46 protein-coding genes and 1 pseudogene are annotated in these 52478 nt (G+C 68.2%); 17 read left to right on the top strand and 30 right to left on the bottom strand.

Annotation, left to right across the window (positions count from 1 at the left end; all coding sequences use genetic code 11):
* On the top strand, positions 1-322 hold a 322-nt coding region (locus ASE78_RS14425; RefSeq protein WP_056498040.1), incomplete at its 5' end, for a DUF2794 domain-containing protein.
* A gap of 53 nt (positions 323-375) precedes the next feature.
* On the opposite strand, the gene ASE78_RS14420 is transcribed toward ASE78_RS14425, so the two are convergent.
* From ASE78_RS14420 to ASE78_RS14375, 10 genes are all read right to left on the bottom strand, one after another.
* Positions 376-1401, bottom strand: coding sequence for a hypothetical protein (locus ASE78_RS14420; RefSeq protein WP_056498039.1), 1026 nt, complete (start codon positions 1399-1401; stop codon positions 376-378).
* Between the two features lie 87 nt (positions 1402-1488).
* Positions 1489-2376, bottom strand: a complete 888-nt coding sequence (locus tag ASE78_RS14415; protein WP_056498038.1) for an SDR family NAD(P)-dependent oxidoreductase — start codon at positions 2374-2376, stop codon at positions 1489-1491.
* Between the two features lie 109 nt (positions 2377-2485).
* Complete coding sequence (locus tag ASE78_RS14410) at positions 2486-2860, bottom strand: hypothetical protein (protein WP_056498037.1); 375 nt, start codon at positions 2858-2860, stop codon at positions 2486-2488.
* A gap of 79 nt (positions 2861-2939) precedes the next feature.
* Positions 2940-3632 (bottom strand): phosphate regulon transcriptional regulator PhoB, encoded by a 693-nt coding sequence (phoB, locus tag ASE78_RS14405; RefSeq protein WP_055759173.1) that lies wholly within the window; start codon positions 3630-3632, stop codon positions 2940-2942.
* Positions 3633-3634: 2 nt separating this feature from the next.
* Entirely contained in the window at positions 3635-4336 is a 702-nt protein-coding gene (phoU, locus tag ASE78_RS14400) for a phosphate signaling complex protein PhoU (RefSeq protein ID WP_055759177.1), read from the bottom strand.
* A 10-nt stretch (positions 4337-4346) separates the two neighbouring features.
* On the bottom strand, positions 4347-5129 hold the full coding sequence (gene pstB, locus ASE78_RS14395) for a phosphate ABC transporter ATP-binding protein PstB (RefSeq protein WP_055759180.1): 783 nt from the start codon (positions 5127-5129) through the stop codon (positions 4347-4349).
* Entirely contained in the window at positions 5129-6340 is a 1212-nt protein-coding gene (pstA, locus tag ASE78_RS14390; protein WP_082467250.1) for a phosphate ABC transporter permease PstA, read from the bottom strand. Before pstA ends, pstB begins: the two co-directional genes overlap by 1 nt.
* 82 nt (positions 6341-6422) lie before the next feature.
* Entirely contained in the window at positions 6423-7805 is a 1383-nt protein-coding gene (gene pstC, locus ASE78_RS14385) for a phosphate ABC transporter permease subunit PstC (RefSeq protein ID WP_056498035.1), read from the bottom strand.
* On the bottom strand, positions 7805-8836 hold the full coding sequence (locus tag ASE78_RS14380) for a substrate-binding domain-containing protein (protein WP_156351514.1): 1032 nt from the start codon (positions 8834-8836) through the stop codon (positions 7805-7807). Before ASE78_RS14380 ends, pstC begins: the two co-directional genes overlap by 1 nt.
* A gap of 64 nt (positions 8837-8900) precedes the next feature.
* On the bottom strand, positions 8901-10103 hold the full coding sequence (locus ASE78_RS14375) for an ATP-binding protein (protein WP_056498033.1): 1203 nt from the start codon (positions 10101-10103) through the stop codon (positions 8901-8903).
* Positions 10104-10230: 127 nt separating this feature from the next.
* Between ASE78_RS14375 and ASE78_RS14370 the strand changes: the two genes are divergently transcribed.
* From ASE78_RS14370 to ASE78_RS14355, 4 genes are read left to right on the top strand one after another with little or no spacing between them, the layout of a single operon-like run.
* Positions 10231-10638: a hypothetical protein gene (locus tag ASE78_RS14370; RefSeq protein ID WP_055759196.1), complete on the top strand. Its 408-nt coding sequence runs from the start codon at positions 10231-10233 to the stop codon at positions 10636-10638.
* Positions 10639-10643: 5 nt separating this feature from the next.
* The gene (locus ASE78_RS14365) at positions 10644-10913 is read left to right on the top strand and encodes an HPr-rel-A system PqqD family peptide chaperone (protein ID WP_235515086.1); all 270 of its coding nucleotides are present in this window, start codon (positions 10644-10646) and stop codon (positions 10911-10913) included.
* Entirely contained in the window at positions 10910-11773 is an 864-nt protein-coding gene (locus ASE78_RS14360; RefSeq protein WP_056498032.1) for an HprK-related kinase A, read from the top strand. Before ASE78_RS14365 ends, ASE78_RS14360 begins: the two co-directional genes overlap by 4 nt.
* The gene (locus ASE78_RS14355) at positions 11770-12798 is read left to right on the top strand and encodes a nucleotidyltransferase family protein (protein WP_056498031.1); all 1029 of its coding nucleotides are present in this window, start codon (positions 11770-11772) and stop codon (positions 12796-12798) included. The genes ASE78_RS14360 and ASE78_RS14355 overlap by 4 nt, the downstream gene beginning before the upstream one ends.
* Before the next feature lie 111 nt (positions 12799-12909).
* Here ASE78_RS14355 and wecC read toward each other — a convergent pair whose 3' ends face one another.
* From wecC to ASE78_RS14335, 4 genes are all read right to left on the bottom strand, one after another.
* Positions 12910-14148, bottom strand: a complete 1239-nt coding sequence (gene wecC / locus ASE78_RS14350) for a UDP-N-acetyl-D-mannosamine dehydrogenase (RefSeq protein WP_056498174.1) — start codon at positions 14146-14148, stop codon at positions 12910-12912.
* 7 nt (positions 14149-14155) lie between these two features.
* Positions 14156-15280, bottom strand: coding sequence for a non-hydrolyzing UDP-N-acetylglucosamine 2-epimerase (gene wecB / locus ASE78_RS14345; protein ID WP_056498030.1), 1125 nt, complete (start codon positions 15278-15280; stop codon positions 14156-14158).
* A gap of 83 nt (positions 15281-15363) precedes the next feature.
* Entirely contained in the window at positions 15364-16149 is a 786-nt protein-coding gene (locus ASE78_RS14340) for an SDR family NAD(P)-dependent oxidoreductase (protein WP_056498029.1), read from the bottom strand.
* Between the two features lie 13 nt (positions 16150-16162).
* Positions 16163-16879: an HAD-IA family hydrolase gene (locus ASE78_RS14335; RefSeq protein WP_056498173.1), complete on the bottom strand. Its 717-nt coding sequence runs from the start codon at positions 16877-16879 to the stop codon at positions 16163-16165.
* A gap of 61 nt (positions 16880-16940) precedes the next feature.
* Here ASE78_RS14335 and glmU point away from each other — a divergent pair, with 61 nt between their 5' ends.
* The 3 genes from glmU (at position 16941) to ASE78_RS14320 (ending at position 21549) form a co-directional block, all read left to right on the top strand.
* Positions 16941-18305 (top strand): bifunctional UDP-N-acetylglucosamine diphosphorylase/glucosamine-1-phosphate N-acetyltransferase GlmU, encoded by a 1365-nt coding sequence (glmU, locus tag ASE78_RS14330; protein ID WP_056498028.1) that lies wholly within the window; start codon positions 16941-16943, stop codon positions 18303-18305.
* Between the two features lie 24 nt (positions 18306-18329).
* A complete protein-coding gene (glmS, locus tag ASE78_RS14325; protein WP_056498027.1) occupies positions 18330-20153 on the top strand; it encodes a glutamine--fructose-6-phosphate transaminase (isomerizing) in 1824 nt (607 codons plus the stop codon).
* 127 nt (positions 20154-20280) lie between these two features.
* Positions 20281-21549: a PQQ-dependent sugar dehydrogenase gene (locus ASE78_RS14320; protein WP_056498026.1), complete on the top strand. Its 1269-nt coding sequence runs from the start codon at positions 20281-20283 to the stop codon at positions 21547-21549.
* A gap of 1 nt (position 21550) precedes the next feature.
* On the opposite strand, the gene ASE78_RS14315 is transcribed toward ASE78_RS14320, so the two are convergent.
* Positions 21551-22390: an endonuclease/exonuclease/phosphatase family protein gene (locus tag ASE78_RS14315; protein WP_056498025.1), complete on the bottom strand. Its 840-nt coding sequence runs from the start codon at positions 22388-22390 to the stop codon at positions 21551-21553.
* A 23-nt stretch (positions 22391-22413) separates the two neighbouring features.
* Positions 22414-23172: a DeoR/GlpR family DNA-binding transcription regulator gene (locus ASE78_RS14310; RefSeq protein ID WP_056498024.1), complete on the bottom strand. Its 759-nt coding sequence runs from the start codon at positions 23170-23172 to the stop codon at positions 22414-22416.
* A 216-nt stretch (positions 23173-23388) separates the two neighbouring features.
* Here ASE78_RS14310 and ASE78_RS14305 point away from each other — a divergent pair, with 216 nt between their 5' ends.
* The 3 genes from ASE78_RS14305 to ASE78_RS14295 all read left to right on the top strand — a co-directional run bounded on the left by ASE78_RS14305 (position 23389) and on the right by ASE78_RS14295 (position 28138).
* On the top strand, positions 23389-26193 hold the full coding sequence (locus ASE78_RS14305; protein ID WP_056498023.1) for a TonB-dependent receptor: 2805 nt from the start codon (positions 23389-23391) through the stop codon (positions 26191-26193).
* Positions 26194-26439: 246 nt separating this feature from the next.
* Complete coding sequence (locus ASE78_RS14300) at positions 26440-27582, top strand: histidine-type phosphatase (protein ID WP_235515084.1); 1143 nt, start codon at positions 26440-26442, stop codon at positions 27580-27582.
* A gap of 13 nt (positions 27583-27595) precedes the next feature.
* Entirely contained in the window at positions 27596-28138 is a 543-nt protein-coding gene (locus tag ASE78_RS14295) for a gamma carbonic anhydrase family protein (protein WP_056498021.1), read from the top strand.
* Here the strand turns inward: ASE78_RS14295 and ASE78_RS14290 are convergent.
* Positions 28135-29652: a UxaA family hydrolase gene (locus ASE78_RS14290; RefSeq protein ID WP_056498020.1), complete on the bottom strand. Its 1518-nt coding sequence runs from the start codon at positions 29650-29652 to the stop codon at positions 28135-28137. The genes ASE78_RS14295 and ASE78_RS14290 overlap by 4 nt on opposite strands.
* Positions 29653-29720: 68 nt before the next feature.
* On the opposite strand from ASE78_RS14290, the gene uxaC reads away from it, so the two are divergent.
* The 3 genes and pseudogenes from uxaC to ASE78_RS14280 all read left to right on the top strand — a co-directional run.
* A complete protein-coding gene (gene uxaC, locus ASE78_RS14285) occupies positions 29721-31130 on the top strand; it encodes a glucuronate isomerase (protein WP_056498170.1) in 1410 nt (469 codons plus the stop codon).
* A gap of 35 nt (positions 31131-31165) precedes the next feature.
* A pseudogene (locus tag ASE78_RS19630) lies at positions 31166-31400 on the top strand (mannitol dehydrogenase family protein); the annotation flags it as partial.
* Position 31401: 1 nt separating this feature from the next.
* Positions 31402-32518, top strand: a 1117-nt coding sequence (locus ASE78_RS14280; protein ID WP_235515082.1) for a mannitol dehydrogenase family protein, incomplete at its 5' end; no start/stop codon positions are given.
* A 122-nt stretch (positions 32519-32640) separates the two neighbouring features.
* On the opposite strand, the gene ASE78_RS14275 is transcribed toward ASE78_RS14280, so the two are convergent.
* From ASE78_RS14275 to ASE78_RS14220, 12 genes are all read right to left on the bottom strand, one after another.
* Entirely contained in the window at positions 32641-34494 is a 1854-nt protein-coding gene (locus ASE78_RS14275; RefSeq protein WP_056498019.1) for a methyl-accepting chemotaxis protein, read from the bottom strand.
* A gap of 79 nt (positions 34495-34573) precedes the next feature.
* Positions 34574-34819 (bottom strand): hypothetical protein, encoded by a 246-nt coding sequence (locus ASE78_RS14270; RefSeq protein WP_230769594.1) that lies wholly within the window; start codon positions 34817-34819, stop codon positions 34574-34576.
* A 44-nt stretch (positions 34820-34863) separates the two neighbouring features.
* Positions 34864-35847, bottom strand: coding sequence for a chemotaxis protein CheB (locus ASE78_RS14265; RefSeq protein ID WP_268795719.1), 984 nt, complete (start codon positions 35845-35847; stop codon positions 34864-34866).
* Positions 35848-35905: 58 nt separating this feature from the next.
* A complete protein-coding gene (locus ASE78_RS14260) occupies positions 35906-36346 on the bottom strand; it encodes a chemotaxis protein CheW (protein ID WP_055759248.1) in 441 nt (146 codons plus the stop codon).
* A gap of 21 nt (positions 36347-36367) precedes the next feature.
* Positions 36368-36730, bottom strand: a complete 363-nt coding sequence (locus tag ASE78_RS14255; protein ID WP_055759251.1) for a response regulator — start codon at positions 36728-36730, stop codon at positions 36368-36370.
* A gap of 26 nt (positions 36731-36756) precedes the next feature.
* Positions 36757-37311 carry a chemotaxis protein CheD gene (locus tag ASE78_RS14250; protein WP_082448227.1) on the bottom strand — a complete coding sequence of 185 codons (555 nt, stop codon included), beginning with the start codon at positions 37309-37311 and terminating at the stop codon, positions 36757-36759.
* Entirely contained in the window at positions 37299-38318 is a 1020-nt protein-coding gene (locus ASE78_RS14245) for a protein-glutamate methylesterase/protein-glutamine glutaminase (protein WP_056498017.1), read from the bottom strand. Before ASE78_RS14245 ends, ASE78_RS14250 begins: the two co-directional genes overlap by 13 nt.
* Entirely contained in the window at positions 38315-39178 is an 864-nt protein-coding gene (locus ASE78_RS14240; RefSeq protein WP_056498016.1) for a CheR family methyltransferase, read from the bottom strand. Before ASE78_RS14240 ends, ASE78_RS14245 begins: the two co-directional genes overlap by 4 nt.
* Positions 39175-41268: a chemotaxis protein CheA gene (locus ASE78_RS14235; protein ID WP_056498015.1), complete on the bottom strand. Its 2094-nt coding sequence runs from the start codon at positions 41266-41268 to the stop codon at positions 39175-39177. The genes ASE78_RS14240 and ASE78_RS14235 overlap by 4 nt, the downstream gene beginning before the upstream one ends.
* Before the next feature lie 13 nt (positions 41269-41281).
* Positions 41282-41548, bottom strand: a complete 267-nt coding sequence (locus ASE78_RS14230; RefSeq protein ID WP_056498014.1) for an STAS domain-containing protein — start codon at positions 41546-41548, stop codon at positions 41282-41284.
* A 23-nt stretch (positions 41549-41571) separates the two neighbouring features.
* Entirely contained in the window at positions 41572-43002 is a 1431-nt protein-coding gene (locus tag ASE78_RS14225) for a methyl-accepting chemotaxis protein (RefSeq protein ID WP_056498013.1), read from the bottom strand.
* 168 nt (positions 43003-43170) lie between these two features.
* Positions 43171-44451: an MFS transporter gene (locus ASE78_RS14220; protein WP_056498012.1), complete on the bottom strand. Its 1281-nt coding sequence runs from the start codon at positions 44449-44451 to the stop codon at positions 43171-43173.
* Between the two features lie 176 nt (positions 44452-44627).
* On the opposite strand from ASE78_RS14220, the gene ASE78_RS14215 reads away from it, so the two are divergent.
* Entirely contained in the window at positions 44628-47267 is a 2640-nt protein-coding gene (locus tag ASE78_RS14215; protein WP_082467236.1) for a TonB-dependent receptor, read from the top strand.
* A complete protein-coding gene (locus tag ASE78_RS14210; protein WP_056498011.1) occupies positions 47267-48364 on the top strand; it encodes a Ca2+-dependent phosphoinositide-specific phospholipase C in 1098 nt (365 codons plus the stop codon). The genes ASE78_RS14215 and ASE78_RS14210 overlap by 1 nt, the downstream gene beginning before the upstream one ends.
* A gap of 43 nt (positions 48365-48407) precedes the next feature.
* On the opposite strand, the gene ASE78_RS14205 is transcribed toward ASE78_RS14210, so the two are convergent.
* On the bottom strand, positions 48408-51251 hold the full coding sequence (locus ASE78_RS14205; protein WP_056498010.1) for a TonB-dependent receptor: 2844 nt from the start codon (positions 51249-51251) through the stop codon (positions 48408-48410).
* 279 nt (positions 51252-51530) lie between these two features.
* Between ASE78_RS14205 and ASE78_RS14200 the strand changes: the two genes are divergently transcribed.
* The coding region (locus ASE78_RS14200; protein WP_414887033.1) for a pectate lyase family protein at positions 51531-52478 on the top strand (948 nt) is incomplete at its 3' end.

The following is a 52478-nucleotide window of genomic DNA, read 5'->3' as shown; positions in this document are numbered from 1 at the left end:
TCCTGCGCAGCGTCAGCCGGGGCAGGTCGGCTTCGAACGTGCCGAACTGACCCGCATCCTCGACCTGTATGGCCGGATGGTCGCTGCGGGACACTGGCGCGACTATGCGATCGATCTGGGCAAGGAAGCGGCGGTATTCAGCGCGTTCCGCCGGGCGACCGAACGGCCCGAGTTCCGCATCGAGAAGCGGCCTGCCTTGCGCAACAAGCAGGGCATGTGGGCCTTGGTCGGCGAAGCGGGCGCGGTGGTGAAGCGCGGACATGAGCTGGGACCGGTGCTGGCCCCGGTCGAGCGGCGGCTGATGAAACTGGTCGACGAATAAAAAACGGCCCCGGTTGCCCGGAGCCGTGAGTGGGGCTTCAAGAAACCGGAACGCTACGCCATCGCCACCGGCGGCAGGCGGTTGCCGAGGTCGCCGAGCAGCGACACCACGCCGCGCCGCATCGGCTGCCAGAAGACCGAGAGCGTCAGCAGCGCCGATCCGATGACGAAGGCGGTGAACGCCGCCGACAGTTCGACCGCGCCGGCCTGCTGAAACAGCGCGTAGAGCGCGTAGAGGACATAGGCGAGGCTGGAGACGAGCAGCGCGCGACGATCGACCGCCAGCGCGACCACGCCGAACACCACGTAGAGCGCGATCACCACCACTGCCATCGGCAGGGTGACGGTCGGCCCGAACACGCCCAGCAACTGGAACAGCGAATGGGCGATCAGCGGTGCGGCGACCAAGTGCAGCCAGAAGGCGACGTCGCTGCGGCGGGTGCGGCGTTCGCGGTCGCTCATGTCCCAGCGCATCGCGGCCACGAACACGCCGATGCCGCCGATCAGCGTGATCGGATAGAAATTCTCGGCAAGCTGCGGAAAGGCGACGACGGCGAGCGCCGCGACGACCGCGACCAGCGCCGCTGCCCCCGCCGCGACGGTGATCGGCACCATGAAGCGTTTCCAGTGTGCCCATGCCGCGCCCGATGCGACCAGCGCGATGCCGGCGAAGATCGCCGCCGTCGCGCGCGGCGAGAGATTCTGCGGACCGGCTTCGATGACGATGCCGAACAGCGTGCCCGCGACCCCGCCGACGAAGGCGAGCAGCAGCAGGATGCTGGGCAGCGCCATCCGCCGTCGCGCGGTGAAATATTCGGCGAGGAACCACGCCGCCCCCGCAACGCCCAGCCCCCCGAGCGGTGTCAGGATCGAGCCGCCGATCCAGGCCAGCGACACCAGCAGCAGCGCGAGCGCGACCGAGACGAAGATGTCGTTGAACCCGGTCAGCAGCCGGAAATGCTCTTCGTCCACCACCGGCGCGCGGCGCGCGGCGGCAACATGGTCGCGCAACGCATCGGCCGCGGTCCGTGACAGCGCGCCTGCCTCCACCGCCGCATTCAGGTCACTCTCGCTGTACATGCCATTACCTCCCTGTATTGGGCGAGTATGACACTGGTGTATTGGTTACGCAATACAGATTGGGTGCAGTTCGCAAGGAGATTTGGTTCAGCCGAGCTGCCGCAAAATGCTGAGCGCCTGTTCCGCGCCCGATCCGGGGACGATCTCGCCGCGCCGGTCGGTGATCGCCGCCCAGTGCGCGGCGACGCCTTCGGCCGACAGTGTGTCGCCGCTCAGGCGGATACCGGGGGTAAGCGTGACATAAGCGGACTGAAACACCCCCGCGCCGGCACCCACGATCGCCCTGGCGGGAGCGTTTTCGGACACGAGAAAGACGGCGGCGGGAACCACGCTTTCCGGGGTCAACGCGGCGAAGGCCTGCTCGGGCAGAATATCCTGCGTCATCCGCGTGCCGGCGGTAGGAGCGAGGGTGTTGACGCGAATATCGTATTTCGCCCCCTCCAGATGCAGCGTCCTGGCGAGGCCGACGATGCCGAGTTTCGCTGCGCCATAATTCGCCTGCCCGAAATTGCCGAACAGGCCGCTGGACGAGGCGGTCATCAGGATACGGCCATAGCCTTGCGCGCGCATCGTGCCCCATACCGCGCGGGTGGCGTTGGCGGTGCCGGTCAGGTGGACCGCGACGACCGCGTCGAAATCGGCGGGGGTCATGTTGGCGAAGCTGCGGTCGCGCAGGATGCCGGCGTTGTTGATGAGGATGTCGATCCGCCCGAACCGGTCGAGCGCCAACGCGGCCATCGCCTCCATCGCGTTCATATCGGTGACGCTGCCATGATCGGCGAGCGCGGTGCCGCCGGCGGCCGCGATCTCGGCGACCACCGCGTCCGCCGCGCCCGATCCACCGGCGCCGTCGCGTGCGCCGCCCGGATCGTTGACGATCACCCGCGCCCCCCGCCGTGCCAGTTCGAGCGCATAGGCGCGGCCGAGCCCACCGCCCGCTCCGGTGACGATGGCGACACGATCGGTGAACTGCATGGGGGGCACTCCGGTTGTTTTCCGCAACCTATCACTCTGTCCCCCCAACGAAAAGCGCCCCGCCGGTCGGGGCGGGGCGCTCTTGCGTCGGCGAATGCCGCAGGCGGGCTTACTTGCCGCCGGGGTTCCGGCAGCTATCGCGCACCGTGCGCGAACAGACCGGATAGCTGTCCTTGGGCGCCGGGGCGGGGGTCGCCACCGGCGGGGCGAACTGCACGTTGCCCGGTGCGGCCATCGGCTGGCCCGGCATCGGCTGGGCCATCGGCGCGCCCGGTGTCATGCCATCCGCCGGTGCCGGCGGCGGGGGCGGTGGCGTGGTGCCATCGGCCGGCGGGGGCGGGGCCATCGGCGCGCCGGGCTGCATCGCCGGGTCCGGCGTTCCCGGCTGCATCGTGCTGTCGGGCGTGGTCGGGGGGGGCGGCGTGGTCTGGGCGAGCGCGGCGCTGCCGAGCAGCATGGCGGCCATGAAAGCGACGGTCTTCATCGGAAAAACTCCTTAGCGACTAGCTTCGTTGAGGCTGCGGTCCAAACGAGCAAAGTCGAAAAGGTTTCCCCCCAAGTTTTCATCCCGCCGCGTCGAGGGCATATCCCGCCGAACGCACGGTACGGATAATATCCGGCCGGTCGCCGACATTGATCGCTTTGCGTAACCGGCGAATATGTACGTCGACGGTACGCGACTCGATGTCGGAATCATGGCCCCACACCGCATCGAGCAGTCGTTCGCGCGAGAAAACCCAGCCGGGATGTTCGAGGAAGTGTTTGAGAAGGCGGAATTCCGTCGGCCCGAGCGGTACGACCTCACCGCCGCGACGGACGCGGTGGCCGACGGTGTCCATCTCGATGTCGGAATAGCTCAGCGCCTCGCCCGCCAGCGCTGGGCGAACGCGGCGCAGCACCGCGTTGACGCGCGCGACCAGCTCGCGCGGGGAAAACGGTTTGGTGACATAATCGTCGGCACCGGTCTCCAGACCACGGACCCGGTCCTCCTCCTCGCCGCGCGCGGTGAGCATGATGATCGGCACGTTCTGCGTCTCGGCCTGGCGGCGAAGCTGGCGGCACACCTCGATCCCCGACAGTCCTTCGACCATCCAGTCGAGCAGGACGATGTCGGGCGTCGCCTCGCGCGCGAGCAGCAGCGCTTCCTCGCCTTCGTGGGTGCGGACGACCTCGAAATCCTCGCGCTGGAAATGGAAGGCGATGAGTTCGGCCAGTGCCGCATCGTCTTCCAGCAGCAACATCCGTGCCTTGCCCATGATTATCCTGCCACCCCGAGGGTTTCGCGTTCCGCCAGCGTTTGACCGGTGGCGGCGAAATAGACCATTTCGGCGACGTTGGTCGCATGGTCGCCGATGCGTTCCAGATTCTTGGCGACGAAGAGCAGGTGCGCGACCTGGCTGATGGTCTTGGGATTTTCGACCATGTACGTCACCAGCACCCGGAAGATGCTGTTGTAATAATCGTCCAGCGCATTGTCGCGCTTGCAGATCTCGACCGCCGCCTGCGCATCGCGCGCCGAAAAGGCGTTAAGCACGTCATGGACCATGTCGGCGGCGAGCTGCGCCATCGCCGGCAGGATCGACAGCGGTTCGATGCGTGGATCATGGGTGTCGCCATGGATCGAGGCGACGCGCTTGGCGATGTTCTTGGCATAGTCGCCGATGCGTTCGATCACCGCCGCGATCTTGAGCGCGGCCACCACCTCGCGCAGATCGTCGGCCATCGGTGCGCGCAGCGCGATGACGCGGACGACCAGCTTTTCCACCTCCGCCTCGATCGCGTCGATCGCCTTGTCCTTGGCGCGGACTTCCCTGGCGAGCGCGGGATCGTTGCGGGCGAGCGCCAGCATCGCGTCGCTGATCGCCTGTTCGGCCAGCCCGCCCATCTGCGAGATCAGCGCGCGCAGATGGCCGATGTCGCGGTCGAACGCCTTGACCGTATGTTCGTGGCCTGTCGCCATATCGTTCCCCTCAACCATAACGCCCCGTGATATAGTCTTTTGTGCGCTCCTGGCGGGGGTTGGTAAAGATGTCGGACGTACGGCCGTATTCGACCAGCGTACCGAGATGGAAGAAGGCGGTCCGCTGCGACACGCGCGCCGCCTGCTGCATGTTGTGGGTAACGATCGCGATGGCGTAGCGGCCGCGCAACTCGTGGATCAGTTCCTCGATCTTGGCGGTGGCGATCGGGTCGAGCGCGCTGCAGGGCTCGTCCATCAGGATCACTTCGGGGTCGACCGCGATGGCGCGGGCGATGCACAGCCGCTGCTGCTGCCCGCCCGACAATGCGGTGCCGCTGTCGGTCAGCCGGTCCTTCACCTCGTTCCACAGCCCGGCGCGGGTCAGCGAGCGTTCGACGATGCCGTCCATCTCCGACTTGGGGCCAGCGAGGCCATGGATGCGCGGGCCATAGGCGACGTTTTCGTAGATCGATTTGGGGAAGGGGTTCGGCTTCTGGAACACCATGCCGACACGGGCGCGAAGCTGCACCACGTCCATCGCCGGCGAATAAATATCCTCGCCGTCCAGCCGGATGTCGCCGGTGACTCGCGCCGAGGCGACGGTGTCGTTCATCCGGTTCATCGTGCGCAGGAAGGTCGACTTGCCGCAGCCCGACGGACCGATGAAGGCAGTGACATGCTCCATGGCGATGTCGATCGACACATCCTTGATCGCTTGTTTCTGGCCATAGAAGACGTCGACGCCGCGCGCCGACAGTTTCGGGACAACGTTGGAAAGATGGGTGTCGGTCATTACCAGCGGGTCTCGAAGCGATTGCGGAGATAGATGGCGAGCGCGTTCATCGCGAGGAGGAACGCGAGCAGCACGAGGATCGCGGCGCTGGTCTTCTCAATGAAACCGCGGCTGACCTGATCGGACCACAGGAAGATCTGCACCGGCAGCACGGTCGCTGGATCGGCGAAGCCCTGCGGCGCTTGCGAAATGAAGGCGCGCATGCCGATCATCAGCAGCGGCGCGGTTTCGCCCAGCGCGCGCGCCATGCCGATGATCGTGCCGGTCAGGATGCCGGGCAGGGCCAGCGGCAGGACATGGTGGAACACCACCTGCACCTTCGACGCGCCGATGCCGAGTGCCGCGTCGCGGATCGACGGCGGCACCGCCTTGATCGCGTTGCGCCCGGCGATGACGATGACCGGCATAATCATCAGCGCCAGCGTGAGCCCGCCGACGATCGGCGCCGAGCGCGGTAAATTGAGCGTGCCGAGGAACACCGCCAGACCCAGCAGGCCGAAGATGATCGAGGGCACCGCCGCCAGATTGTTGATCGATACCTCGATCAGATCGGTCCAGCGGTTCCGGGGCGCATATTCCTCAAGGTACAGCGCCGACAGCGTGCCGACCGGAAAGGCGATAAGCAGCGTGATAAGCATCGTCATCAGCGAGCCCTTGAGCGCGCCCCAGATGCCCACGGCCGTGGGATCGGTCGAATCCGCCGATCGAAAGAAGTCGGTGTTGAACCCGGTCGAGATCGCCTGTTCGCGTTCCAGCCGGGCGACCATCGCTTCGGCCTGCGGCGTGCCGTCGGCCTTAGCGGCTTCCTCTATATCCGGGGCGGCGGGGACGGCGATCGTCACCTTGCGCGACAGGATCGACGGATCGGCCTTGATCGCGTCGCGCACCGTCAGCCACGCGCTGTCGGAGATGACGCGGGTTTCCTCGCCGAAGGTCGCCGCCGCCGCGCCATCGACGGCGTTCTCGACGCCGGCCCCGGCCAGCGCGAGATCGGCACCGCGCCCCTTCAGTTGTGCCGGCTGAACCTCGATCCCCGCCGCCGGGAAATCGATCGGCAGTTGGACGAGCGTGCGCTGGAAGCCGCCCAGGCCACTCATCAGCATCGTGACGAGCAGGAAGGCGAGGAATCCGCCCGACAGGACCACCGCCGAAAGACCGAAGAAGCGGAAGCGGCGTTCAGCGGCATAGCGGCGGCGGATGCGCTTCTGCATCACGCCGGTCTTCCAGTCGGTCGGCACGCGCTCTGGCGCGGCGTCGCGTTCGACGGCGGGACTCCCGGCGACGAGGCTGGGGCTATTCATAGGCTTCCCGATACCGTTTGACGACGCGCAGCGCGACGACGTTCAGGAGGAAGGTGATCGCGAACAGCGTCAGGCCGAGCGCGAAGGCGGCGAGCGTCTTGGGACTGTCGAACTCCGCCTCGCCGGTCAGCAGGTCGACGATCTGCTTGGTGACGGTCGTCGTGCTTTCGAACGGGTTGAGCGTGATCGACGCCGCGCCCGAGGCGGCCATGACCACGATCATCGTCTCGCCGATCGCGCGGCTGACCGCGAGCAGGACGCCCGCCACCACGCCCGGCAGCGCGGCGGGGAGCAGCACCTTGGCGATCGTCTCGCTGGTGGTGGCCCCCATCGCGAGGCTGCCGTCGCGCATCGATTGCGGCACGGCGGCGATCGAATCATCGGCCATCGACGACACGAACGGGATAATCATGACGCCCATGACCAGCCCGGCAGCCAGCGCGCTTTCCGAACTGGCGAACGGCATGCCGAGCATCACCGCCACGTCGCGGATCGCCGGGCCGACGGTCAGCGCGGCGAAATAGCCATAGACCACGGTCGGCACGCCCGCGAGGATCTCGAGGATCGGCTTCATCCACTTGCGCACCGCCGGTTTGGCATATTGCGTCAGATAGATCGCGCTCATCAGCCCGAACGGGATGGCGACGATCATCGCGATCACCGCGCCGATGAAGAACGTGCCCCAGAACAGCGGCACCGCGCCCAGCGTCGCGCCCGGATCGGACGCGCGGATCACCTGCGGGCTCCAATGGGTGCCGAGCAGGAAATCGGTGATGGGCACGATGCGAAAGAAGCGCACGCTTTCGACCACCAGCGACAGGAAGATGCCGAGCGTCGTCAGGATCGCGATCAGCGAGGCGACGAGTAGTGCCAGCATCACCGCGCGCTCCACCTTGGTCCGCGCGCGGAAATCGGGGCGGATGCGGGTGAAGGCATAGGCCCCGCCGGCAAAGGCGAGCAGCAGCGCCAGCGCAGTGCCGATCCAGTCGTAGCGTGCCTGTGCCGCGCCATAGGCGGGGGCAAGGACTTCGGCCTGCGGGTTGAACGCGCCATAGGCATCGCCGCTGGCCAGCGCACGCGCTTCGGCAAGGATCGCCGCGCGTTCGAAGCCCGGACCGGGCAGGCCGGCGGCGGCGGGCGTCGCCAGCACGCTTTCGCGCACCAGCGCGGGCGACGTCAGGCTCCACGCGGCGAGGAAGACCAGCGCGGGCGCGGCGATCCAGATCGCCATGTGCCAGCCATGCTGGCCGGGCAGCGAATTGGGCCGCTGCGCCGCCGTCACCGGCTTGGCGAAGCGCGCGGCGCGGGCACGCGCGACCATCCAGCCGATGCCGCCGAACCCCAGGACGAGCAGGATCAGCGCGAAACCGTGCATCAGTGCAACCCCGCCGGATCGAGCGCGGTCTGGCTGGAGATCTCCGCCGCTGACTCGGCGCGGACCGCTTGCGGAGCGGCGATCATGCCCCGGCGCGTCAGCGGACCACCCGGGTTCCACGACCGGGCATAGGCGGCGAGGAAGTCAGTCATGCCGGGCACCGGTTTGATATGCGCCTTCTTCACATAGATGAACAGCGGCCGCGCGCCGGGATAGCTGCCGTCGGCGATGCTGTCGTAGGTCGGCGTGATGCCCTCGATCGGCACGCCGTGCAGCCGGCTCTTGTTCTCTTCCAGATAGGAGTAGCCGAAGATGCCGACGGCGTTGGGATTGGTCGACAGGTTTTGCACGATCAGATTGTCGTTCTCGCCCTTGTCGACATAGGCGGCGTCGTCGCGGATGCGGGTGCAGATGTCGGCATAGCGGTCCTTGTCGCTGTCTTTCAGCGCCTTGACCTGCGGCATCGCCGCCTCGCACGCCGGCACCATCACCAGTTCGACCAGCGCGTCGCGCGTGCCGCTGGTGGCCGGCGGGCCGAACACCTGGATGGGAATCGCGGGCAGCGCGGGGTTCACGTCGCGCCACAGCCGGGCGATGTTGGGCTTGCCAAGCGGATTGGCCGACAGCGCCAGATAGACGTCGCGCTTAGTCAGGCGCAGTTTCGGCCCGGCGTTGGATTCGGCCAGTGCCACACCGTCGACGCCGACCTGCACCTCCATGACATCCTTCACGCCGTTTTTCAGGCAGGTTTCGTATTCCGACTTCTTCAGGCGGCGCGAGGCGTTGAGGATGTCGGGATGCTGTGGCCCCACCCCGGCGCAGAACAGGCTGGCCCCGGCGCCGGTGCCGGTGGATTCGATCACCGGCGCGCGCAGATTGGGGTTGGCGTTGACCAGTCCTTCGGCAACGGCGGTGGTGAAGGGATAGACGGTCGAGGAGCCGACGACCTTGATATGGTCGCGCGACGTCTGCGGCTCGCACGCGGCGAGCGCCAGCGCGAGCGCTACCATGGGCGCGATCCGGCGGTACATGCGACCTCGACTGTTGTGGGATACGCTCATTCGCATCGCTCGTGCGCCCTGTGTTACCGCGGGGTTACGGCTTGATGACAGTGGCGAGCGGCAGGCGGATGGTGACGGTGGTGCCGTCGCCGACCACGCTGCCAATATCCAGCCGCCCGCGATGCCGCTCGACGATATGCTTGACGATGGCAAGGCCGAGGCCGGTGCCGCCCAGCGCCCGGCTTCGCCCTGAATCGACGCGATAAAAGCGTTCGGTCAGCCGCGGGAGATGCTCGATCGCGACCCCCTCGCCATGGTCGCGCACCACCAGCTCGGCCATCGTCGCGCCTTCGCTGACGCGGATTTCGACCGGGGTGCCGGCACGGCCATATTTCATCGCGTTGCCGATGATGTTGTGCAGCAACTGCGATAATTGCGCGCGGTCGCCGATCACCGCGATTCCCGCCGGCGCGTCACGCACCACGTCGCGACCGCGCGCCGGGTTGGTCGATGCGAGTTCTTCGCAGACCCGCTCCAGCATCGCGGAGAAGTCGACCGCCTGATCGGGCGGGCGGTATTTGTCGGCCTCGATCCGGCTCAGGGAGATCAGATCATCGATCAGCCGCTGCATCCGCCGCGCTTCGTCGTTCATCACCTTGAGGAAGCGTTCGCGCACGCCCGGGTCCTCGCCCGCCTCGTCGCGCAGCGTTTCGATGAAGCCGAGCAGCGAGGCGAGCGGGGTGCGCAGTTCGTGGGAGGCGTTGGCGACGAAATCGACGCGCATCCGTTCGGTCGCGCGGTTGCCGGTGCGGTCGACGAGGTGGACAAGGCGGCGGCCCTCGCCGATCGGGCGCAGGCGCATCTCCCAGCTCTGGTCGCGCGCGCCGAGACCGACGAGGCTGACCGGTTCGGCATCGTCGCGCTCGCCGAACAGCCGTTCGGCGGCGGCGGGATGACGGATGGCGAGACGGACGTCGCCGCCGACGATATGCGCCCCGAGCAGCGCGCGCGCGGCGGGATTGGCGGCGACCACCGCGCCGCCGGCGACGATCAGGATCGGTTCGTCGACCGCGTCGATCACGTCCTGCGTCGCGGTGGCGGCGTGGCCGTGCGAGGCGTCGGGCTGATCGGGGGTGGCGGTATCGTGTGCCTGCGACGCGGCGACCAGCACCGCGACGATCCCGCCGACCAGCATCACCGCGCTGGCATTCACGCCGGCCCCGAGCAGGAACCCCAGGATGGCGACCGCAATCGTGATGCCGATCGCAAGCGGCAGGCGGGGGGCAAATCCATCCATTCGCCTTCGATTAGGCGCAAGTTCCGGTTCGCGCCAGCCTTTGTCGGGCGGGGTGCCCCGTTGCCGGACGGGCGGGACATGGATTTGCGATTGCATGGGGACGGCGCTTCGGGGCACATGCTGGGCCATGGCCGACGATCCGCTTTCCCCGCCCGACAACAAGCCGGCGGGCACGGTCGCCCGCCGGACGCTGCTGATCGGGGCGGCGAGCGCCTCGGCGGTCGTGTCGATCCGGCCGGCGCTGGCGCAGACGCAGGTATCGGTGATGAACTGCGAGATCCCGGTGCCCGACAAGGCGCGCGCGGGCCGCTATATCGCCGCCGACGGATCGGTCGTGGCGCCCGGCACGCCCGGCGCGGTGCCGCCCGCCAACCGCCCGTTCACCGGCGAGGAAGTGCGCCGCGCCGGTCAGGGCATGAACCTGCCGGGTGCCGATGGCGAGCGCACGCGCGCCTACACCAACTATATCCGTCGCCTGCAATCGGGGACGAGCGGCTTCACCTGCTTCGCATCGATCCAGATGCCGCGCGGCTGACCGCGGTGCCGCGCTACCGCGCCCCGGCGGCGGACGCGCTGTGCATAGTGCCGCTCGATGATTTGAGCGCCGTCTATCACCGCGCATCGGGGCAGACGCATGTCGTCGCCCCGCCGGTGCCCGAGATGCTGGCGCTGCTCGCCGGGCGGGCGATGACGGCGCGCGAGGTGCTGGCCGCGCTGGCGGCGGCCTACGACCTGCCCGATGGCGACGAGGCGGCGGTGGTCGCGCGGCTGGACGAACTGGTCGGAACCGGGCTGGTCGAACGGGTATGAGGCATGTCGCGCAGCTCCGCATCGGGCCGGTGGGGTTCCGCATCGGCAGCGACTGGCGGTTGCCGATCGATCAGGTGCGGGACCTGTACCGCGACTATCCAGCGCCCGAGGGCGGCATCGCCGATTTCACCGTGCGATTGTTCGCGGCGCGGCCGTGGCGGCGGGTGCTGCGCCCGTCGGTGATGATCGGCGGCGATTTCACCATTGCCGACGCCGCGCCGCTGCCATTGGCGCAAGGGTTGCTGGCGGCGGAGATGGGGATGAATTTGCAGATGGCGCTGGGGCAGCGGCGCTATCTGTTGCTCCATGCCTCGGCCGTCGAGCGGGACGGGCGGGCGTTGCTGATGACCGGCGTGTCGGGGGCGGGCAAGTCGACGCTGGCGGCGCTGCTGATGACGCTCGGCTGGCGGCTGATGGGTGACGAGTTCGTGCTGCTCGATCCCGCGACCGGGCTGGTCCGCGGCTTTCCCCGGCTGGTCAGCCTGAAGAACGCCGGCATCGACGTGCTGGAGCGCGCCGCCCGCGACGCCCGGTTCGGGCCGTTGCTGGTGGGCACGCCCAAGGGAGACATCCGCCATCTGGTGCCCGATGCGCCCGCGCTGGCGGCGATGGACGTGCCGGCCGTGCCGGCGCTGCTGTTGTTCCCGACCTTCGGGGGGGCGAGCGAGGTGCGGCTGGTCGAGCCGGCCGAGACGTTCGTGCGGCTGACCCATGCCTCGACCAACTATGTCCAACTCGGCGAGCGGGGCTTTAGTGCGCTGACCGGGCTGGTGCATGGGGTTCCGGCGCGGGCGATCGATTATCCCGATACCGATGCGGCCATCGCGATGGTCGAGACATTGTGGACGGCGCTGGCATGAGTGGCGCGCTCGTCGCCCGCGTGCTGCGCGATCCGGCAAGCGCGCTGACGCTCGATCCTCTGGGGTGGAACGCGCTGATCGCGGCGGCGCGGGCCGAACAGTTGATCGGTAGTGTCGCGGTGCGGCTCGATGGCTTGCCGCTGCCGCCCGCCGCCGAACGGGTAATGGCGGATGCTCGCGCCTCCGCCGAGGTCGGACGGAGCGCGGCGCTGTGGGAGGCGGAGGCGGCGCGGCGGGTGCTCGCGCCGCTCGATCTGCCGATCGTGTTGCTCAAGGGCACGGCGTTCGTCGCCGCCGGGCTGGACGCCGGGCGGGGACGGTCGATCGGCGATCTTGACATATTGGTGCCGCGCGACGGGCTGGACCGGGTCGAGCGCGCGCTGCTGGCCGGGGGGTGGGAATGGGTCAAGCCCGACCCCTATGACGACGCCTATTACCGGCGGTGGATGCACGAGCTGCCGCCGCTGGTCCATGCCGCGCGCGACAAGATGATCGACGTGCATCACACGATCCTGCCGCCGACCGCCCGGCCGACGCCCGATGCCGCCGCGCTGATCGCCGATGCGGTGCCGCTGGACAAGGGGCTGTTCGTGCTGTCGCGCGAGGACATGGTGGTCCATGCCGCCGCGCACCTGCTGGCCGATGGCGATTTGCAGGGCGGCTTGCGCAACCTGTGGGACATCGACCGGCTGGTGCGCGAGTTTTCGGAGGGCGATCCCGATTTCTGCCTGAGCGTGGTCGAACGGGCGGCGCGGCATCAACTGGTGCCGGCGGTCTTGCGGGCGCTCCGGCTGGCGCGGCGAGTGTATGGCACGCCGCTGCGGGCGTATGATTCCCCTGCGAGGGTCCGGTTCGATCCTAGGCCGTCCGACGCGCTGTTCGCCCGGCGGCTGCTGGCGCGCGACGGGTGGGGGCGGTTGCGGCACAAGGAAACCGAGTTCGGCTTCTATGTCCGCTCGCACTGGATGCGGATGCCGCCGGCGATGCTCGCGCGGCATTTGTGGACCAAGTGGCGGCGTACATAGCGATCCGTCATTCCGGCGAAGGCCGGAATCCATTGTGTCGGGTGTTCTCGACCCAGCCGAGCCGTCACCCCATCCATGGATTCCGGCCTTCGCCGGAATGACGGGGGAAGTTTACCGCCACATCCCCCTTGTGTCGTACACCTGCTTGCCCGCGCGGGCTTGCACCGGGACCGTTTTGAACACGCTATGGTCGACCAGCACAACGAGGATGTTGTTGGCCAGCCCCGCCTCCAGCGGCACCAGCCGTCCGGTGCCCAGCGCGCGGGGCAGGGTGTCGACGAACGGTTCGACCAGATCGATGCGGTCGCCATAGGCCGCCAACAGCCCCTGCGCGACCTTCACCGCCGGGCTTTCGCGCAGGTCGTCGATGTCGGCCTTGAACGCGAGGCCGAGCAGCGTCGCGCGCGCGCTGGGCGCGGCATCGAGCATTGCCGAAGCGCGGGCGACGACATGGTCGACCTTGCCGTCGTTCACCTCGCGCGCGGTGCGGATCAGCGGGGTTTCGTCGGGTGCGGCATCGACGATGAACCATGGGTCGACCGCGATGCAATGCCCGCCGACGCCGGGGCCGGGCTTCAGGATGTTGACGCGCGGGTGGCGGTTGGCGAGGTCGATCACGTCCCAGACGTTCAACTCCATCCGGTCGCACACGATCGACAGTTCGTTGGCGAAGGCGATGGCGACGTCGCGGCTGGTGTTTTCGACCAGCTTGACCATCTCGGCGGTGCGCGCGGTGGTGACAGTGCACGCCCCCTCGACGAAGCGGCGGTAGAAATCGCAGGCGGCTTCGGCACAGGCCGGGGTGATCCCGCCGATCGAGCGTTCGTTCGACACCAGTTCGAGGATGATGCGGCCAGGCAGCACCCGTTCGGGGCAATAGGCGACATAGACATCAGGCGTTTCGGACAGGCCGGGCAGCGACAGGTCGGGGCGCAGGTCGGCGAGCAGGTCGCGGATCTGTTCGGTGGTGCCGACCGGCGAGGTCGATTCGAGGATCACGGTGTTGCCCGGACGCAGCACCGGCGCGATCGCGCGGGTGGCGTTCAGGACATAGGACAGGTCGGGCGCGTGGCCCGGCCCGAACGGCGTCGGCACGGCGATGACGAACACATCGGCGGGCGCGGGGGCGATGGCGGTCGCGAGGCGGCCGAGCAGCACCACGTCGCGCACCAGCGTGTCGAGATCGGCTTCCTCGATATGGATATGGCCGCGCGCCACCGTGTCGACGACATGCTGGCTGACGTCGATCCCGATCACCCGCGCGCCCGACCGGGCGACGACGGCGGCGGTCGGCAGGCCGATATAGCCCAGCCCCACGACGCAGACGTCGTAGGTGTCGGCGGCGGTGATGCGTTGTTCAAGCACAGAGGGTCTCCACGATGCGGGTCGACGCATGGCCGTCTCCGAAAGGATTGTGCGCGCGCGCCATCGCGGCATAGGCGGCGGGATCGTCGAGCAACGCGCCGACCTCCGCGACGATCCGGTCCTCGTCGGCGCCGATCAGCTTCGCGGTGCCGGCGATCACGCCTTCGGGCCGCTCGGTCGTCTCGCGCATCACCAGCACCGGCTTGCCGAGGCCCGGTGCCTCTTCCTGCACCCCGCCCGAATCAGTCAGGACGAGGTGGCACAGGTCGAGCAGTCGGACGAAATGCGGATAATCCTGTGGTGCGATCATCGCGACGCGCGGATTGTCACCAAGGATCGCGTCCATCACCTCCGTCACCTGCGGATTGGGATGGACCGGAAAGACGACGCCGACATCCTCGCGCGCGGCGATACGGGCGATGGCGCGGGCGATCGCGGCCATGCCCGGCCCGAAATTCTCGCGGCGATGCGTCGTCACCAGCACGACCCGCTTGCCCGCGAAGCGACGGGCCAGACCGTCCAGCGCCTGCGTCCGCCCCGGATCGGCGGCCAGCCGGTCGCGCGCCATGTGCAGCGCGTCGATCACGGTGTTGCCGGTGACGTGGATGCGCCCGGCCGGCACGTTTTCGGCGAGCAGCGCGTCGGCGGCGGTCTGCGTCGGCGCGAAATGCAGGTCGGCGATCGATCCGACGATCTTGCGGTTCACTTCCTCGGGCCATGGCTGGTAGATGTCGTGGCTGCGCAGGCCCGCCTCGACATGGGCGACGGGCACCTTGCGGTAATAGGCGGCCAGCGCCGCGACCATCGCGGTCGCGGTGTCGCCCTGCACGATCACCCGGTCGAACCGCCCGGCGTCGAACACCGGCCCCAGCGCGTCAAGCAGCCGCGCGGTCAGCGCGTCGAGCGACTGGCCCGGCGTCATGATGTCCAGATCGGTGTCGGGCACGATCCCGGCGAAGTCGAGCACCTGATCGAGCATCGCGCGGTGCTGCGCGGTCACGATCACCTGTACCGCGAAGCGCGGGTCGGCGCGCATCGTGTGGATCAGCGGGAACAGCTTGATCGCTTCGGGCCGGGTGCCGAAGACGATCGCGACGCGGGATACGGGGTCGGGCATCGGGATCCTGGGGCTGGCCGGTTACACCTGCTGGCCTAGCCCCGAGGACTTAACAATTGATGGGCAAGGCGGCGACGGCGCGATCAGCCGTGATAGCGCGCCGCCACCTTGTCACGCGAGGCGTTCGGCGCGATCCTCGCCTCGGCGGCCTCCAGCGCGTCCCAGTCGGCGCTGTCGGGCAGCGAGGGGATGCACACCGCCTCGCCCAGTTCCAGCCCGCGCAACGACGCGACGACCAGATCGTCGGCCTCCATCACCCGTTCGGGCGGGAAATCGTCGACGCTGTGCCCGGCGACCGCATGGAAATCGGTGGCGGTGACGCCGGGGATCAGCAACTGGACGCGGATGCCGCTGTCCTTCGCCTCCACCTGCATCACCCGGGTGTAATAGGCGACATAGGCTTTGGTTGCGCCATAGCCGGCATAGCCCGGCAGCTTGGTGAACAACGTGCCCGACCCGACGTTGATGATCGTGCCCTGACCGGCCCGCTGCATGCCCACCATCGCCGCATCGGCCAGCCGGCTGAACGCGACGACGTTGAGCAGCAGCATGTCGGTCATGTCCTCGCGGTCGCCCTCGCCCACCTTGCCGAACGCGGCGAAGCCGGCGTTGTTGACGAACAGCGAGACGGGTTCGCCGTCCTGCAACCGTTCCTCGACCAGATCGAGGTCGTCGGGATCGGCCAGATCGGCGACCATCACCTCGATGTCGATCGAATGTTCGGCCGACAGTTCCTCGGCGATCGCGCGCAGCCGGTCCTCGCGACGCGCGACGAGGATCAGGTCGTGGCCGGTCCGCGCCAGATGATGCGCGAAGCTGAGGCCGATGCCGGACGATGCGCCGGTGATGAGGGCGGCAGGACGGGTCATGGTCGTTCCTTTGTTACGGCGTGGCGGCGGAGCGATCGGCGGTAGCGGCCGGTTCCCACGACCGCAGCCGTTCGAGCGTCGGGAGCAGATCCTCATAGCGGTCGATCACCGCGTCGGCGCGCAATTCCTCGACCGGCTGCATCAGGAAGCCGAACGACACCGCGATCCCCGGCACCCCGGCGTTACGCGCCGCATCGATATCGAAATGCGAATCGCCGACGAACGCGGCACGCCCGCCGCCCAGCCGTTCGATCATCGCATCGATCGGCGCGCGATTGGGCTTGGCCATGCCCGGTCCCAGCGTGTCGCCGCCGAGGATGCAGCCGAACCGGTCGGCGATGCCGAGTTCGCCGAGCAGCTTTTTCGCCAGTCGTTCCAGCTTGTTGGTAACGATCGCGACCTTCACACCCTGCGCCGTGAGCGCGTCGAGCGCCGCCATCGCGCCGGGGAACGGGCGCGAATGCCGCGAAATGTTGTTTTCGTAATAGTCGAGCAACAGCCGGTAGCCGCGATCGAGCGCGGCGTCGTCATGGCCGCCGGTCGCCGCCATACCCTGCGCCAGCATATGGCGCGCGCCGCCGCCGATCATCGGGATCACCGCCTCGCGCGACAGCGGCGCTCGTCCGGCATCGGCCAGCGCATGGTTCACCGAATCGGTCAGGTCGCCGCTGGTATCGACGAACGTCCCGTCGAGATCGAAGCCGACAATATCGAATGAAATCTTGGTCATGTTGTCTGCTTTGCCGCCCGCGATATGGAATTGGCAAGGTTGCTGTGTCAGATGCTCGGCCATGGAACCGAACACCGTCGCCGCCATCGTCCTTGCTGCGGGCCAGGGCACGCGCATGAAGTCCGATCTGCACAAGGTGCTGCACCCCATCGCCGGGCGGCCGATGCTGCTGCATCTGCTGGACAGCGTCGCCGGCCTGTCGCCCGCGCACACCGCCGTCGTCGTCGGCGCGCGGCGCGAGCAGGTAGCGGCGGCGGTTGCGCCGCTGGGCGCGACGATCGTCGCGCAGGAGGAGCAGCTCGGCACCGGCCATGCGGTGTTGCAGGCGGAGGCGGCGCTGGCCGGGTTCACGGGCGACGTGATCGTCCTCTATGGCGACGTGCCGCTGGTCAGCGCCGATACGATGCGACGGATGCTCGACCGGCTGCACGGGGACGATGCGCCGGCGGTGGTCGTGCTTGGTTTCCGCCCGGCCGACCCCGGTGCCTATGGCCGGGTGATCGCCGACGATGCCGGGCGGATCGCACGGATGGTCGAATATAAGGACGCATCCGAAGCGGAACGCGCGGTGACGTTGTGCAATTCGGGGCTGATGGCGGTGCGCGCCGCCGATCTGTTCGGCCTGCTGGCACGGGTCGGCAACGACAATGCGGCGGGCGAATATTATCTGCCCGACATCGTCATGCTGGCGGCGGCCGACGGGCGCGGATCGGCGGTGATCGAAACCGGCGCTGTCGAGGTGGCGGGGGTCAACAGCCGTGCCGAACTCGCCGCGCTGGAGAGCGAGTGGCAGCGTGCCCGCCGCGCGCGGGCGATGGCGGAGGGCGCAACGCTGATTGCGCCCGACACCGTGTGGTTCGCGCACGACACGGTCATCGGGCGCGACGTGACGATCGAGCCGAACGTCGTGTTCGGTCCCGGCGTGACGATCGCCGACCATGTCATGATCCATGCGTTCAGCCATCTGGAGGGCGCGACCGTCGCCGCCCACGCCGATGTCGGCCCCTATGCGCGGCTGCGCCCCGGCGCGGTGCTGAAGGAAAAGAGCCGCGTCGGCAATTTCGTCGAGGTGAAGAACGCGGTGCTGGGGGAGGGGGCGAAGGCCAACCACCTGACCTATCTCGGCGATGCCACCGTCGGCGCGGGGAGCAACATCGGCGCGGGGACGATCACCTGCAACTATGACGGCTTCTTCAAATACCGCACCGAGATCGGCGAGGGTGCGTTCATCGGATCGAACAGCGCGCTCGTCGCCCCCGTCACCATCGGCGCGGGGGCGATCGTCGCCGCCGGATCGGTCGTGACCCGCGACGTCGAGGCCGATGCGCTGACGCTCGTCCGCGCCGACCGCACCGATCGCCCCGGCTGGGCGGCGCGCTTCCGTGCCCAGCGCAAGGCGGCCAAGGCCGCCAAGACCGCGAAATAATCACCGACAGTCCCGGAGAATCACATGTGTGGCATCGTAGGAATCATCGGGACCGAAGCGGTGGCCGACCGGCTGCTCGACGGGCTCAAGCGGCTCGAATATCGCGGTTATGACTCGGCCGGCATCGCGACGATCGATGGCAGCGCGATCGAGCGGCGGCGCGCGTCAGGAAAGCTGAAGAATCTCGCGACCGAACTGGCGGCGCATCCGCTGCCGGGCGACGTCGGCATCGCCCATACCCGCTGGGCGACGCATGGCGGTCCGACGACCAACAACGCCCATCCGCATGCCACGGATGAAGTCGCGGTGGTCCACAACGGCATCATCGAGAATTTCAAGCCGCTGCGCGAGGAATTGCAGGCGCGCGGCCGGGTGTTCACCAGCGAAACCGATACCGAGGTCGTCGCGCATCTGGTGAGCGAGCAGGTGGAGGCGGGCCTTGCCCCCGCCGATGCGGTGAAGGCGGTGTTGCCGCGGCTGCACGGGGCGTTCGCGCTCGCGATCCTGTTCCGCCAGCATCCCGACCTGCTGATCGGCGCGCGGCTGGGATCGCCGCTGGTCGTCGGCTATGGCGAGGGCGAGGTGTATCTCGGCTCCGACGCGCTGGCGCTGGCGCCGCTGACGCAGCGGATCGCGTATCTGGAGGAAGGCGACTGGGTCGTCTGCACCCGCGACGGCGCGCAGGTATACGACCGCGACAATGCGGCGGTCGAGCGACCGGTTACGCTGTCGGGCGTCACCGGTGCGCTGATCGACAAGGGCAACCATCGCCATTTCATGCAGAAGGAGATCTACGAGCAGCCGATCGTCGTCGCGCAGACGCTGCGCGCCTATCTTCACCGGTTGGAGGGCAAGGTCACGCTGCCGATCCCCGATTTCGACCTGTCGGGCATCAAGCGCGTCACGATCGTCGCCTGCGGCACCAGCTTCTATGCCGGGATGGTCGCCAAATACTGGTTCGAGCAGTTCGCGCGAGTGCCCGTCGACCTCGATGTCGCCAGCGAGTTCCGCTATCGCACGCCGGTGATGGAGGATGGCGGGCTGATGATCGTCATCAGCCAGTCGGGAGAGACCGCCGATACGCTGGCGGCGCTGCGCCATGCGCGGGCCGAGGGGCAGGTGATCGCCGCCGTCGTCAACGTGCCGACCAGCACGATGGCGCGCGAGGCCGACCTGTTGCTGCCGACCCATGCCGGCCCCGAGATCGGCGTGGCGTCGACCAAGGCGTTCACCTGCCAGTTGGCGGTGCTGGCGGCGCTGGCGGCGAATCTGGCAAAGGCCAAGGGGCGGTTGAGCGAGGCGGAGGAGCGCGCGCTGGTGCGGCATCTGGCCGAGGCGCCCGCCGCAATCAACGGCGCACTGGCGTATGACGAGTCGATCGAGGCGATGGCCGGGGTGATCGCAGCGGCACGCGACGTGCTGTATCTCGGGCGCGGCACCGATTATCCGCTGGCGCTGGAAGGGGCGCTCAAGCTTAAGGAAATCAGCTATATCCATGCCGAGGGCTATGCGGCGGGCGAGATGAAGCACGGGCCGATCGCGTTGATCGACGAACATGTGCCGGTCATCGTCATCGCGCCGTCGGGGCCGCTGTTCGACAAGACCGTCAGCAACATGCAGGAAGTGCAGGCGCGCGGCGGCAAGGTGGTGCTGATCTCCGACTATGACGGCATCCAGGCGGCGGGCGACAACTGCATCGCGACGATCACCATGCCCAAGGTCCACCCGCTGATCGCGCCGATCGTCTATGCGGTGCCGGTGCAGTTGCTCGCCTATCACGTCGCGGTCGCCAAGGGCACCGATGTCGACCAGCCGCGCAACCTCGCCAAGTCGGTAACGGTCGAATAGCCGACGCTCCTCCTCCCCGTGGCGCGGGGAGGATGGTTCGCGTACCCAGGCGCGTATCTTTTCGTTGCCGGCGGACCCCGCGCCGCCGCCCCCGGTTGTCGCCGCGATGACAGTCAGGGGAAATGCGATGAAACTCCGTATCCTGGGCGCGGCGGTGGCCGCGTTGTGCGCCACCACTGCGTCCGCGCAGCAAGCGCCGAAACCCATTCCGGGGCTGAAGGCGCAGCCCGAGCCCTACGCGACGAAATCGGTGGTCAACCATCCGGTCACGATCGGCTGGCCCGAGGGGCGCAAGCCCGCCGCTCCCGCCGGGTGGCAGGTGGTGAAGTTCGCCGGCGGCCTCGACTATCCGCGCCAGGCGTTGCTGCTGCCCAATGGCGACGTGCTGGTGTCGGAAGCACGGACGCTGCCCAAGCTCGACGCCGACCCCGAAGTCGCGCGCGGGCAGGCGCTGTCGAAGACGACCGGGTTCAGCGCCAACCGCATCACCCTGTTGCGCGACGCCGACCGCGACGGCGTCGCCGAACAGCGGTTCGTGCTGCGCGACGGGCTGAGCCAGCCGTTCGGGATGCAATATGCCGGGGGCAAACTGTACGTCGCCAACACCGATGGCGTGGTCGTGTTCCCCTATACGCTGGGCGAGACGCGGATCACCGCGCAGCCGCGGCAGATCGCGACACTGCCGGCGGGCGGATACAACAACCACTGGACGCGCAACCTGCTGCTCAGCCCCGATGCGCGCACGCTGTACGTCTCGGTCGGGTCGGCGTCGAACGTCGGCGAACACGGCATGGAGGAAGAGAAGCGCCGTGCCGCGATCCTCGCGATCGACCTGCCCAGCGGGCGCGAGCGGCTCTATGCCTCTGGCCTGCGCAATCCGGTGGGGATGGACTTCGTGCCCGGCACCGCGACGCTGTGGACGGCGGTGAACGAGCGCGACGAAATCGGCGACGACATCAGCCCCGACTATCTGGTCGGCGTACGCGAGGGTGGCTTCTACGGCTGGCCCTACAGCTATTACGGCAAGCAGGACCCGCGCCACGCCAACGAGAAGCGCGAACTGCTCGCCACCACGTTGCTGCCCGACGTCGCGGTCGGGCCGCACGCCGCCGCGCTCGGCATCGCCTTCGCCAAGCAGGGGGCACCAACCGCCTATGTCGCGCGGCACGGATCGTGGAACCGCGCCGACTTCATCGGCTATGACGTGCTGAGCGTTCCGTTCGCCAATGGTCGCCCGACCGGCGATCCGCAGCCGTTCCTGACCGGCTTTGTCGCCGACAAGGCCAAGGGCACCGTCCATGGCCGCCCGGTCAGCGTGCAGACCCGCGCCGACGGGGCGATCTTCGTGGTCGACGACGCGGGCGATACCGTCTGGCTGGTCCGCCGGACCGGCTGAGTTACTTCGCCGGGCGCAGCGTCGCCACGACCGGGAAATGGTCGGAGGCGTAACGCCCGGCGCGGTTGTGGGTCACGACCCGCGCCGATAGCGGTGCGAAGTCGCGCACGAAGATATAGTCGATCCGCCGGTCCGCCGTGCCGGTAAAGGCGTGGAAGGTCCGCTCGGGTCCGTCACGGGTCGCTGCCCCGGTCCATGCGTCGCGCAGCCGGGCGGTAAAGGCGGCATAGGCTGTGCTGTCGGGTGTCGCGTTCATGTCCCCGGTGACGATCACGGGCAGTGTGCCGGCGATCGCCGGGATACGCGACAGCAGCAACTCGGCCGACTTGCGCCGTGCCTCGTCGTCGGTATCGCGGTGCGCGAAATGGGTGTCGAACAGCACGAAGCGGCGGGGTTTGCCCTCGCGCGTCTCGAACATGCCCCAGTTGACCATGCGCGGCAGATCGACGCCCCAGCTACTGCTGCCGACCTGGTCGGGCGTGTCCGACAGCCAGAAGTCGCCGCTTCGGACCAGCCGCAGCCGGTCGCCGCGGTAGAAGATGCCCATATGCTCGTCGGCATGCGCGCCGCGCCGGTCGCGTCCGAACCAGCGGAAGCGGGGCAGCGCGGCGACGATCGCATCGCCTTGCCGCTGATAGAGTTCCTGTGTGCCGATCAGGTCGGGATCCTGCGCGCGGATCATGTCGATCGCGATCGGCGCGCGCGTTTCCCACCGGTCGGGGCCGTCCTCGGGACTGGGATAGCGGATGTTGAAACTCATCACCGTCAGGTCGCGCGCATCGGCGGCGGGGGCGATCAGCGCGAGTGCCGGCAACAGGCACAGGGTCAGGCGGGTGAACACGAAGGAAGGCTCCGGGACAGGGGTCAGTCGCAGGTGATCCAGTCGACACCGGCGGCGGCGGTGGCATAGGCCGGATCGATCGGCCGGTCGGTGACGATCCGGTCGATGTCGGCGAAGGTGGCGACCGCGACCACGCTGGTCCGGTCGAATTTCGACGCATCGAGCGCCATGGTGACGAAGCGCGACTGGGCGATCATCTGTCGGCACAGCGCGCCTTCGCCGACGTGATAGTCGGTGAAGCCGGTCGCGGTATCGACCGATTCGGTCGAGACGATCGCGGCGGCGGGCCGGAACTGCGCCAGATAGGCACGCGCCGTTTCGTCGAAGAACGCGCGGTAGCGATCGTCCAGCTCGCCCGCCGCCAGATACAGCCGGTTGCCGCTGCGCCCGCCCAACTCCGCCGCCACGTCGAGCGCGTTGGTGACGATGGTCAGGTCGCGCTTGCCCTTCAGCGCCTGCGCGACGTGGAACGCGGTCGAGCTGGCATCGAGATAGAGCGAATCGCCATCGGCCACCCCGCGCGCGATGGCGGCGGCGATGCGTTGCTTGGCGGCGGCATTGCGGTGGAGCCGCGCCTCGAACGGGCCTTCCTCGACCGACTTCGCCAGCCGGGCACCGCCATGGATGCGCTCGATCAGCCCGTCGCTCTCCAGCAGCCGCAATTCGCGCCGCACCGTCTCGTCGGACACCGCCAGCACCTGCGCCAGCCCGTGGATGCCCATTGCATCACCCTGCGCGAGCAGGTCGAGGATTTCCTGGCGGCGGTCGCGGCGCTTCATCATCGGTGTCCAGCATATCGCCTACATGGTCGAGCGCAACCGCCATGTGGCAATATCATCAATATATCATCGGCAATCCCCGCCATTCCCACAAATACCGATGGTATTTTTGTATACCAACGTTGTTTCGTCACAAAAACTACGCAAACGAGCGTTAGGCGCGCCATCCAACGGGGAACAGCCCCGGCATCCCAGACATAGTCCCGAGGGGGGAAATCCATGACGTCGTTCCAACCGTCGCCGGTACGCCGGCAGCGCGCCCATGCGCTTGTCCTGTCGACCGGCGTCGCCATCGCCGCGCTGACGCTGCCGGCCGTCGCCTTCGCGCAGGAGGCGTCGCCCGCCACCGCCGAGGCGAGCGCGCAGACCGCCAGCGAATCGCTGACCGACGACATCGTCGTCAACGGCCGTCGCCAGCGCAGCGCGCTGAACGAGGAACAGGCCGCGATCGGCACGATCGACATCGTGACCACCGGCGACGTCGCGATCCATTCGCAGACCAACATCGCCGATCTCGCCAAGCAGATGCCCGGCATCTCGGTCAGCCGCGATCAGGGCCGCAACCAGAGCGCGACCGGCGAAGCCCAGTTCGTCACCATTCGCGGCTTCGACACCGGCTACAACGCCTATACCCTCGATGGCTTACGCCTGCCGCAGACGGCGGGCAGCAGCCGTGCGATCTCGCTCAACCTCTTCTCGCCGTTCGCGATCGGCGGGATCGCCGCCGACAAGACGCCGGGCGCCGCCAAGGATGCCGACAGCATCGCCGGCATCATCGACCTGCGCACCCCGACCGCGTTCGATTTCGCGCAGAGCTTCACCCGCGCCCGCGTGCTGGGCCAGGTTGCCGGCCTCGCGCTCGACCGCGAGCAGGAAGCGTTCGGTGGCGCGATCGGCATCGACGCCGCGCGCCGGTTCGGCACCGATGACCAGTTCGGCGTGTATCTGGCAGGCTATTTCGAGGAGCGCGGCAACGCCGCCGAATCGACGGCGGTGCAGAGCGATTACCAGACGACCAATTTCGATGTCGGCACCGCGCGCGACAATCCCAACGCATTGTCGGCCAATGGCGTGCAGTGGAACTTCTACAACAACAAGATCAAGCGCTATGGCGCGACCGGATCGCTCGATTTCCGGAGCGAGGCGATCGAACTGTACGGCCGCGTGAATTATGCGACCTATCTGAACACCAATACGATGAACCAGACCGGCCTGCGCAACGAGACGACCAGCGGCCAGTCGAGCGGCAACCCGTTGCGGACGCTGCGCAACGGCAGCACGACCCGTGCCTATAACGCGGCGGGGATCTACAACCCGCAGGGTATCAATCCGGCCAGCTATTTCCGCACCGAGGATGTCGAGCAGGAACTGTTCTCGGCACAGGTCGGCGCGAAGACGCATTGGGACGGTTTCTTCGCGAACCTCGAAGGGGCCTATGCCGACGGGCGTTTCGATCAGCCGACCCGGATCGAGGCGGCGTTCCGCGGCATCGCGTACAACGGCGCGACCGGAAATACCGGTGCCGCGACCGAAGGCGTCAACGTCGACCTGTCGAACCGCAAGTCGCCGCGTCCGGTGCTGTCGAACGGCGCGATCGCCTATGTCTCCTCGCTCGACCGGCCGACGCAGCTCTATGTCCAGAGCGGCTATGACTATCTGAACGAGGTGAAGAAGACCGCCAAGGCCAGCATCGGCTGGGACGGCGACGGCTTTCTCGGCCATGTCGAGGTCGGCGGGCTGTACGAGGATTCGGACCGCAAGGGCCGCAACCTCGCGCCGGACAATACCCGCTACCGCTTCCTGACGCCGTTGCAGTCGGGCACGGTGCAGGGACCGTCGATCAACCAGTATCTGGGGTATGTGCTCAAGGACTTCCTCGATTATTATCCCGCGCGACCGCTGAAAGTGCTGTCGCGCGCGCAGCTCGACGCGCAGGTGCGCGACTATGTGCCGCTGATCCCGGTGTCGGCCACGACGATCAACCAGGGGCTGCTCGACGGCAACGAGAAGCGCAAGGCGCTCTATGCCACGGCCACGCTGAAACTGGGCGCGCTCGAAGTGATGCCGGGCGTGCGCTATGAGGACAATGGCTTCCGGGCGACCTATTATCTGAACGACGCCGACGGCGCGCGCTTCATCTCGGCCGGTCGTGATTACGATCATGTCGATCCCAGCGTGCTGGCGGCGTGGAAGCCGAACGACCGCATCGTGGTGCGCGGTGCCGCGCGGTCGAGCTATGCGCGGCCATCGTTCGACCTGATCGCCGGTCCGACGCGGATCACCCGCGATCCGGGCCGCAACAACGCGATCATCGCGATCAGCCAGCCCAATCCCGACCTGAAGCCGGTATCGGCATGGAGCTATGACGTCGGCGTCGACTATTACGGCGGCGTCGGCCGTTATTTCCAGCTTGCCGGCTACTATAAGGATCTGTCGAACTTCGTCGTGAACACCGCGACGCGCACGGCGGGCGAAACGATCGACGGCATCACCTATACCCGCCCGATCAACGGCGGCGGCGGCAAGGCCAAAGGCGTCGAGGCATCGGGCCGCTTCACCGTCGGCGACATGGTCGGATCGGCCTTTCTCGGTAATTTCGGCGTGGGCGGCAACGTCACCTATCAGCAGACCGAGGCGTCCTATGTCATCCCGCTGAACGGCGTGCGCACCACGCGCACCAGCGCGCTGCCGCAGGCACCCGACCTGATCTACAATGCCGAGGTGTTCTATGCCGGCGGCGCGTTCCGCACCAACCTGTGGTACAACTACACCGGAAAGATCCTGGCGGCGGTGCAGGACAGCCAGCCCGACATCTATGTCCAGCCGGTGGGCGAGCTGAACTTCGGCGCGGCGTATGAAGTCACCGACAATCTGGAAATCGGCGTGTCGGCGCGCAACCTGCTCGACCAGCACAGCTATTGGGCGACGGTCGGAAAGAGCGAGCGCTATATCTCGAACGATCGCAACGGCGGCTATCTCAAGACCGGCCGGGTGTTCCAGTTCAGCCTGACGATGAAGATGTAAGGGTCTGTCTGGAAACTCGCGGAAGCGCGAGTTTCGTGGCGGTTCCGGCCCGCTCCCCCTCCCATCCACCCACACGATACACTCGATGGGTGGATGGGAGGGGGAGCGGGCCGGAACCGGAAAAATGCGTTTCGACGCATTTTCAAACAGTCTCTAAGCCTGTGCGTCCTCCCGGCTCGCGCCGGGAGGACGCAACGAGAAGGAAGTTTCCCGATGCCGTTCCGCTCCGCCGTCGTACTCGGTGCCATGTTGGCGATTGCCCCATCGCCGGTCGCCGCCAAGGGCAGCACGATCGAGCGGGTCGTGCTGCTGATGCGGCACGGCGTTCGTGCGCCGATCGACGATGAGGCACCCGCCGACACCCGCGTTGACGATCGCTGGCCCGGCTGGCCAGTGGCGGCGGAGCATCTGACGCCGCATGGCGCGGCGGCAATCCGCCAGATCGGTCGCCATGACCGGCGCTGGCTGACGACGACCGGCTGCCCTGCGCCCGGCGACGTGCGCATCTGGACCAATACCGCCGAGCGGACGATCGCCACCGGCCGCGCCTATGCCGAGGGCCTTGCTCCCGGCTGCGCGCTGCCGGTCGGCCATCTGACCGCGGCGCAGGTCGATCCGCTGTTCGAACCGCTGCGTGCCGGGGCCACCGCGTTCGATGCGGGGCAGGCGGTGGCGGCGATCACCGCCTATACCGGTGGCGTGAACGCGCTGACCGCGCGCCATGCCGGCGCGATCCGCGACCTCGACCGCGTGCTCGGCTGCGGTAGCCCCACCGGATGCAGCACGCCCGGCCCGGCGACGCTCAAGCCCAGCGCGAACGGGCGGGGAATCGAGTTCACCGGCCCGATCCGCGCGACCTCGGGCACGGCGCAGGTGATCCTGCTGCAATATGCCGAGGGCATGCCGATCCGCGACGTCGGTTTCGGTCGCGCCGATGCCGCGACGATCCGGCGGATCGGCGCGCTCCATGCCGCGCTGTTCGACGTGTTCACCCGCAGCCCGTATATGGCGGCGCATCAGGCCGGGCCGATCGGCGCGCATATGCTGGCGACGCTCGGGGCGTCCGACGGACCCAAGCTGGAGGCACTGATCGGCCACGACACCAACGTCACCGCGCTGGGTGCGGCGCTCGGCGTCGATCTCGACGCGCCGGGGTTTGCGCGCAACGACGTGGCTCCAGGCGGGGCATTGGTGTTCACCCGCCGTCGCGATGCGCGCGGCAGCTTCGTGACGCTGTCGTACCGGGTGCAGCCGCTCGACGTGATCCGCTCGGGCGGAGCAGTCGTCGTCGACCGGCCGTTGCCGATCCCCGGCTGCGCGAAGCGTTGTTCGGTCGAGCGGTTCGACTTGCTGCTGCGCGCGAAGCTCGCCCCGGTGATCGCGCGGTGATAGCATCGCCGCCATGCCTTGCTATGCCCTCGCCGATGCCGTCCCCGATCTCGCCGCCGATGCGTGGGTCGCGCCGTCGGCCGATCTGATCGGCGCGGTGCGACTGGGCGCGCAGGCCAGCGTGTGGTTCGGCGCGACGATCCGCGCCGACAATGGCCCGATCATCGTTGGCGCGCGCAGCAACGTGCAGGACGGCGCGGTGCTGCACGGCGATCCCGGCGCGCCCCTGACGTTGGGCGAGGATTGCACCATCGGCCACCGCGCGATCCTGCATGGCTGCACCATCGGCGACCGCGTGCTGATCGGCATGGGCGCGACGATCCTGAACCATGCGGTGATCGCCGACGATTGCGTGGTGGGGGCCGGCGCGCTGGTAACGGAGGGCAAGAGCTTTCCGCCCGGCAGCCTGATCGTAGGCAGCCCGGCGCGGGCGGTGCGGATGCTGACCGACGAACAGCTTGCCGGGTTGAGGCTGTCGGCGGCGGTCTATGTGGCGAAGGCGGCGCAGTATGGTGGGGAACTGCGGCCCATAGCCGACACGTCACCCCGATCCTAAAGCGTAACCCCCGACTTCCAGATGCCGATCGCGCGTTCGTCGTTCGTTTCGTTGCGCGCGGGTTCGCCCGAGGCGACCGCGACGATCCGGGCGAGCAGCGCGTCGGCCGCCGCGTCCTGCCCGTCGTCGAGCACGGTGGCGGCGTCGAAATCGATCCAGCCCGACTTGCGCGTCGCAAGATCATGGTTGGTCGCGATCTTCATCGTCGGCACGGGCGAGCCGAGCGGCGTGCCGCGTCCGGTCGAGAACAGCGTGATCGTCGCCCCTGCCGCCGCCAGCGCGGTAGTCGACACCGCATCATTGCCCGGTGCATCGACCACCGACAGCCCCGACCGGCGCACCGCCTCACCATAATCGAGCACGTCGCTTACCCGTGCGACGCCGCCCTTCTGCACCGCGCCCAGCGACTTTTCCTCCAGCGTGGTGATGCCGCCCGCGATGTTGCCGGGGCTGGGGTTTTCCGACACCGGCTCGCCGTGATCGAGGAAATAGCGTTTGAAGCGGTTCGTCACCTCGACCAGCCGGTCGAACACGCCCTCGTCGGTGCAGCGCGCCATCAGCAACCGCTCCGCGCCGAAGATTTCGGGGATTTCGGTCATCAGGACGGTGCCGCCGGCGGCCGCTACCCGGTCGGTCATCCGCCCGATCAGCGGATTGGCGGTGAGGCCGCTCATCGAATCCGACCCGCCGCACTTCACCCCCAGCCGCAGCGCCGACAGCGGCACCGGCCGGCGCTCGCACACCGCCGCCTCAACCAGCGTATCGACCGCCGCCAGCCCCTCGGCGAATTCGTCGCCGCTTGCCTGCGCGCGGACATGGGCGACCTTGGCGCGTACCGTGTCGGGCATCCGCGCCAGCATCGCGTCGAGCTGGTTCGATTCGCAGCCCAGCCCGAGCAACAGCACGCCCCCGGCATTGGGGTTGGCCGCCAGCGCCGCGAGGATCGCCCCGGTGCGGTTGAGATCGTCGCCCAATTGCGAACAGCCGAACGGGTGGTTGAACGCATGCACGCCATCGATCCGCCCGGCATGGCGCGGCCCCGCCGCTGCCGCGATCCGCTCGCCCAGCCGGCCGACGCAGCCGACCGTCGGCAGGATCCAGATTTCGTTGCGGGTGGCGACGCTGCCATCGGCGCGGACATAGCCCATGAAGCCCGGCTCGCGGCGCACCGGCACCGCTTCGGCTGCGACCGGTTCGTAGCGATAGGCATCCTCGCCACTGAGCGCGGTGCGGACGTTATGGACATGGACATGTTCGCCGACCGCGATCGGTTGGCGGGCAAGGCCGATCGGCGCGCGATAGCGGCGCACCGGCGCCCCTTGCGCCACGGCGCGTACCGCGATCTTGTGCCCGGCGGGAATCGCGTCGCGGGCGATAACGATAATATCGTCGACCGCCACGGCATCGCCCGCCTCGACCGGAGCGAGCAGGACGGCGACGTCGTCATCGCCGTCGACCCGGACCGATCGGGCGGGGGCAGGGCGGGAATCGGCGGTGAACAGGATTTCGAGCATGAGGCTGAAATAGTCTGTTGCCACCGTTGGCACAATGCCGCATCGGGCATTGGCAAAAGGAGAGTATGATGCCTGCCCTGCTGCTCGACCCCGATCGCCTGTTCCCCGCCGATCCGACGACGCGGAGCCTCGCACGCGAACTCTACGCCGAAATCCGCGACCTACCGATCGTCAGCCCGCACGGTCATACCGACCCGTCGTGGTTCGCGACCGACCGGCCGTGGCGCGATGCGACCGAGCTGCTGCTCTCGCCCGACCATTATATCTTTCGGATGCTCTACAGCCAGGGCATCGCGCTCGACGATGTGGCGGTGCCGCGTCGCGACGGCAGCATCACCGCCGATCCGCGCGCGGCATGGCGCGTGTTCGCCGCGCACCAGCATCTGTTCCGCGGCACGCCGTCGCGGTTGTGGCTCGACCATGTGTTCGGCGAGGTGTTCGGCTTTGACGAAGCGCTGACCACCGCCAATGCTGACACCTATTTCGACCGGATCGGCGACCTGCTCGCCAGCGACGCCTATCGCCCGCGCGCGTTGTTCGACCGGTTCGGCATCGAACTGATCGCGACGACCGAAGGCGCGGACGACCCGCTGCTCCACCACCGCGCCATTCGGGAAAGCGGCTGGGGCGGGCGTGTCGTCACCGCCTATCGCCCCGATGCGGTGATCGATTGCGAGCATGAGGCATTCCGCCCCGCGCTGCTGAAATTCGCCGACCTGACCGGCGAGGATGTCCATGACTGGCGGGGGTATCTGACCGCCCACGCCAAGCGGCGGCAAGATTTCATCGCCGCCGGCGCGACCTCGACCGATCACGGCCATCCGACGGCACGCACCGCCAACCTGTCGACGGCGCAGGCCGAGGCGTTGTTCGCCAAGGTGATCGGCGGCACCGCCGACGCCGCTGATGCCGAGCTGTTCCGCGCGCAGATGCTGACCGAAATGGCGCGCATGTCGATCGACGACGGGCTGGTGATGCAGATCCACCCAGGATCGTTCCGCAACCATAATCGCGGACTGTTCGACGCCTATGGCCGCGACAAGGGTGCCGACATCCCGACGCGGACCGATTATGTCGCGGCGTTGAAGCCGATGCTCGACGTGGTCGGCACCAGCACCGAACTGACGATCATCCTCTTCACCCTCGACGAAACGACCTATGCCCGCGAACTGGCCCCGCTGGCGGGCCATTATCCGTGTCTGCGGCTGGGGCCGGCATGGTGGTTCCACGACAGCCCGGAGGGCATGCGCCGTTTCCGCGAGATGACGACCGAGACGGCCGGTTTCTACAACACCGTCGGTTTCAACGACGATACGCGCGCCTTCCTGTCGATCCCGGCGCGGCACGACGTCGCCCGCCGCGTCGATTGCGCGTTCCTTGCCCGGCTGGTCGCCGAACACCGGCTGGCGCTCGACGAGGCGCATGCGGTCGCGCACGACCTGACCTATGCCCTCGTCAAACAGGCGTACAAGCTGTGAAACTGTCGAACGCCACGCTGGCGCAGGCCGCGCCGATGGTCGCGCGGCCGGACTATGACCGGACCGCATTGACGCCCGGCATCGTCCACATCGGTCCCGGCGCATTCCACCGCGCGCATCAGGCGGCCTATGTCGATGCGATCCTCAAGGCCGATCCGCGCTGGGCGATCAGCGCGGTCGCGCTGAACTCGACCAGTGTCGCCGAAGCGCTCGGGCCGCAGGACGGGCTCTACACGCTGGCGCTGCTCGACAGCGACACGCGGTTCCGCGNGACCGCGCACCGCCGCGACGCGCTGCTGTCGCGGCTCGCCGCGCCGACGACGCGGCTGGTGACGACGACCGTGACCGAAAAGGGCTATCACCTGACCGGCGATGGTGCGCTCGATCTCGACGCGCCGGCGATCGTGCGCGAACTCGATGGGGCGGAGCCGTCGACGCTGTCGGGCTGGCTCGTTGCCGGCCTGGCGGCACGGCGGGCGAGCGGCGGGGGCGCGATCACGCTGCTGTCATGCGACAATCTGGCGGACAACGGTCATCGCTTCCGCCGGTCGGTGCGCGATCTCGCCGCCGCGCGCGATCCCGATCTGGCGATGTGGATCGACGACAACGTCCGCTTCCCCTGCGCGATGGTCGATTCGATCACCCCTGCGACCGACGATGCCCTGCGCGACACCGTCCGCGCCGCGACGGGCCTCGACGATGCGTGGCCGATCCAGCGCGAGGCGTTCGCGCAATGGGTGATCGAGGATGATTTCGCCGGCGACCGGCCGCCGTTCGACCTGGCCGGCGTCCAGTTCACCCGCGACGTGCGCGGTTTCGAGAATGCGAAGCTGCGGCTGCTGAACGGGGCGCATTCGACGCTCGCCTATGTCGGATTGCTGCTGGGCCTAGGCACGGTGCGCGACGCGATGCGCGACGCGGCGCTTGCCGGGTTCGTCGAACGGCTGATGCGTGAGGATATTGCGCCGTCGATCGTGCCACTCGCCGAAATGGACCTGTCCGCCTATATCGCGGCGGTGCTCGGGCGGTTCGCCAATCCGGCGATCGCGCACCAACTGGCGCAGATCGCGTGGGACGGGTCGCAGAAGCTGCCCTATCGCCTGCTCGACACGGTGCGCGATGCCCGTGCGGCGGGGCGTAGCGTCACGCGGCTGGCGGTGCCGATCGCGGCGTGGTTCCGCTTCCTCGAACTGCGCAAGGCCAGCGGCGAGACGCTGGTCGATCCGCGCGGGGATGCGCTGCTTGCACGCGCCGGCGATGTCGATGCGCTGCTGGCGATGCGCGACATCTTCGGCGATCTGGGCGACGATACGGCGTTCGCCGACGCGGTACGCCAGGCGTATGCCGCGCTGGCACCGGGCGGGAACGTGCGCGGCGCGTTGATCTGATCGAAACGAGCCGGGGCGGAGTGCCCCGGCTCGTCAATCCGTTACCATTAATTCGACTGCATCGAAACGTCGCCTCAGCGAAGGCTGGGATGACGTCTGTTCCAATGCGGATGGATCCACCGTCAGAAGCTGCTCCAGTCGTCCTCGTCGGCCTTGATCGCCGTGTTGCCGCGCACCGGCCGGGCCACGCGCTTTGGCGGCGGCGGCGGCGCCATCGGCCGTGTCGCCCGCAACGGGACGACCTGCGCGACGGGGGCTGTCGGGGCAGGGGCGTCGTCGACCACGAAGCGGCCGACCTGCGCGTCGAGCGTCGCGGTTTCGTCACCCAGCGCGCCGACCGCCGCGTTGATCTCCTCGATCATCGCCGCGTTCGACTGGGTCACGCTGTCCATCTCGCCGATCGCGGTGTTGATCTGCTGGATGGTCGCCGCCTGTTCCGACGCGCTGCCGGCGATGGCGGTGACGAAGGTCGCGATCTGGTTGATGTCGGTGGCGATGCCGCGCAGCGATTCGTCGGTCTGCCGGGCGAGGTCGACGCCGTTGCGCACCCGTCCGACCGTGGCGGTGATCCGCTGGTTGATGTCACGCGCCGCATCGGCCGATCGCTCGGCCAGCGCGCGCACTTCGGACGCGACGACCGCAAAGCCCTTGCCGGCGTCGCCCGCGCGGGCCGCCTCGACCCCGGCGTTCAGCGCCAGCAGGTTGGTCTGGAACGACAGCCCGTCGATCAGCGAGATGATCTCGGCGATCTCGTTCGACGACCGTTCGATGTCGCCGATCGCGGCAACGGTGCGTCGGACGATCTCCTCGCTTTCCTTCACATCCTCGCGCGCCTTGCCGGCCACGTCCTGCGCGCTGCGGGCCTGCACCGCATTCTCGCGCACCGTGTCCGACATCTCGTTGATCGCGGCGGATGTTTCCTCAAGGCTCGCGGCCTGTTGCTCGGCACGGCGGGCGAGGTCGTCGGTCGCCGCCTGCATCTCGGCAGTGTTCTCGACGATGCCGCTGGTGCCGTCGCGCACGCTGGCGATCGCCTGGCCGAGCTGTGCGACCGATGCGTTAAAGTCGCGCTCCAGCGTGGCATAGGCCGGCGGGAAGCCGTGCAGCCGCGCGCGCAGGTCGAAGGCGGAAAGGCGGGCGAGCGCCGCGCCGACCCGGTCGACGACCAGTTGCTGTTCGGCGTCGGCCTGCGCCTTGGCGACGGCGGCGTCGCGGAACACCAGCACCGCGCGCGACATCGCGCCGATCTCGTCGCCCCGCGTGGCATCGGCCACCGCGACGCCGTGATCGCCGGTCGCCAGTGCCTCCATCTCGTCGGTCAGCCGCACGATCGGCCGGGCGAGCGAGCGCGCCAGCAGGATCGACAGCACGATCGTCGCCGCGACCAGCGCGATGCCGCCGACCAGCAGCGTGAGCATGCCGGTGTGCATCGCTTCGGTACGGGCCAGGCGGACCTGCTGCATCGTCGCGCCCTGCGCATCGCGTACCGCGTGCAGCGGCGGGGTGACGGTGTCCACCCAGAAGCGCACCGCCCATTCGTTGCGGCCGAGCAGCAGGCGCCGCCCCGCTTCGCGGTCGGTGCGGGCGAGCGCGATCACCGGATCGATCAACTGCCGCCGCCATTCGTCCATCCGCTGCCGGGTTTCGACGATGTCGCGCTGTGCCGTGGCGTCCCCCGCCAGCAACTGGCCAAGCGTGTCGGCGGCCTTGCGCTCGCGGTCGACCGCCTCGCGGTAATCGGCGATATTCTGCGGATCGCCGGCGATGATGAAGCCGCGCATCTGGCTGTTCTGTGCGAGCATCGCGGCTTCCATCGCCTGCGCCTCGCTATGGATGTCCTGGGCGCGGACGCTGTCGGCGCTGGTCGTCCCGATCCGGTCGAGCGCCCACCACAGGATGCCGATCATCAAAAGGACGCTGAGCGTCAGGACGCCGAACGCGCCGGCGATGCGCTTGCCGATGGGTAACGATTGCATTTGGATGGTGGCCCCCGGTGTAAAAACCCCTCGATTCTTCCCCGGCGTAGCGCGTCAATCTTCACAGCGGGTTAAACGGTCAGCCGCCGACACCGTCCATCCGCCGCAACAATCGCTGCCGCATCTCGTCCAGCGTCACCGCGTTCACCGCCGCCGGCGCGTCCGGCCCGGCGCGCAGCAGGTCGGCGATCGCCAACTGCATCTGCGTCACCCGGTCGACTTCCTGCAGGCTGGTCAGGTGGCGACGCAGCGTCACCTCGTCGCTGGCAAGATCATAGGCGAGGTCGGCCAGCCGCTGCGAGGCGAGCAGCAGTTCGTCGGCCATGGCCAGCGCCAGCGTGTCCCGCTCGCAGCGGGGGGCGGGGGGCGTTACCGCGAGCATAGTTTGAGCACCGCCTGCGCCAGCGCATCGCGCGCCACCGGTTGCGACACCATGCCGCGCGCGAGGACATGGCCGCCGCCCGCCGCCGGCGCGATGGTGTAGCCGCCCGCCGCTGTCATCGCCTTCACCCCGCCGCCACCGTCCTCGCTGCCGTCGATCAGCAGCGTACCAACCACGTCGGTGCCCGCCGCCTTGGCGGCGGAGGCGAACAGCAGCGAGATCGACGGCCGCTCGCCCGCCACCGGATCGCGCGCGAGCAGTCGGACGCGCCCGTTCGGCCACGCATCGACGATCAGGTGATGATCGCCCGGCGGCGCGAAATAGAGCGTGCCCTGCTCGATCGCCATGCCATCGGCGGCGACCGTCACCTTGGGCGCGATCTGCTGTCCCAGCTTGGCGACCATGCTGTCGAGCAGGCCGGGCGCCAGATGCTGGACGATCAGCACCGGCGGGCAGTTCGCCGGAAAGGCGGTGAACATCTCGAACATCGCGGCGGTGCTCGACGCATCGCCGCCGACCACGACCAGCCGGCCGTTCCAGTCGATCGGCGCGACCTTCGTCACCGCGGCGGCCGGACGGACGGCCTTGAGCTCCATGTTGCGCGCCTGTTTGATCCGCTTGCCAAGCCGCGCGATGATCGCGTCCAGTTCGGCCGGCGCGGCGACGCGCGGTTTGGGGAAACAGTCGATCGCGCCCAGCCGGAGCGCCTCGATCGATTCGGACGCACCGTCGGTGGTGCGGGTCGAGAACATGATGACCGGCATCGGCCGCCGCTCCATCACTTCGGCCAGATAGTCGATCCCGCTCATTCCCGGCATCTCGACGTCCAGCGTCATGACGTGGGGGCGTAAGCTCTCCATCATCTCGCGTGCCTCCGCTGCGCCGTCGGCCAGTCCGACGACCTCCACTCCGGCAATCCTCTCCAGCGCCCCGGCGATCAGGGCGCGCATGGTCAGTGAATCATCGACCACGATTACTTTGGTTGTTACGGGCACAGGCCGAACCTTCGGCGAAAGAGGAATGACGGGGTCAGGCGGCGTCCGCCATTGCCACCGGCTCGACCAGCCGGTCGAGTGCGAGCACCAGGATCATGCGGTCGTCGATCGTCGCCAGCCCTTCGAGGAAGCGCGACGCTTCGGTATCGCCCATGTCGGGAAGCGGTTGCATCGCTTCGGGCGCGACGGTGACGATGTCGTTCACCGCATCGACGATCACCCCCTGCAACTGCTGGCCGATGCGGACCACGATGATGACGTGGCGTGCGGTCGGATCGGTCGTGCCCCATCCCAGCCGGCAACGCAGGTCCAGTACCGGCAGCACCACCCCGCGCAGGTTCACCACGCCGCGCACATGCGCCGGCACGTTGGGCAGCGGCGTCGCCGGCGACCATGCGCGGATTTCGCGGATCGCCATGATGTCGACGCCGAGAATCTGCTCGCCGAGCTGGAAGGTGATGAGTTGACGGGACATGGCGGACCTCGCGGGGTTGGATCAGTGCAGCACGCGGCGGATCGCCGCGGCCAGCTTGTCGGGGTTGAACGGCTTGACGATCCATCCGGTCGCGCCGGCGGCACGCGCGCGCGCCTTCTTGTCGTCGGAGCTTTCGGTGGTCAGCACCAGGATGGGCAGGCTGCTGCGGCCCTGTCCACGCACCTCGGCGATCAGGCCGAAGCCGTCCATCCGCGGCATGTTGATGTCGGTGATGAGCAGATCGGGTTCGACCCCGCCCAGCGTTTCGAGCGCATGGACGCCGTCCTCCGCCTCGATCACGCGATAGCCGAGATCGGTCAGCGCGATACGTAGCAGCATGCGCATACTAGGGGAATCATCAACGGTCATAATGGTCTTGTTCATTGTGCAACTCCCTGAATAGACATGGATCAGTTAAAAAATTCGACATCGCCGCCCAATGCCGCGATCGGTACGGCCGCGCGCACGGGACGCAGCGGCGCCATCACGTCGATCACCGACCGGCACCGGGCGAGGCCGAGCGCGGCGCGGAACTCGACCCGGCGGGCACAGGCGCCGCCGACGTCCTCGCCGACCAGCGGGATATTCTCGGCCCGCAGGAATTCGCGGGCGAAGGTGACGTTGGCCGCTCCGAAATCGCGAAATCCCTGCCGCATCATCGCCCCGCCGAAGATCCGCGCCTTCAGCCGGTGCCGCGCCGCGCCGACCGCCAGCATCGCGTTGATGAGCACCTCCATCGCATAGACGCCGTAGCGCTGCATCGACGCGGTGTCGGTCGCGCTGCCGTCGGCCAGCAGATAATGGTTGATGCCGCCGACCTGCGCGACCGGATCGTAGAAACATGCCGCCACGCAACTGCCGAGCACGGTCGTCAGCACCACGTCGGGCGCGCGGCTCACCTGCGTCTCGCCCTGCGCGACGGTGATGCGGCGGAACGGGAAATCGGGCGTGTTCATGCGGCGCATGCCGCCAGCAGGCGCGGACCGATGCGGCGCAGGGGAAGTTGTTCAACCACGGCACCGATCCGGTGCGCGACCGCCGGCATGCCATAGACGATACTGGTCGCCGCATCCTGTCCGATCGTCATCGCCCCCGCCATTCGCATCGTTCTCAACCCTTCGGCGCCATCGCCGCCCATCCCGGTCAGGATCGCTCCTGCCGCATCCGCGCCGGCGTGACGCGCGATCGAATGAAACAGCCGATCGACCGAGGGGCGGTGCCCGTTGGTCTTGTCCGCTTCGATCAGGCGACAGTGCCGCCGCTCGCCGCTGCCGCCGATTTCCAGATGCCGTTCGCCGCCCGGCGCCACATGGACCGTACCGACCGACAGGACCGCGCCGGCGCGCGCTTCGGCGACGGTCGGCGCGCACATCCGGTTCAGCCGCGCGGCGAAACTGGTGGTGAAGCTGGCGGGCATGTGCTGGACGATGACGGTCGGCGGGCAATTGGCCGGAAAACTTGATAGCAGTTCGATCAGCGCCTCGACGCCGCCGGTGGATGCGCCGATCGCGATCATCGCACCGCCACGCGGCGTATAGCCCTTGGTCGCGGTGCCGGGTGCGGCGGCACCGCGCGCCTGCGGCCGGGTGGCGGCGGCGGCGCGGACCAGTTCGGCCAGATCGACGCTGCCCGCCTGTCGCGTCTGCAACCCGGCCTTGTCGAAACAATCGAACGCGCCCAGTTCCAGCGCGGCCAGCGTGGTATCGGCGCGTTCCGAGGTCAGCGATGACACCATCACCACCGGCATCGGCCGCAGCCGCATCAGCCGTTCGAGGAAATCGAGCCCGTTCATTCCCGGCATCTCGATGTCGAGCGTCACGACATCGGGGTCGAGCGCCTTGATCTGCGCGCGCGCCTCGTCGGCGCTGGCGGCGGTGCCGATCACCTCGATCGACGGATCGGCGGCGAGCCGCTGGCGGATCAGCGCCTGCATCGTGCGCGAATCGTCGATCACGAGGGTACGGACGCTCATGCCGCGACCTTCAGATAGGCGGTGCGCCCGACCAGTTCGAACCGGCGCGCGACCGGCCCGATCAGCCGTTCGGAATGGCCGATGTACAGCATGCCGCCGACCTCGAGATGATCGGCCAGCCGGCTGAGCAGCCGTTCCTTGGTCGGTTCGTCGAAATAGATCATGACGTTGCGGCACAGGATCGCGTCGAACCGCCGCCTGAGCGGCCAGTCGCCGAGCAGGTTGAGCGATTTGAACGCGATCGCGTCGCGCAGCAGCGGATCGACCGTCAGCATGTCGCCGCGCCCCTGCGTCCAGACGCTGCGCAGCGTCGCGGGCACATTGGCCAGCGCATCGCGCGGATAGCTGCCGGCGCGGGCGGTCGCCAGCACGCTCGGCGATATGTCGGTGGCGAGCATGCGGAAGTCGCGGCGCAGCAGGTGCGCGGCGTTCGCGCGGTCCTCGCCCAGCGCGGCCATCAGCCAGCTATAGGGCTCCTCGCCAGAGGAACAGGCCGACGACCATAGCCGGACCGGATCGCCGGCGGTCAGCCGCGCCGCCAGCGTCGGCCACAGCCGCTGCGCGAAATCCTCGAAATGATGCGGTTCGCGAAAGAAGCTGGTGTGGTTGGTCGTCAGCGCGTCGAGCGCGCGGGCGCGCTCGGCGGGATCGCGGCCGATCAGCGCGATATAGTCGCCGACGTTGGTCAGCCCGCAGGCACGCACGCGCGGCGCCAGTCGGCCATAGACGAGCTGCGCTTTGCCCTCGGGCAGCAGGATGCCGACCTCGGCATGGGCGATCGCGGCGATCGCCTCGTGATCGGCCTTGCAGAAGCCGAACTCGCGGGTGCGGGGCGCGGGCTGGGCGGCAGGGGCGTTCATGCGGCACGGGCCAGCGGCGCGCGGATGCCGGCGCGGCTGTGCGCGGTCAGCGCATCGACGTCGAGGATCAGCGCGACCCGCCCGTCGCCGAGGATCGTCGCCCCCGAAACGCCGTCGATCGCCCGGTAATTCGCCTCGAGGCTTTTGACGACCACCTGCCGCTGGTCCTGGATCGAATCGACCAGCAGCGCCGCCTGTCCCTGATCGCCCTCGACCACGATCAGCACCGCCTGTGTCGCGTCGCGTTCGGCCCCGCCGATGTCCAGATGCCGTGCGACCGGCAGCACCGGCACATAGGCGCCGCGCACGTCGAGCAGCGCGGCGTCGGGACCGAACCGGTTGAGCATCGCCTCGGTCGGGCGCAGGCTCTCGACGATCGCGCCCAGCGGGATGACGAAGGTCTGGCTGCCGACCGTCACGATCATCCCGTCGAGCACCGCCAGCGTCAGCGGCAGGCTGAGCGAGAAGCTGGAGCCATGGCCCTCGCGCGACTGGATGCCGATCCGCCCGCCCAGCGCCTGGATGTTGCGGCGGACCACGTCCATCCCCACGCCGCGCCCGGAAATGTTGGACACGGCGGCGGCGGTCGAAAAGCCCGGTGCGAAGATCAGATTGTCGATCTCGTCGTCGCTCAGCGCGGCATCGGGCAGGACGATGCCGCGCTCGATCGCCTTGGCCAGTACCGCCCGCCGGTCGATGCCGCGTCCATCGTCGGTGACGGTGATGACGATCCGCCCCGAATGATGCGCGGCCGACAGCCGCACCAGCCCCTCGGCCGGCTTGCCGGCGGCGGCGCGTACGTCGGGCGTCTCCAGCCCATGGTCGACGGCATTGCGGATGAGGTGGGTGAGCGGCTCGCCGATGCGTTCGACCACGGTCTTGTCGACCTCGGTCATCTCGCCCTCGACCTCCAGCCGGACGCGCTTGCCCGTTTCGCCCTCCAGCTCGCGGATGATGCGCGGCACGCGGCTGAACACCGTCTTCATCGGCTGCGCGCGGATCGCCATCGTCGATTCCTGCAACTCGCGCGTCAGATGTTCGAGGTCGCTCAGTTCCGATATGTCGCCCAGACGGTGTTCGGTCAGGCGCTGCGCCAGCATCGCCTGGGTAATCACCAGTTCGCCGACCAGATTGACCAGCCGGTCGAGCCGGTCGAGGTCGACGCGGATCGTCTGACCGCCGGTCGCCACCGCCTTGGCCAGTGGTTCGTCGCTGACGACCGGCGGTGCGACCGCTTCCACGATGATGTCGGGTTCGGGGGTGGGCAGGGGTTCCGGATCGGCCAGCATCGCCAGCAGATCGTCGATGTCGGGATCGGCCGCCGCCACCGCCACCGCCGCCACCGCATCGGCGCGCGCCAGCGTCACCTCGCAGGCATCGACGAAATCGAACACCGCGCGGATGTCGTCCTCGTCCAGCGTGCCGGGCAACGCCACCTGCCAGCCGAGATACGGCGTCGCGGGATCGAGTTCGGCCAGTGCCGGCAGCGCCGACCGGTCGCAGGACAGGATCGTGCCGCCGAGCAGCGCCAGTTCGCGCAGCAGCAGCAGCGGTTCGGACCCATGGTCGAACGCGCCGGGCGTCGGCCGGCAGGTGAGCGACCAGTCCGCCACGACCGGTTCGGCCGGGGCCACATCGTCCAGCATCGCCATCAGATCGTCGAACCCGTCGTCGAACGCGGGTGCCGTCGGGGCTGGAGCCGGGGCCGGCGCATCGCCCTTCGCCGCCGCCGTCAGCCGCGCGAGCATCGCCGCGTCGTCGGGCAGGCGGCCGCCGTCGCGGGCCACCGCCACATGATCGGCAAGCACATCGAACGCGCGCATCGTCAGGTCGAGCAGGTCCGGTCCCAGCGACAGCGTGCCGTTGCGGATCAGGTCGAGCAGCGTTTCATATTCATGGGTATAGGCTTGCAGCCGCTCATGGCCGAACGCCCCTGCGCCTCCCTTGATCGAATGGACGCAGCGGAACACGGCGTTGATCGTTTCGGGATCGCGGTCCCCCTCGCGCAGCAGGGCGAAGTTCGCCTCCATGCCGGCGAGTCCTTCGTCGCATTCCTGAAAGAAAATCTGCTGGATGGCGTCGAGATCCACGGGCGCGCTCCGTTCAGGCGGCGAGAAGAGGGGAAAGACCGGCGAGCGCGGTCATGTCGGCCAGCGCGGGGCTGGGGGCGTCGATCGCGAACGTCATGCCGGCGGCCCGCGCCGCCGTTTCCGCCGCGATCAGCACCTGCAGACACGCCTGCCCGATCCGTTCGACCCCCGATCCGTCGAGCAGCAGCGGTTCGTCCGCCGACAGGCGCTCCACGAGCAGGTCGCGCAGCGCCGGGGCGGCGGCGGTATCGAGCACGGCGGACAGGGGAAGGGGGGTCATGCGATGCTCCCGGATCGAGGCGATCAGAATTCGGACCAGTCGTCACCGGCCACGGCGGCGCTGCCGATGCTGGTGGCGACGCTGCGGCGACGCGCGGTGCGGGCGATCTCGCGTCCCGCCTGCGCGGCGCGGGCCTGTAGCCGGTGGACGGCGGGCGCTTCCGGTGCGAGCGGAGCCCGATCGTCGAGTTTGAAGCGCGCTACCTGCACGGCCAGCGCATGGGCTTCTTCGGCAAGGCTGCGGGCGGCGGCGGTCGCTTCCTCGACCATCGCCGCATTCTGCTGCGTCACGCTGTCCATCGCGCCGACGGCGATGTTGACCTGTTGCAGCCCGTTCGCCTGATGCTCGGCGGCGGTGGCGATGGTTGCCACCAGCGTGCTGATCTCGCCGATGCGGCCGATGATCCGTTGCAGCGCGTCGCCGGTTTCGCTGACCAGCGCGACTCCGGTCGCCACCTGATCCGACGAGGCGGTGATGCGCGCCTTCACGTCCTTGGCGGCGTCGGCCGATCGCTGCGCCAGCGCCCGTACTTCGGACGCGACGACCGCGAAACCGCGACCGGCATCGCCGGCGCGTGCCGCCTCGACCCCGGCGTTCAGCGCCAGCAGATTGGTCTGGAACGCGATCCCGTCGATCACGCTGATGATCGCGCCGATCTCGGACGAGGCGCGCTCGATTCCCTGCATCGCCGCCACCGCCCGGCGCACGACGTCGCCCGACTGTTCGGCTTCGCTGCGGGTGTCGCGGACGACGCTGTTGGTGCGCACGGCTCCGGCGGCGGTTTCGCGCACCGTCGAGGTGATTTCCTCCATCGCGGCGGCGGTCTGTTCCAGGTTCGCGGCCTGTTGCTCGGTGCGCTGCGACAGGTCGTCGGAGGCCTGGCGGACGTCGTCGGCACCGTTGTTGATGCCATAGCTGGCGGAACTGACCGCACGCAGCATGTCGGCGATCGACTCCATCGCCGCGTTGAAATCGATGCGGAGCCGGTCATAATCGTTCGCGAACGGATCGGTCACGCGGTGGGTGACGTCGCCTGCCGCCAGCCGCGACAGGCCGTTGCCCAGCGCGGTGACGACCTGTTGCTGCGCGACGTTGGCGGCCCGAACCGCTTCGCCATGCGCCCGGAACACATCCATCGCTTGGGTCATCCGCCCGACGCAGTCGGTGTGGTCGGTGAACAGTACCGGCGAATCGAGGTCGCCCGCGGCCATCCCTTCCATGCGGACCACGGTGGTGACATAGGGATCGCAGACCAGCCGCTTGGCGGTCAGCATCACGACGGCGACCGCCGTCAGCGCGGCCAGCGCGATCCCGAGCAGCACGCCCGGCGGATCGTCGCGTGACATCGCGATCCACGTCGTCCCGACCGGCACGGCGGCCAGCCCGACCATGACGACCAGCATCAAGTCGAACTTGCGACGGATCGGTGCCGTCGCCCGAAACCAGTGAAGCATCCTTCCATTCCCCCCGCATCGATCGCGCCGTGTTGCGCGTTGATGCTGGTTAGGACGGCGCGGGATAAATACCGGTTAACGCAAACCGGATGGTATACCCGCCGAAGGTATGAACCAGTGGATCGGTGCGGAGCGGACCAATCGGCGTCCGGTCGGCGGAATCAGATGCTATCGCGCAGGCAGCACCGGCCGGGTTTCGCGCAGGCCGATCAGCACCGGCGCGACCGCCAGCGCCACCACCGCGATCATGATGCCCGGGACCATCGGCCATCCGGTCCGCTCCAGCAGCAATTGCGACACGAGCGGCGCCAAGCCGCCGAACAGCGCGGTCGCGGCGGTCGCACCCAGCGCGAGGCCGCTGAGGCGACCTTCGCCGGGGAATTGTTCGGCAGTCGCCACCGCGCCGACCGCGCTCATCGCCCCGCCCAGTGCCGCCAGCACCAGCGCGCCGCCGAGCGCCACCACCGGCCCGCCGCTCGCCATCACCGCGAACATCGTCGCGGGCAGCAGCGCGGCGGCGGCGCAGATGCCCAGCAGCACCGGCTTGCGCCCGATCCGGTCGGACAGGACGCCGGCGAACGGCGTCACCGCGATCACCATTACCGCCGCGGCGGTCGACAGCCACAGCGCCGCGCCTTCGCCCATCGCCCCGACACTGGTCAGGAAGGCGGGAACATAGACGATGCCGACATAATAGGTGATTGACCCCAGCGCCGAGATCGCGAAGCCGCGCAGGATCGCGGGGCGGTGATGCGTCAGCACCTGTCGCAGCGGCGCATCGGGAATGGTGCCGGCCGCGCGTTGCTGTTCGAACTCGGGCGATTCCTGCAACGTCGACCGGGCGAGCGCGACCGCGCCGGCCAGTCCCGCACCCAGGAAGAACGGGATGCGCCAGCCCCATGCCGCCAGCGCCTCGGCGCTCATCAGGCTGACCGTCGCCGCCGACACGCCGACCGCGAGCAATCCACCGACCTCGCTCGCCGCCGAGGCGGACGAGGTGACGAGTCCGCGCCGGTCGGGAGCGGCCCCCTCGAACAGATAGGCGACGACTCCGGTATATTCGCCACCGACCGAGAAGGCCATGACACAGCGCAGCGCCAGCAGCAGCCATCCCGCCGCCGGGCCGATCGTCTCGCGGGTGGGGAGCAGCGCGATGCCGAGCATCGCCACCGTCATCAGCGCCATCGATGCCAGCATCATCGCGCGACGGCCATGCCGGTCGCCGATCCACCCGAACACGATCGCACCCAGCGGCCGCATCAGATAGGCGACGGCGAACCCGCCCAGCGTCAGCGCGAGCGACGCGGTGCCCCCGCCATAGAAAACGCGCGACAGCACCGTCGCGAGGTAGAGGTACAGCGTGAAATCATACCATTCGACCACGGTCGAAAAGGCGGCGATCGCCATCGAACGGCGCGGGATGCCATGAGCGGTCGACCGACGGGACATGGCGGCTTCTCCAATGCGCCCGTGCCCCATGCGGCGATCGTCCCTTCGATGCAAGTCGCGCCGGCCAGCGGGCAATTCGTAAAATTGTAATCGTAATTGCGTCGGTTTGTCATCCTGTCCTCCTACCCGCCGCCGCCTGACGTCGCGCGGTTCGCGCGAGGGGGAGATTTCCGACCATGAAGACCATGTCCCGCGCGCTTGGCGCGACCTTGCCGTTCACGCTCGCCGCGCTGGCGGTGGCCGTGCCGGCGCATGCGCAGCAGGCGACCGAGGCCGCCACCGCCGATCAGGAGGGCGACGATATTGTCGTCACCGGCTCCTACGCCCGCAGCCTCGCCACCGCGACGCAGACCAAGCGGCAGGCGGCATTTGGCGTCGATTCGATCGCCTCGACCGACATCGGCAAATTCCCCGCGCAGAACGTCGCCGAGGCGCTGCAACTCGTCAGCGGCGTCGCGATTACCCGTCCGCGCGGCGAAGGGCTGTATGTCAGCGTGCGCGGGCTGGGGCCGCAGTTTCAGAACACGTTGCTGAACGGCCGGTCGGTCGCACTCAACGACCTGATCGAGAATGGCGGCGCGCAGGGCCGCTCGTTCCGATTCGAGATGCTGCCCGCCGAGTTCGTCGCGCGGATCGACGTGGTCAAGACGCCGACCGCCGACATGACCGAAGGCGCGCTGGGCGGCAACATCGACGTCGCGACCTTCCGCCCGCTCGACATCGGCAACAAGACCACGCTGAACCTGCGCGGCACCTATACCGGGCAGACGCACCGCGTCCGCCCCAACGCCACGATGCTGCACAGCGCGACCACTGACGACGGCACCTTCGGCGTGCTGGCGGGCGTACAATACTGGGGCAAGGAAGTGCGCAACGACCGCTTCCTGAACTTCGGCTGGAACCTTAACCGGTTCAGCGGCGTGCTGGGCGACGGCTTCTACACGCCGACCCGCACCCGCCCGACGATCGAAACCGAGAAGCGCGACCGCGTGTCGGGGATCGTCTCCGCACAGTGGCGGCCGGGCGCCGACTTTGAGACCACGCTCGACGTGATCGCGACGCGGCTGGACGTCGCCTATTACGAATATGGCATCGACATCTATCCCGACGATACCAGCGTTGCGGGCCACCGCCCGGTGCTGGTCGCCGGATCGCAGAAGATCGAGGGCAATACCGTCGTCGCCGCGACGATCAACGACGTGCGTTTCATGGCGTCGCGCGAATACAGCATGAACCGCCACGACCTGCTGACCATCGGGTTGAAGCAGGCATGGAATCCGAACCGCTGGCATGTGTCGGCGACCGCCAACTGGTCGGCGGCGCACAGCTTTCACCCCAGCTTCCGCGAGGGCACGGTGCGCAGCCGCGCGATGTTCTTCGCGCCGTTCAGCTACGACGCCTCGGGCGGGTACAAGGTGCTGCCGACGATCACGACGCCGCGCAGCCTGACCGATCCGAATAATTTCGTCGTGCAGACGTTCAACATCGCGCCCAAGGACAGCAAGGACTGGGACGCCTATACCCGTATCGACGTCGCCCGCGACTTCGACGGGTTCGTCACCAAGCTGGCGGCCGGCGGTGAATATCACTGGCGCAAGCGCGACTATTTCCGCCGCGACTTCAACATCAACACACTGACCGGCCAGCCGGTATCGGCGCTCGGCAACGGCGCGCTGCTGCCGCTGCCCTATGACGATTTCCTGAAGGACGTCGACGGCAACACGCCGCGTAGCTGGCTGGTGCCCGACACCGGCACGTTCTTCGACCGGCTGTTCACCCCGGCCATCGCCGCCGCGCCGCTGACGGCGGGCGACCTGCGGTCGTCGTTCGTGACGCGCGAGAAGATCACGGCGGGCTATGTGCGTGCCGACTATGGCTTCCCGATCGGCGACGTCGCCGTCACCGGCAATGTCGGCGCGCGCTATGTCCATACCGATCAGGTCGCGAACGGCACGCTGACGCTGGGGTCCACGCCGCGCGCGGTCAGCTTCCCCAGGACGTTCGACAACATCCTGCCGAGCGCCAACCTGCGCGCCGAGATCACGCCCACGCTGGTCGGCCGCCTCGCTGCCAGCCGGGTGCTGACCCGCCCCAACGTCACCGACAGCGCGCCGCGCATCACCGTGTCGACCGACGCCCCGACCGCCAGCGGCGGCAACCCCGAACTGAAGCCGTTCCTCGCGACACAGTTCGACGGATCGCTCGAATGGTATTTCGCCCCCACCGGCGCGCTGACCGGCGCGGTGTTCTACAAGGCGATGGACGATTACATCACCGCGCAGAACGTCAACATCGACATTCCGGGGCGCGGCACCGTGCTGCTCAGCACACAGGTCAACGGCGGCGATGCCAAGGTGTACGGCGTGGAGGCGGCCTATAATCAGGTCTTCACCTTCCTCCCCGCGCCGTTCGACGGGTTGGGCGTGCAGGCGTCCTATACCCACACCTCGGTCAAGGCGAACTATACGGCGGGCGCGCGCGCGATCGTCGACCAGTTGATCGGCCTGTCGAAGAACAGCTTCAACCTCGTCGGCTTCTACGATAAGGGGCCGGTGTCGACGCGGCTGTCCTATGTGTGGCGCGACGCCTATCTGGCGGGCACCGGCAGCACGACGCAGGCGCCCAATTATGTCGCGCCGTTCGGGTCGCTCGACGGCAACTTCTCGTACCGGCTGACGCCGCGTATCTTGGCGAGCATCGAGGCGATCAACATCGCCGGCGCGCGCGCGTACAGCTATCAGGACAGCAAGCTGCGGTTCGGCGAGATCAACTATTACGGGCGTACATTGCTGTTCGGCGTGCGGGCGGAGTTCTGATGCGCACGTTTGTGTTTCCGCTGGTGATGGGGGCGGCCGTCGCGGCCGCTCCCGCACCCCGTCCGACGATGGCCGATGTGCAGGTCGTCGGGTCGCACAACAGCTTCAAGGCGCGCATTCCGGCGTCGGTGCTGCGGACGATCCGCGCGCGTGACGCCCGCATGGCCGATGCGCTCGATTATTATCATCCCTCGCTCACCGCGCAGCTCGACCGGGGCGTGCGGCAGTTGGAGATCGACATCTTCGCCGATCCGAACGGCGGCCGCTACGCCGATCCCAAGGGTGAGGTGATCGCCCGCGCCGCCGGCGAGACGACCGGCTTCGACCGCGCGGCGATGCTGCGGCCGGGGTACAAGGTGTTCCACATCCCCGACGTCGATTATCTGAGCACCTGTCCGACGCTGGCCGGGTGTCTGGGCGAAGTGGCGGCATGGTCGCGCCGTCATCCGCGCCACCTGCCGATCATGCTGACGATCAACGCCGCCGACACGCCGTCGACCCGGCCGGAGATCGCCGCGCCGCTGCCGCTCGACGATGCGGCGCTGCTGGATGCGCTCGATGGCGAGATTCGCGCGGCGCTGGGCACGCGGTTGCTCACGCCCGACATGGTGCGCGGGAATGCGGCGACCTTGGCCGAAGCGGTGCGAACGCGCGGCTGGCCCTCGCTGGAGGCGGCACGCGGCAAGATCTACGTGCTGTTCGACGTGCGCGCCGCAGTGTCCGACGCCTATCGTGCGGGTCATAGCTCGCTGAACGGCCGGGCGATGTTCGGCTGGTATCCGGCGGGTGAGGCGGAAAGCGCGGTGCAGATCGTGCAGGACCCGCTGGTCGACGGCGCGCGCATCCGCGACTGGGTAAGGGCCGGGGTGATCGTGCGCACGCGGACCGATGCGAACACCGTGGAAGCGCGGGCGAACGATTATGCCAAGGCGAATGCGGCGGCGGCGAGCGGCGCGCAGGCGATCAGCACCGACTATTATCCCGGCGCACCCGATCCGCTGGGACTGCGCTTCACCGTGACGCTGCCCGGCGGCGCGATGGCGCGGTGCAATCCGGTGCGCATCAGTGGGTGCAGCGCCAGGGACATCCGCGAGTAATCAGCATCCGCCGTACCCGTAAACCGGGTACGGCGGCCCTCGCTCATATCTTGACGCGCGCACCGACCAGCAGCGTGCGGCCGAAGTGGTTGTTCTCGTAATTGCGGCGCGCATCGACGTCGACGAAGCGACGACGATAGGCGTCGGTCAGGTTGGTCCCCTCGACCGACAGTTCGAGGAAATCGGTCAGCTTGTAGCGGACCGACGCATCGACGTTCGCGATCGAATCATACCCCTCGAAGATGTTGCCGGTGCCCGATCCCGCATCGACATAGGGGCCGCGATACGCGACCGACGACCGGGCACTGAACCGGGCGTCCTCGTAATAGAGCGTCGCGTTGAACTGGCGTTTCGACACATTGTAGAGCGTTTCGGTGCGCGTGACGGTGGGCAGCGTGCCGCCGGGCACCGTCGCCGGACCTTGCTGCGTATAATCCGCCTCCGATCGCACGAACGTCGCGTTCACGATGCCGCCGAAGTTGCGCAGCACGCCCGGCAGGAAGCGGAACGGCGCCTGGAGCGCGATCTCGATCCCTTCCAGCGATGCGCCGGCACCGTTGCCGGTCGTTGCGATCGTCCAGATGTCCTGCGCCTGCAACGCTGGGTTGAGCGCGGCGGGCGAGGAGGAGACGAGGACGTTCGGCGACAGGCCGGTTTCGGTAAAGGTGCCGCTGCGGCTGATCGCTACGGGGAAGCTGGCGATGTCCTTGCGGAACAGCGCAACCGAAAAGGCCGATTGCGGGGCGAAATACCATTCGGCCGCCAGATCGTAATTGGTCGCACGGAACGGTTCGAGGAACGGATTGCCGCTGGTCACGCGGAAGTTGAAGCCATCGGCCGATCCGCCCGGCGTCAGATTGCCGAGCGACGGGCGGGTAATGACCTTGGCGATCGCGCCGCGCAGGATGATGTCGGGCGTGGGATACAGCGCGACGTTCATCGAGGGCAGCCAGTCCTCGTAATCGCGCTTCACGGTGACGGCTACGCCGCTGTTGATGCCATAGGACGACTGGTCGGTGCGGACGTAGCGGATGCCGCCGTTCGCGGCATAGTCGAGGCCGAGGATCGTGCCCTTGGCATCGAACTGGAGATAGCCGCCCTTCGTTTCCTCGGTCACGCCGCGATTGTTGCCGACGTCGAGCGCCAGCGGGCGGTTGTAGAGCCCGGTGAACGCGGTCGCGGCATCGAGGTTGGGGATCAGCCACTGGGTCGTGGTGCCCGACGGTGCGTTCGATCCCTTGAGCGTAAACAGTTCCGACAGCGCGTTCGTCGCCTGAAAGCCATAGATGGTGCCCGGACCGAAGGCGGTGGTCGCCGAACAGGTGATCGTGCCGAGCACAAGGTCGCGCCCGCCGTTGCCGCACACCGCCGTGTCGCGGGTGAAGGCGGTGATGTCATAGTCGTAGCGCCGCCACATGCCGCCGGCCTTGACCTGAAACCCCTCGGCCACGTCCCATTCGGTGCGCAGTTGCGCGGTCTTGAACTGGTTGACCACGTCGGACGGGCGATCGCGGATTTCGGCGAGCTGGAAATTGGCGGGATCGGTGACGCTGGTGCCGAAGGTCAGCACCGGGGCGTCCTTGTCGCTATAGTCGTAGCGATAGCCCTGCGCGTCGCGATCGTCGAACACCAGCGTGGTTTCCACCGGCACGCTGGCATCCGATTTCGAATAGCCGCCGAGCAGGGTGAAGCGGAATTTGTCCGACAGGTCCTGATCCCAGGTGCCGCCGATCTGGTAGAATTCGGTCTGCGACTGGCGGAAATAATGTTCGGTGCGGACCCACGCATCGTTCAGCGTCGCCGACACCATGTTGTTGCTGTCGTCATAGGTCGGGCCGACGACGTCGATCTGCCGCTCGTTCGAGCGCAGCAGCACCTCGCCCCATTTCTCGCGGCGATCGGCGCGGAAGCGCGAATACAGGCCGTCGATCGACACCTTGGTCGCATCGCCCGGCGACCATTGCACGCTGCCGGTGAGGCCCAGCCGCTCGCGGTTATGCGTCACCTCGCCATAGCGCGGGATGCGCGGGTGGAACGACAGCGCGGCACGGTCGCACGCCGCGCCCGCGATATAGGTGCCGCCGCGATTGGGCGCGGTCCAGCAGCGGGTGCCGTCGACCGAATCGAACCGCGCCTGTGCCCAGCGGACGGTATTGTTGCCGATCTCCTTGGTGACGGTGTCCTGATAGGCGGCGGATACCGAAACGCCGAAGGTGCCGTCGGGCGACTTCCACCCGATCAGCCCGGCGAAGCGCGGCCCGACCGTTTCGGACAGGTCGTTATAGTTGGCGACCGCCGAGGCGGCGACGGTGAAGCCCGCCTTGCCCGCCAGCGGGTTGCCGGTGTTGAGATCGACGACCGCGCCCAGCGACCCTTCGTCCAGATCGGCCGAGGCGGTCTTGTGGACGACGATCGAGCTGAACAGCTCGGATGCGAAGACGTTGAAATCGAACGACCGGTCGCGGTTGGCCGATGCCCCGTCGCTCGACGTGGTGACGGTTTCGAGGCCGTTGACGCGGACGCGGGTGAACTGCGCCCCCAGACCCCGCACGGTGATCGCGCGGCCCTCGCCGCCGTCGCGCTGGATGGCGATGCCAGGGATGCGTTGCAGCGATTCGGCGAGATTCTGGTCGGGAAACTTGGCAATATCCTCGGCGACGATCGCGTCGACCGCGCCGACCGACTGGCGCTTCACGTTCAGCGCGGCGTTCAGCGACGCGCGAAAGCCGGTGACGATGATGTCTTCCTCGACATTGTCACCTTCGGCGGGCTGGCTGGCACCCGGCTGTTCCGGCGCGTCCTGCGCCTGGGCGATGCCGGTAAAGGCGGTCAGTGCGGTCGCGGCGAGCAGCACCGCGAGCGTGCGTCGATGGTCGTGATAGCGCATGGTCAATCCTCTCCCTGCTGCGATGACACCGGGCGCATCGATGTGCCCGCAATATCGATCACCCTGCCGACGGGCACAGGCCATACCGCCTGTTTCGCCCGTGGGACGGTCCGCGACGGCCGTTGCCGCCGCAGATTGCCGGTTTTGCCTTTTTGGCTTGAGAAACCGGTGTCAAAGCGACATTGTGCGCTGACGACGAAGCTGTCAAGAACCGCTCGGAGAGGAATGAAGATGAACGGATTTGCCCGTCTGGTCCTGTGCGGCCTGTTGTCCGCCGCCATGGCCGCGCCGGTCGCAGTGGCGCAGGGGACGGCCGCGACGCCGGCCACCACCACCGCTTTTCCGGGGGCGCAAGGATGGGCGGCGGTGACGCCCGGCGGCCGTGGCGGCCGCATCCTGCGCGTGACGACGCTGGCCGCCGACGGTCCCGGATCGTTCAAGGCCGCGCTGGAGGCGAAGGGACCGCGCATCGTGGTGTTCGAGGTCGGCGGCGTGATCGACCTCGCCCGCACGACGATCACGATCAAGGAACCGTTTCTGACGATCGCCGGACAGACCGCGCCCTCGCCCGGCATCACGCTGATCCGCGGCGGCATCGACATTCGCGCGCACGACGTGATCGTCCGCCACATCCGCGTGCGCCCCGGCCTCGACGGACAGGCCAAACGCTCGGGCTGGGAGGTCGATGCGATGAACACCGTCGCCGCGCGCAACGTGATCGTCGACCATTGCACCATGACATGGGCGCTCGACGAGAATCTCTCGGCCTCCGGTCCGCGTTTCGAGGGAGCGACCCCCGACGAGTGGCGCCGGAACACCAGCCACAACATCACCTTCAGCTACAATCTGCTGGCCGAGGGGCTGGCCGACGCCAGCCATCCCAAGGGCGAGCATAGCAAGGGGTCGCTGATCCACGACAATGCCAGCGGCATCCTGATCTGGCGCAACGTCTATGCCCATAATGTCGAGCGCAGCCCGCTGTTGAAAGGCGGGGTGCAGGCGGCGGTGGTCAACAACCTGATCTACGATCCCGCCAAGCGCGCGGTGCATTACAACCTGATGGCGCTCGAATGGGCGGGCCATGCCTATCAGGAAGGGCAGTTGTCGGCGGTCGGCAACGTGATGCGCGGTGGTCCCTCGACCGACGAGCGGCTGCCGTTCCTCATGCTCGGCGGCGATGGCGACCTGCGCTATCACGGGCGCGACAATGTCGCGGTCGACCGGCAT

This window comes from Sphingomonas sp. Leaf25, from assembly GCF_001421635.1.
Taxonomy (GTDB): Bacteria; Pseudomonadota; Alphaproteobacteria; order Sphingomonadales; family Sphingomonadaceae; genus Sphingomonas.
This window is presented reverse-complemented; position numbering and strand designations above follow the sequence as displayed.

Excerpts from the sequence above, each read along its gene's own strand:
- uxaC (WP_056498170.1), top strand. The coding sequence starts at position 29,721 with ATGCCTGCCCTGCTGCTCGACCCCGATCGCCTGTTCCCCGCCGATCCG.
- ASE78_RS14255 (WP_055759251.1), bottom strand. The coding sequence starts at position 36,730 with ATGAACAAGACCATTATGACCGTTGATGATTCCCCTAGTATGCGCATG.
- ASE78_RS14355 (WP_056498031.1), top strand. The coding sequence starts at position 11,770 with ATGAGTGGCGCGCTCGTCGCCCGCGTGCTGCGCGATCCGGCAAGCGCG.
- ASE78_RS14290 (WP_056498020.1), bottom strand. The coding sequence starts at position 29,652 with ATGCTCGAAATCCTGTTCACCGCCGATTCCCGCCCTGCCCCCGCCCGA.
- ASE78_RS14275 (WP_056498019.1), bottom strand. The coding sequence starts at position 34,494 with ATGCAATCGTTACCCATCGGCAAGCGCATCGCCGGCGCGTTCGGCGTC.
- pstC (WP_056498035.1), bottom strand. The coding sequence starts at position 7,805 with ATGCACGGTTTCGCGCTGATCCTGCTCGTCCTGGGGTTCGGCGGCATC.
- ASE78_RS14225 (WP_056498013.1), bottom strand. The coding sequence starts at position 43,002 with ATGCTTCACTGGTTTCGGGCGACGGCACCGATCCGTCGCAAGTTCGAC.
- ASE78_RS14335 (WP_056498173.1), bottom strand. The coding sequence starts at position 16,879 with ATGACCAAGATTTCATTCGATATTGTCGGCTTCGATCTCGACGGGACG.
- ASE78_RS14310 (WP_056498024.1), bottom strand. The coding sequence starts at position 23,172 with ATGATGAAGCGCCGCGACCGCCGCCAGGAAATCCTCGACCTGCTCGCG.
- ASE78_RS14260 (WP_055759248.1), bottom strand. The coding sequence starts at position 36,346 with ATGTCCCGTCAACTCATCACCTTCCAGCTCGGCGAGCAGATTCTCGGC.
- ASE78_RS14360 (WP_056498032.1), top strand. The coding sequence starts at position 10,910 with ATGAGGCATGTCGCGCAGCTCCGCATCGGGCCGGTGGGGTTCCGCATC.
- ASE78_RS14295 (WP_056498021.1), top strand. The coding sequence starts at position 27,596 with ATGCCTTGCTATGCCCTCGCCGATGCCGTCCCCGATCTCGCCGCCGAT.
- ASE78_RS14410 (WP_056498037.1), bottom strand. The coding sequence starts at position 2,860 with ATGAAGACCGTCGCTTTCATGGCCGCCATGCTGCTCGGCAGCGCCGCG.
- pstB (WP_055759180.1), bottom strand. The coding sequence starts at position 5,129 with ATGACCGACACCCATCTTTCCAACGTTGTCCCGAAACTGTCGGCGCGC.
- ASE78_RS14340 (WP_056498029.1), bottom strand. The coding sequence starts at position 16,149 with ATGACCCGTCCTGCCGCCCTCATCACCGGCGCATCGTCCGGCATCGGC.
- phoB (WP_055759173.1), bottom strand. The coding sequence starts at position 3,632 with ATGGGCAAGGCACGGATGTTGCTGCTGGAAGACGATGCGGCACTGGCC.
- ASE78_RS14370 (WP_055759196.1), top strand. The coding sequence starts at position 10,231 with ATGGCCGACGATCCGCTTTCCCCGCCCGACAACAAGCCGGCGGGCACG.
- ASE78_RS14215 (WP_082467236.1), top strand. The coding sequence starts at position 44,628 with ATGAAGACCATGTCCCGCGCGCTTGGCGCGACCTTGCCGTTCACGCTC.
- ASE78_RS14270 (WP_230769594.1), bottom strand. The coding sequence starts at position 34,819 with ATGGCCGACGAACTGCTGCTCGCCTCGCAGCGGCTGGCCGACCTCGCC.
- pstA (WP_082467250.1), bottom strand. The coding sequence starts at position 6,340 with ATGCAGAAGCGCATCCGCCGCCGCTATGCCGCTGAACGCCGCTTCCGC.
- ASE78_RS14250 (WP_082448227.1), bottom strand. The coding sequence starts at position 37,311 with ATGCGCCGCATGAACACGCCCGATTTCCCGTTCCGCCGCATCACCGTC.
- ASE78_RS14375 (WP_056498033.1), bottom strand. The coding sequence starts at position 10,103 with ATGGATGGATTTGCCCCCCGCCTGCCGCTTGCGATCGGCATCACGATT.
- ASE78_RS14210 (WP_056498011.1), top strand. The coding sequence starts at position 47,267 with ATGCGCACGTTTGTGTTTCCGCTGGTGATGGGGGCGGCCGTCGCGGCC.
- glmU (WP_056498028.1), top strand. The coding sequence starts at position 16,941 with ATGGAACCGAACACCGTCGCCGCCATCGTCCTTGCTGCGGGCCAGGGC.
- ASE78_RS14245 (WP_056498017.1), bottom strand. The coding sequence starts at position 38,318 with ATGAGCGTCCGTACCCTCGTGATCGACGATTCGCGCACGATGCAGGCG.
- ASE78_RS14415 (WP_056498038.1), bottom strand. The coding sequence starts at position 2,376 with ATGCAGTTCACCGATCGTGTCGCCATCGTCACCGGAGCGGGCGGTGGG.
- phoU (WP_055759177.1), bottom strand. The coding sequence starts at position 4,336 with ATGGCGACAGGCCACGAACATACGGTCAAGGCGTTCGACCGCGACATC.
- glmS (WP_056498027.1), top strand. The coding sequence starts at position 18,330 with ATGTGTGGCATCGTAGGAATCATCGGGACCGAAGCGGTGGCCGACCGG.
- ASE78_RS14230 (WP_056498014.1), bottom strand. The coding sequence starts at position 41,548 with ATGACCCCCCTTCCCCTGTCCGCCGTGCTCGATACCGCCGCCGCCCCG.
- ASE78_RS14380 (WP_156351514.1), bottom strand. The coding sequence starts at position 8,836 with ATGTACCGCCGGATCGCGCCCATGGTAGCGCTCGCGCTGGCGCTCGCC.
- ASE78_RS14220 (WP_056498012.1), bottom strand. The coding sequence starts at position 44,451 with ATGTCCCGTCGGTCGACCGCTCATGGCATCCCGCGCCGTTCGATGGCG.
- ASE78_RS14300 (WP_235515084.1), top strand. The coding sequence starts at position 26,440 with ATGTTGGCGATTGCCCCATCGCCGGTCGCCGCCAAGGGCAGCACGATC.
- wecB (WP_056498030.1), bottom strand. The coding sequence starts at position 15,280 with ATGCCCGACCCCGTATCCCGCGTCGCGATCGTCTTCGGCACCCGGCCC.
- ASE78_RS14205 (WP_056498010.1), bottom strand. The coding sequence starts at position 51,251 with ATGCGCTATCACGACCATCGACGCACGCTCGCGGTGCTGCTCGCCGCG.
- ASE78_RS14420 (WP_056498039.1), bottom strand. The coding sequence starts at position 1,401 with ATGTACAGCGAGAGTGACCTGAATGCGGCGGTGGAGGCAGGCGCGCTG.
- ASE78_RS14320 (WP_056498026.1), top strand. The coding sequence starts at position 20,281 with ATGAAACTCCGTATCCTGGGCGCGGCGGTGGCCGCGTTGTGCGCCACC.
- ASE78_RS14240 (WP_056498016.1), bottom strand. The coding sequence starts at position 39,178 with ATGAACGCCCCTGCCGCCCAGCCCGCGCCCCGCACCCGCGAGTTCGGC.
- ASE78_RS14305 (WP_056498023.1), top strand. The coding sequence starts at position 23,389 with ATGACGTCGTTCCAACCGTCGCCGGTACGCCGGCAGCGCGCCCATGCG.